The following is a 57671-nucleotide window of genomic DNA, read 5'->3' as shown; positions in this document are numbered from 1 at the left end:
AATTTTACTAAGAACTATCGGGTTGCCAAAAGCAAAATTTGACGGAGAGAAGGCATTAATAAATTGATGCGTCATAAATGCCAAATGTTGTTTAAGGTCAGGTGCTAGTTCATATTGTTCGATATTATCCTGTAACCATTCTGAAGACATTAAATAGAATTGCTTAACAAAATCAAAATACGCATTATCATGCCAAGCTAAATCCTTAAACCTTCTATCTTTACTATTTGGTGAAAAAAGAGGAGTGGTTGATTTCCCTACAAATTTCTCTACTGAATTTATGACAAGATTCTGAAATTTCTCAACGTACTGAATATTTAGCTGCCAAAATTTTTCAGGATTTTTTATAAATTGTTCACTTAAGCTTGATAATATAACTTTATTTTTATCCATATCAATAAGAGATTCAGGGATCATATTCCCCCTACCCTGCATAAGACAAAGTATTATCTCTTGGTATTTATCACTAACTTTTTTTATATTTTTGATTATTTCATCACTAGAAATATTATCAATTATACCCAATTCCAATTCTTCAAGTCATTTGAGTATATAATATATACTATAAATTTCTAACACTAAGTGTTTTAAGAAAAAATTATTTAATAAGTCAATAGACTTCTTTCGAAACTCGCTTATGTGCAAGGGTGTGGAGCACAACTGTTGAAAGTTAAAAAATCGTCATTGCGAGGAGCTGTGCAAAGCACAGCGACGCGGCAATCCAAGATACGCGAAGCGTTACTCTAAAAAAACAGCTTCGCTGTTTACCTGGATCGCCACGGCGTCTGTCAAAGCCTCGCGATGACGATTTTTAACTTTCAACAGTTGTGCTACGGTCTCCTCGCTAATAGACGTATTTTTTAATAATTCTAAAAAACTTGATTATCGAGTTTCAAGTAGACATACCAAGCATATCCCAAATTTTATCAATCTTTTCCACAACTTCGCTAGTCATTTCTATTTTCTTACCCCAAACTCTATTAGTTTCTGGGGCTATTTTATTAGTTGCATCTATTCCCATTTTACTACCAAGGCTAGACACAGGTGAGGCAAAGTCAAGATAATCTATTGGTGAATTATCGATAAAAGTAGTATCCCTAGAAGGATCTACCCTAGTCGATATTGCCCAAACCACTTCCTTCCAGTCACGAATATCTATATCATCATCTACCACAATAATAAATTTTGTATACATGAATTGTCTTAAAAATGACCAAATCCCCATCATTATTCTTTTTGCATGACCTGCATAAGCCTTACGAATAGATACCACAGCAACTCTGTAAGAACAACCTTCAGGTGGCAACCAAAAATCAACAATCTCTGGAAATTGCTGTTGAATTATCGGAATAAACATTGCATTTAATGCTTCACCAAGTATAGATGGCTCATCTGGGGGTTTACCAGTATAAGTACTTAAATATATAGGTTGCTTTTTCATAGTAATAGTCTTAACATTAAATACTGGAAAATATTCAACGTCATTATAGTAACCTGTATGATCGCCAAATGGTCCTTCTAGTAGATATTCCTCAAAACTTACATGCCCTTCAATCACAATTTCACTATGAGCTGGCACTTTCATATCTATACTGACGCAATTTACCAGTTCAATTGACTTACCTCTTAATAATCCAGCAAAATTATACTCAGACATATTATCGGGCAGCGGCATAACAGCAGCCATAGTTACAGCAGGGCTTGTCCCAATAACCACTGCAGCAGGAAAAGGTTCAATCTTTGCTGATTGCCAACGCTTATGTTGTTGTGCTCCACCTCGCATTTTAAGCCAGCGCATAATAAGTTTGTTACGCTCTACTACTTGCATTCGGTATATACCAAGGTTAAAATTATCTATTTTTTCTAAGCTAGGTCCTTTTGTAACAACTATTGACCAAGTAAGTAGCGGTGAAATATCAAGAGGCCAGCAGGTTTGTATCGGCAATATATTAACATCAGGATCATTAATTATCACTTCTTGACAAGGAGCTTTTGACAAAATCTTGGGTGACATAGCCAATATTCTTTTGGCGAGTGGCCACATAGCAAAGGTTTCTTTAAAGGAAGAAGGTAGTTCTGGTGCTTTAAGAAAAGCTAGCAATTCACCAAATTTCCTCAACTCTTCTGTATTTTTTAAACCAAGTCCTAAGGCAATCCGCCGCGTGCTGGCATATAAATTGGTTAAAACTGGCATATCAGACTTAGTCCCATCATCTCTAATAACATTTTCAAACAAAAGAGCCGGACCATCTTTTATTAAAACTCTTCTACTGATTTCTGTTATTTCAAGGTTAGATGATACAGGATAAGATATACGATTTAAGAGACCATTTTGCTCTAAAATTTTTAGGAATTGTGGTAAATCTTGAAAACTCATATAATTTTACGAAAATATAAATACAGGCTTAAAATAATAGCGATAATAATGTTAGCATAACAAGCAAAGATAAAATTTAAATCTTTAGAAGCAAGATTTTGTAATACAAAGTGTAAATATGTGATAATTATTGCAGAAAGTGCCGTAATTAAAATCTGCCTTAGACTAGATTTTTTATTATAAGACTGTCTTAAAAAAACCGACAATGTTAGAAAAACAAGTACAAAATTATACATTGGCCAAATCAACCTTTGGTGTCCCTCAGCAACTAATTTAATCTTCCTCTGCTTCGATAGATTATTGCTGGGTTTTAATAATTCATGAATATAATATTCATTGATTTCTCGACTATACTCTTCCTTTACCAATCTTTTAGCATCATTACTGACTAATTCTACTGTTAGAACATCAAATGATAAATTAGTTAAATTACCATTATAGTCATATACCTGCCTAACCCCATCTTTTAGCTGAACAAACGAAGAGTTATTATATATTTTAAATATCCCCGATCTAGAAAATAAAATTGCATGATTATCATGTTTACGATTATCAAAAAGGATTAAATCTTTCATAGTACCATCAGCCAATCTTTTATCAAAATAAACTGTGATATCTTTAGAAATTGTATTAAATGTCTTCTCATCTAGTAGAGTGGATGCATAATTATTTCTCAGGAAGTTAAGATCTGATTTAAGCTTTGCATAAGATAATGGCAATAAACTAGTCGAAATATAATAAGCAAATAACGTAACTGTCAAGGCTACAATCAATGCTGGACTAGCTAGTTGTATATTACTTAATCCCAAATTTTGTAGAATAATTATTTGACGCCTCTCACTTAAAGCATTATAAGTATAAATAATAGTGATAATAGTTGCAAAAGGTAGCAAAATAAATAACAAAGATGGAATAACTAAAATAATTAAATTTAAGAAATCCTGAGCTTTTATTCCTTTATCAATTAAGTATAAAAACTTTAATATCTGAGTAATCCATACAAGGCTAGTGATCGAGAAAATAATTATCACCAAGGATGGTACAATATTTCTTATTATATAACGTTTATATATTAACATTCTGTAATCAATCTATTGTCTTTCAAACTATTTGGCTATTTTATACTATTTATTATTTATTTACAGCTGCTAATTGATATTTTCTTATAAAGATATACTTGAAATTGTCTTTTATAACTAATTTTCAAAATCAAAGTCTTTCCCTTGTTGAATATATTGCCTTATTCTTGACATTAATTCTTGGAAATACACCAAATTATGCCACGTCATAAGTACCGCCCCTAGAATCTCTTTTACCTTTACCAAATGATGTAAGTAAGCTTTATTATAATTTTTACATGCTGGGCATGGACAATCATATTCTAGCGGTTCATGATCACTACTATACTTACTATTGCGAATATTCACTATACCATATTTAGTAAAAGCTTGACCATTCCGACCCGAGCGGGTTGGAATAACACAATCAAACATATCTATTCCCCTTGCAACCGCACCAATAATATCAGCTGGTTTACCAACCCCCATAAGATATCTTGGCTTATATTTAGGTAACAAATCCGGAGCATAGTCTAACACATTGAACATCAGTTCTTGCCCCTCACCTACTGCTAGACCTCCAATAGCATACCCTTCAAAATCTAATTCTACCAAATTCTGTGCTGACTGAACACGTAACTCCTGATATATACTCCCCTGTACAATACCAAATTGACCATAACCTTCTCTTTGAACGAAGGCTTTTCTTGACCTCTCTCCCCATCTAGATGTCAATTCCATAGATGATTTTGCTTGCTCAAATGTTGCAGGATATGGGGTACATTCATCAAACGCCATAGTAATAGTGCTATCAAGAAGATATTGTATCTCAGTTGCACGTTCGGGAGTTAACATATGCTTACTACCATCAATATGAGAGTTAAAAATTACACCTTCTTCGGTAATTTTACGTAATTTCGATAGGGACATGACCTGAAAACCACCTGAGTCAGTAAGTACAGGCTTTGACCAGTTCATAAATTTACGCAAGCCCCCAAGCTGAGCAATTCTTTCAGCAGTTGGTTGCAGCATTAAGTGATAAGTATTACCAAGTACTATATCAGCTCCGGTAGACTCCACTGCTTCGGGTAACATGGCTTTTACCGTACCTTTCGTACCGACTGGCATAAAAGCTGGGGTACGTATCTGACCGTGCCTAGTAGTAATAACACCAGTTCTTGCTTTTTTATGTTGAAATTTTAAGTCAAATGAAAATTTTTGCATTATTAATTTACCTTTTCAATACACATAGCTATCCCCATCCCTCCACCTATACAAAGTGTTGCTAGCCCTTTTTTCGCGTTAATTTTTTGCATTTGATTAATTAATGTTACCAAGATTCTTGCCCCACTTGCTCCTATTGGATGACCAAGAGCAATAGCCCCTCCGTTCATATTGACTTTATTAATATCCCAATTCATCTGTTGATTTACATAAATAGCTTGAGCGGCAAAAGCTTCATTAGCTTCTATTATGTCCAAATCTTCTACTTTCCAACCAGCTTTATCCAAAGCCTTCTTCGATGCTGGTATTGGACCTGTTCCCATAATATTTGGATCTACCCCTACTTCAGCATATGATACAATTCTCACAAGAGGTTTTAGATTATATCTCTTTAATGCTTCTTCAGATACTACCATTAAACAAGCTGCACCATCATTAATAGAAGAAGCATTACCAGCTGTTACAGTACCTTCTTTGTCAAAAGCTGGACGTAGTTTAGCTAGAACTTCTAATTTAATATCAGCTCTAATTCCCTCATCTTGATCAAACACTAATGTCGCTTTTTGCATCTTAACTTCTACTGGTAAGATCTCGTCTTTAAAACGACCTTCTGCTTGTGCTTCACGTGCTTTTTGGTGTGATTTTAGTGCAAACTCATCTTGCATTTCTCTAGTAATATTAAATCTTTTAGATATATTTTCAGCGGTAATTCCCATTAAATTATTAGAAAATACATCGGTCAAACCGTCATACTGCATCAAATCTACCATTTGTGTGCTACCTAACTTATGGCCAGCACGAATATACGATCCATGTAAACCCAAAGACATATTTTCTTGCCCGCCAGCTATCACAATCTCATTATCACCTGCAATAATGCTACTTGCTGCTAAACATACCGTTTTTAACCCTGATCCACATACTTTATTAACTGTGAAACCTGTAACTTCTTTAGGTAATCCAGCTTGGATTAGAGCTTGCCTAGCAGGATTTTGTCCTACGCCACCAGTGATTACCTGTCCCATTATTACTTCATTAATAATAGCTGGATCTAGTTTACTATCTTTTAAAATTGATTCTATAATGATAGCTGCAAGTTTGGTTGCCGGGATTGATCCTAGGCTTCCTAGCAGAGATCCTACTGCTGTTCTGTTTGCATGAGTTATATAAACTGTCTTTTTACTCATCGAATATACTCCTTAAATAAGGTATCTAAATTATTATTAATCAAATAGCTAATATGACCACTTGGTACTTCGAAGATCATAGATTCTCTAAATAATTTGTGTAAGGATAACATAGATGATTTTGGTACTATTTTGTCATTACTTGCAATTATTTGATATACTGGTTTATTTATTAATGTCGGATCAATGATGATATTATTGACTTTCCATTGAAGTTTTGCAAGCATATTATTGCCTACTACATCATCCATAATTTGTATATATGTATTTCTAGACAAAGCAGTTCCAGACATCAACCAATTTTCTACTCTAAAAGATAAATCTCTTATTTTTGGTACAGTTATGGTAAAAAATTTATCAAGTTTTGTACTGAAATAATTTGGCATTAATAGGAAAAAAAGAATCTGAATATGTAGTTTGGGAATCATTGGCAAATTTCGTACATAATAATCTAGACCAAGATATTGGTATATATTCCTTGCTGTAGCAAAATGGGAGAAATCCCAAGGGGTTGAAAGTAATGTTAATGTTCTTATCATGTTTGGTACTATTATAGTGGCTGCCATTCCTATAATACCACCGATGCAGTGTCCCACTAAGTCTATTTGATAATTTTTTTGTCTTAAATTGCTAATAATTTCAACTACCCTCTTTACGTAGTCTTCTAACAAATAATCAGCTTCATCAACTTCAAACCAATCAACTAGAAACACCTCACCACAATGTCTTAAGTTACCAACAAAGCTTTTTGATTTAGCTAAGAAAAGAATTTCCGGGGAGTTAAAGATCGAAGGAATAACTAAAAATATTCTTTTATTACTAATAATGCAATCTTGCGATGCCAGTGTTTTATAATATAAAATTTGATAATATTTTGTTTTAGTTATTTTTTTACCCAAGGAACAATACTTATTACCCAATAAATATTTTGATGAATAATCACTATATTGATCAAAATATTTTTGATATTTGTCATTGTCCAACATATTTTTTTATACACTAATAATTACTAGGAAGAACCAATTTAAAGACCAATATTAAATATCTTGACATAGGGAGGCTAATAATATATAAGTTCCTAACTTTCTTTGGTTTTCATAATAGCCTTAAGCCATTATAGAGAAATTCTTGAACATGTCCTCAAGTTTTTTTTTTGTCTTAGGGAATCCTTATTATGACTAGTATACAGTCAAACTTATTTAAAAGCAAATTCAGAACTATATTTTGGCCTATCCATAATCATGAACTTGGAAAATTCATACCTATGTGCGGTCTGATGTTTTGTGTCCTATTCAATCAAAACATATTAAGAATTTTAAAAGATAGTATTTTAATTTCAGAGATTAGTGCTGAAGTAGTAAGTTTTACTAAAGTTTATTGTGTAACACCTGCAGCAACTTTATTCGTTATAATCTATGCTAAGATGCTTAATCATTTTAGTTTTGAAAAGATTTTTTGCTATTTAATCACTTTCTTTGTTGGATTCTTCATTCTTTTTGCTTTCATTATTTATCCAAATGTCGATATTTTCCATATTAATCCACATTCGCTAGAACAAGTTATGGGGGCTTATCCTCATCTTAAATGGTATATAGCTTTAATTGGTAATTGGAGTTATATGGTTTTCTATACATTATCTGAACTTTGGCCAAATATCTTTTATGTTTTACTTTTTTGGCAGTTTGCTAATGAACTTACTACAACAGAAGAAGCAAAAAGGTTTTACACGCTTTTTTCATTATTTGGCAATTCTTCTTTAATATTTGTGGGCTTTTTGATGATGAACTTATCATCTGAGAACAGTATTGCTAAATATTTCTTAACCGTATCGGACAACAAAACTACACTTATAAAAATATCAACAAGTCTCGTGGTAGTTTCTGCTGTTATATCATGTTTACTTGTAAAATTTATTACTAAAAATGTTTTTACAAATCCAACATTTTATGCAAATGCTAAAAGTGGTAGATCCACTAAAGAAGGAATGGGTTTAATTGAAAGTTTTAAATATATAACAAGATCAAAATATTTATGGTTAATGCTAATTTGCTCTGCTGCCTTTGGTTTATCAATGAATTTGGTAGAAGCAGTATGGAAAGCAAAAATTAAGGAATTATATCCCACTGTTAATAGTTATGCAGAATTCAATAGTCTTTACATTCTTTGGACTGGAGTTGCTATTATGGTAATGACTATAATAGGCAATAATATAATGCGTAGCCATGGCTGGTTTGTTGCTGCAGTAATTCCACCAATTGTCATGATGATTACTGGTATATTGTTTTTTATCTTAATCGTATTTGACCACCAAGTATTATCGATATTTGATAGTAGCATTCTCATGACACCCTTAGCTCTTGCGGTGTCAATTGGTGCTTTACAAAACATTCTAGTGAAAGGTAGTAAATATTCAATTTGGGATACCTCAAGAGAAATGTTATATATTCCTCTTGACCAAGAGCTAAAGACAAAAGGTAAGGCAGCTGTAGACGTCATTAGCTCGAAGGTTGGTAAATCTTCGAGCGGTTTAATACAGTCAATTATTTTCACATTAATACCAACAGCCACTTTTAGCTCTATATCACCATTTTTAATGGTGGTATTTACCATTGTTTGTATTATATGGATTCACTCGGTAAGAAAAATATACTTTGAGTATAAGAAAATTGCCTAGCCCACTTACTATGCATACTCAGGTAGAACTTCAAGAATTGGCGTTCCCGCGACCAAAGATCGAAGCTGCTCCGTTACTCATGTACGCCTAGCAGCTCGACTTTGCTACTGCCTAGCTCTTCTTGAAGTATACTATCGTCTACCAACTCTTCATTTACGAGCAGTACACTATTGTTCGCTTATCGAATTCGCGTATAATGTATTGACATAGTATGTACTATTTATTATTATATTAAATAAAATATATGAAACTATGAGCTACAAATTAGATAAATATGAGCAGGAGATAGAGATTAATTTTGAAAAACAACCCAGTATTAAAAATCAAAATGATATTAAACTATTTCAAAATGCAGCTAAAACACACCTAAAGAGAAAGTATCCTATTACTATAAGAGTAGCTGAGCAGGATATTGAAGCTATAAAAATTAAGGCTTCAAAACTTGGGTTAGCATATCAAACATATATTAATATGTTAATTCATAAAGAAGCCACAAAATTGTAGTTATTAGGTAGTTTAAGTTGATTAAATTCAGATATAATTATGAAAAGAATTCAAAATTGTTGCTTGAAAGGGGAATAGGTTTTGAAGAAATAATTCAAGCTATAGCAGATGGGAATCTATTAGATATAACTAAACATCATAATCAAGAACAATATCCTGATCAGCAAATTCTATATGTAAGGATACTAACTGAAATATATGCTGTACCTTATATAAAAGAAGATGATAACACTATTTTCCTGAAAACACTATTTCCAAGTAGAAAAGCAAGAAAGAAATTTTTAGCTTAAGGGTTATAGGTAAAATTATATTCAGACAAAATTAAATACTAATTTAAAAAAAACTAATTAACCTCATTAGTTTGATGTAAGACATCGGTTTAATAGCATAGGTGTCATCAACCACAACTGTCGAAAGTTAAAATCGTCATCGCGATGAGCTTTGTAAGCCCTAAACCGTCATCGCGAGGCGTCGACAGACGCCGTAGCGATCTAGGTAAACAGCGAAGCTGTTTTTTAGAGTAACGCTTCGCGTATTCTAGATTGCCGCGTCGCTGTGCTTTGCACAGCTCCTCGCAATGACTCCTATGCACGATGACGATTTTTTAACTTTCAACAGTTGCGGGGTTTATTGATAAAAATACGTTGCAACTTATACATTAATTTATTAACTAGAAATAAATTATAATATTTATTTCTATATACTCTAGCACAAAAAAATAATTGAAATTAATCACTTTTCTACTTAGTGGAAGATAATTTTAGAATATAATATTTAAAGACTTAAAGAATTACTTTATTAATTAGTGGGTTTTTTATATACTTCCATTATTCAGATTATTACGCTTACAAAAAGAATATATAAAATTAGCCTCTCAAAAATAGGAATTTATGCTCAATAACATTAACTTTATAAGTAAAGAATTATCAAATAATCAAGCAACTGTAGTTTTTATTAACGAACAACTGAAATTAGACAATGAGTTATTGCTACTTGACCAACAACATCATGGTTTAATTTCTAAAACTATTCAGAATAAATTAGTATTTGCTGGAAAATTTGGACAAATTAAAATTGTTAATTCTATCGGTAAGGATGGAGAGATAAGATATTTAATTATAGTTGGTATTGGTGATGAAACAAAACTAAAGCCCTCTTGTATTGAGGAGATCGGGGGAAAAATTTTATCCAGTAGTACTTGCTGTAAAATTAGAACTATTGGTATAAAAATCTCTCATCATATTGGACAATATGAGCCAGCTGTTGTGGCGATGCTTATAGCTAGCGGCTGTTTGCTTACTTCATATAAATTTGATAAATACAAAACTAAACAAAGCGAAATAGAAAAATTCGTCGTAGAATCTCTTGAAATTTCTACAAACAACAACTCTAAGGCAGAAGAATTATTTAATGATAAGAGATTATTAGCCAAAGCGGTATTTTTTGCTAGAGATATAGTTAATGAACCAGCCAATATCAAAACTCCTTTATCTTACTCGGAAAAGATATTAGAGCATCTTGAACCATTAGGAGTTGAAATTACCATTATCGGTGAAAGAGAAATGAAAAACCTTGGTATGGGGGCTTTGCTTGGTGTTGGACAAGGTTCACAGAATGAATCTAAACTGGTAGTAATGCAGTATAATGGTTTGGATGATGATACGCCTCCCGTAGCTTTTGTTGGTAAAGGAGTTACTTTTGATAGTGGTGGTATTTCACTTAAACCAGCAGCAAATATGGGAGACATGAAATATGATATGGCTGGCTCAGCAGCAGTAGTTGGAGCAATCATGGCTTTGGCTAGCCGCACAGCAAAAGTTAACGTTGTTGGCGTAGTCGGTCTTGTAGAAAACATGCCTTCAGGTAACGCTCAAAGACCAGGAGATGTGGTAACCACTATGTCCAAACAAACAGTAGTGGTGGATAATACTGATGCAGAAGGCAGGTTAGTCTTGGCTGATGCAATTTGGTATACTCAAGAAAAGTTCAAACCTCAATGTGTAATTGATCTTGCTACCCTTACCGGGGCTATTGTTGTAGCTCTTGGCAAAACTTACGGTGGATGTTTTTCCAATAATGATGAGCTAGCTAATAAACTAATAGAGGTTGGTAATAAAGTTAATGAGAAATTATGGCGTATGCCTCTACATAAAGATTTTGATGAAATGATTAAATCTGACATTGCTGATCTTGCAAATATTGGTAACGTCCCTGGAGCAGCTGGCAGCTCTACAGCAGCTCAGTTCATCGGACATTTTATTAAGGAAAATGTAGCTTGGGCTCATCTTGATATTGCTGGTGTTGCCTATAATAAAACAGGTAATCCTCTTGGTCCTAAAGGAGCAGTAGGTTACGGCGTAAGGCTTCTTAACCAATTTATCCAAGACAGTTATGAAAAATAATCAACCAAATCGCATATTTGTAGTTGGTAATGAAAAAGGTGGAGCTGGTAAAACTACCTGCTCCATGCATCTTATTACTGCCTTACTTTATAATGGTCATACGGTAGCTAGTATTGATACTGATGCACGTCAGGGTTCTTTAACAAATTATTTAAAGAATAGGGCTGACTATAATCTAAAAAATCCGGATAAAACGGTTGCTATTCCTCAGCATGTTCATTTAACTGAAAGTCAAGAACAAGTCATTAACCTTAAAGAAGAGGACGAAAAAACTAGGTTTGAACAAATATTTGAACAGGCAAAAAAAGCAGATTATGTAGTAATCGATACACCAGGAAGCTACTCTTTCTTATCAAGGCTAGCTCACTCTTATGCTGATACTATAATTACGCCAATTAATGATAGTTTCCTTGATTTTGATGTACTAGGTAAAGTTAATGCTAACAATTTGTCAATTATTACTCCGTCAATCTATAGCCAAATGGTTTGGGAACAAAAAATGCAGAAGGCTAACCGTAATGGCAAAACAATTAATTGGATTGTAATGCGTAATAGATTAAGCAACTTGGATGCAGTAAACAAAAGGAATGTTGCTACTTCTCTTGAACAATTAGCAAAAAGAATTAGCTTTAAAATTGCCCCAGGCTTTAGTGAAAGAGTAATTTTTCGGGAATTATTTTTACAAGGGTTAACATTACTCGACTTAACAACAGCTAATCATGGCAAAACACTTAGTATATCTCACGTAGCTGCTCGACAAGAATTACGAAATTTTTTAAACTTTCTTGAAATTATTTGAGTGTATAATCAATATAACCATTAGTTCGATATCAAAATAAATATTTTTATATCGAACTAACGGTAAAAAAAATCCAAGAGGATAATATGGCAATAGTACCATTGATATCACAATTTGTCGGTTGGAAATATTTGGCAAAGAAGTCACTTGGAGCTAATGATGGTGGAGAATTAGGAGGAATATACAAAAGTTCCGATGACCTTCTATCCATGATTAAAAGCGAAGGGGATTCTCGAAAAAATATATCAGAGTTTTTGGGCTCGCAAATTTTTCAAGCAACAAATCCAAATCATGGAGCTAAAGTCTCTCTCACTGTGCCTGATCATCTTACCGAAAAAGTACATCAGGAAGGAGGGCTTCAAAGTGATGGCACTGAGGTATATGTACGGTCTGAATTTTTTAAGAATTATAGTGGTGACATGTATGTAGATATGGATGAACACATGTCTACAAAAACTAAACCAAGTGGTTGGCTTCGAAAAGATGGGGGAAGACCGATTTTCATGGGGACAAGAGAATTATTATCTAATACTTTAAGCAAAGCTTTTGAAGAACTTCATTATAGTTCTTTTGATAAAATAGCTCCAACTAGCTTATTAATAGGTGACTTTGATATTCATACAGGTAACATAGGAGTTATAAGAGACCCAGAAGATTCTACCATTCCTCCCAAACTAGTTCGTATAGATTTTGCTGGAAGTCTTGACAAATTAGAGGATAACATACATCCATATTCTTGGTCTAGACATCTACCATTACTAGGCCCAACTAACCATTTTAGGGAATTCCCAAGTAAATTAAGTCACAATGATTCATTTGTAAAAGGTTTACTTGATACTGCACAAGTCGATTTAAATAAGACTATCGATGACAGTTTTGCAGAATTATCAAAATATTATAGTGACAAAGCACTAGCAAATTGGGCAAAAATGGCAATGAGTCAAAAATTTAAGAATATCCCCCTAGAAAACATAAAGGTTGCCGATATTAAAGATGCCTTTAAGGAAACTATGCAAAAAAGACAACAATCATTAAAAGAGTATGGATTGCAAATTAAATTGGGTCTTTTAGTAACAAAAGGAAAAATTAACACACCAAAATTACGAGAATTAGTCCAAGAACATCCCGATTATTTTAACAATATAATCAACCAAACCAAAAAATTAAAATTAAGAAAAGAAACTAAAATAGAGTATATTTTAGGCTATAAAGCCCGAGAAATATTATTAATTAAAGAAATAGCAAAAATATTACAAGAAGAAAAACAGCTACTGACCAAAAAAATAAGCGATCTTGAACCATCTATGCAAAGTTCTAGAAAAGCACTAGACGTTATGCATACTAGCAAAACAACAACCACTAATGTTCAATCCTCAACCTCCAAAGTGGATTCTATAACATTAGCCTTTAGACAAGAAATTATTGCCAAACAACAGGCAATATTACAACACGTCCTTGCTGAAGCAAATATTAAGACAGATAAAGGAGTTGCAGCTGCAGGGCTTGCTACTAATTCTCAGGAGTTTAAAGAGTTTGTAGAAAATAACAACGAATTAATAAAAAAGGCTTGGGCTGCCCCTAGTGTAAAAGCAAATATAGCACAAGCCATGCATGATGAAGTACAAAGTTATGCTAAAGTCCTGCAGGCTAATCATTTTGAACCTTTAACTTGGAACGAACAAGAAACAGTAACAAACACAACCTCTACTAGGTCAAGGGTTATTAAAGTCAAAGATGAAGAATTATTTAAATTAATAGAAAATAATATAAAGACCTCTACGAAAGTAATGTTAGAAGATGGCGTAACAGAGAGAGAGATTAGTAATTATCGAAATATTAATCTACCATTAACAATCAAGCCATCTAATACAACTGTCCATCTTTCGTTTCCGGTACAAAACGAGAAAGGTGAAAATATTGCAAGCTCGAAAGCACTTTATTTTACTACTCACTATAACGAGCAAGGAAAACTAGTGGAAATAACCAACCCATTATCACTAAAGTTTGCTGGGGATGGTAAAGATGCTATAGGATATATACAAAGAGGGAATAATATCTACACTATCCCTGTAACCAAATGTCAATATGAAGCAATGGTACAAGAAGTAGCAAAAAATAAAGAATATAATATCAATATGTCACAAGCTATTATTCTCCCTGAGGCAAGCGACTCTATAGGTGAATTAACGCAGATTCAGAGTAGCTTAAAACGTCATGTGAACAACACTCCACCTGAAACAGAAACAGTAGTATCAAAAACACAAAAGACATTATCCCGACACCAACAACGTGATAGAACTCATGGTTACATTTAATACTTCATTTTTGCTTTTAGTAATGAACTGATTTTTAGTAGCAGAAGTAGAGAAGGAATTGTGATTATAATAATAAATGTAAAAAAGCTTTTCCATCCGAATTGTACGACAATATATCCTGAAAGAGCTGGAAAAATCGATCTTGAAAATCCCATCATAGAAGAGAAAAATGAATATTGAGTGGCACGAAATTTGCCTGTGCATATTGAAGCTATAAAAGCAATGTAAGCTGTCATAGCCATCCCACAAGTTATACCTTCACAGGCTGCGGTAATAAAGAATAATGGTAAATTCTTGCCATAAATCTCATGCACAATTAATAAGGTGTGTGCAATTGCATGAATTACGCCAAATATCAGCAGGCTATCTAAGATATTCTTTTTTTTCATCACTAAGCTGGCTATTAGTCCGCCAATTATTGTAGATATTATGCCAAAAAATTTCCCTGCACTAGCTATTTCAAATTCGTTATAACCAAGATGTATTAAGAAGGGGTTCATCATCATAGTAATAAAATCATCTGGTAATCTATATAAAATAAGGAAAATTATTATTAAAAAGACTAAGGAGAAAGACCCTACAGGTCTTAAGATATTTTGTACAAAGTTTGAAATATTTATTTTATGATTTGGATAAGTTTTTGAGGCTAAGTCGTGTTTTAACCGCAAGATGCTCACAACTAAAATAGCAGAACAAACAAGTACAGAAATGGCAAAAATTTTATATATATTATTCCATCCTAAATAGCTTGATAGATAGATAGCTCCGGAACTTGAAATTAGCATACCGATACGCCAACCAAAAATATAAATTCCAGAAGCTGCTCCTTGAGATTCTTTTGCAATAATTTCGGTTCTGAAAGCCCCTAGTATACTATCTTTAGCTGAACTTAAAAATGATATTATCAAACCTACTAATGCAAACAATATTAGACTGTGGTGAGGATTCATGGTACTTAAAAGAAAAATAGCAAATGCCAACAAAATCTGGATCAGACAAATCCAAGATAATCTGTGACCAAGTAGTTTACTTAACCAACCTAACTGTATCGTATCAAAAATAGGAGCCCATAAAAAACTGATAGAATAAGGTATTGAGATAATAGCAAACATACCAATAGATTGTAAGTCAATATTTTCTTTGGCAAGCCAATAGTTTAAGGTATTACATGTAATCATTAAGGTAAATCCGCTAGTTAGACCAAACAACCAAATAACGAATAATTTTAAAGGAGTTAACATAAAATTAATATTGGAAAAAAGTTAGAATATAGTAATAATTTTTTTTATACAAGCTAGATTTCTCTACATCTATGCTAAGGCAGTTTAAAAATCACACTTTAAGGTTGAAAATCATGTAAACACAACTGCAGATGTCATTGCGAGAAGGCTTCCTAAAGCCGACGAAGCAATCCATAACATGGTTTGTTTATAGATTATTTTTCTAGATTGCTTCGCTATGCTCGCAATGACGTTTGTGATGTTGAATTTATACTTACTCAAGAATTATTTGAGTTTTTTACAATTTTAGGATGCGACTTTTAAATTACCCTAAAGAAGTTTTTAGGTTGACTGAATTGATAAAAAATATTATTATTACTTTTTTAAACTTAAGCTAGCGAAAGTTTTAAGGTTGATTTATCACTTTTTAGGTTTTTGCAAGTAATACCAAGGATAGTTTTATATGAAAGTTGTAAGCTCGTTAAAATCTTTAAAGAAAAGAGATAAAGATTGTCAGGTTGTAAAAAGAAAAGGTAAAATCCTTGTAATAAACAAGAAAATAAAAAGATTTAAAGCTAAGCAAGGCTAAACATAGTACCCTACATTTTTTGTGTAATCGTCATCGCGATGCACCTATAGACACCACAATCGTCATTGCGAGGAGCTGCAACAGCAGCGACGTGGCAATCTTTATGCAGTATTACGCCTCACTTTTCACTAGGTTATACAAAAAATGTAGGGTACTATAGTATTAACTACGAACGATGATATTAACGTCCAAGATGTTGAGTTGTTTTCTTTGTATCTTCTATTCTTTGTACAAATTTGGCAGTTGCAGTAGGAGTTTTCTTTTGTGTTTTTTCCTTAACTTCTTTAGTATTAAGTGTAATAGGTTTGCTGTCTACATGTTCTGAAAGGCCGTATTGTCCAACATTCTTGCCAGTTAATACATAAGTCACATAATCTATCATATGTTTTACAAAATTGCTAAGCCCCCCTATAGAATGAGCTTCTAATTGAAACCATGTTTTTCCGTCTTTCGTTTTTCCAACTAGAAATTCCCTAAATATTTCTCCAGCTTGTACTGATGCATCTGACTCAGCTTTGTTACCTCTATGATGTGAAGAGATTCGTTCTCTAACTAATCCCAAATCTTTTAAGGTATCATACATATCTCCATTGTCTTCAACCATTACATGAGCTCCTTTTAGAAAATCACCCGCATGCTGCAATACAACTTTTTCCATTATATCTATTATTACACCAGCTTTTTCAAGGCTACCCTTTGGATCTATAGAATCTTCAGGTGTTTTGATTATATTATCTATAAGTTTTTCTTTACTGTCTGCTGGATCTATATCAAGACCCAAAACACGATCAACTAAAAGACTTGTTAAATCTTCAATACTTAATTCTGAATATGCAGTAAATATAGTCATAAACATTCCATGTAAAAATATTAAATTGAGCTATTTAATAATATTTGGTTTTGTAACTTGAATAGATCAGAGGCGGCAGACCTCGCCAATTTTAGCATATCATAAAATTGCTCTTCGGAAAAGGGGTTTTTTTCTGCTGTGCTTTGAATTTCTATTATATTTCCATTGCCTGAGAAAACAAAATTGGCATCTACTTCCGCGTTACTATCCTCTAAATAATCAAGATCGACTATGGGCTGCCCTTTATATATACCGCATGAAATAGCGGCTACTTGGCTAATTAAAGGATTAGTTTTAAGTATTTTTCTAGCAATTAACGATCTAATCGCTAAATGAAGTGCAATATAGCTACCAGTAATTGCCGCTGTTCTAGTTCCACCATCGGCATTAATTACATCACAATCAATAATAATTTGTTTTTCTCCTAAGGCTTTTAGATCAATTGCGGCACGCATCGATCTACCAATTAATCTTTGAATTTCTTGCGTCCTACCTGACTGCTTTCCTTGCGTCGATTCACGCTTTATACGCTGGTGGGTTGAATTTGGTAACATACCATATTCGGCAGTTATCCAGCCCTGATTTTGCCCACGTAAAAATGGCGGTAAACTTGCCTCATAGGTTGCACTACATATTACATGGGTATTGCCACACTTAATAAGGCACGAACCACAAGCATTAAGTAGAACTGATGGTTCAATTGAAATATTGCGTAATTGATTATTCTTTCTATTAAAAGCTCTCATGGATTATTACTTAATTAAAATTGACTTGAAAATACAAAGATTTACACTATATGTTAAGAAAATAGATTTTTGCAAGAAAAAAGGCTGTAAATATGGAAAAACAACAGGAGAAGAATAATGATAACCAAGAAATTAAAGTTGATAATGATGCTCAGCTAGTAAATGAAATAGAGGAAGATACTACAGATACCCTGATTTTGCAAAATAGTTTGCAAGAGATTGCTAGCTTGAAAAGTCAAATTGAAATTTTACAGGATAAACTGTTAAGGACAATAGCTGAATCTGACAATACTAGGAAACGTTTAGAAAAATTAATTGAAGAAGCAAAAGACTATGCAATTTTCTCTTTTGCTAAAGATCTGCTCAGTGTTAATGATAATCTTTCTAGAGCTTTGGAGCATAAACCACAAAATACGGAAGGTGATCTAGCTAGTATTATTACCGGGGTAGAAATGACTAAAAATGAGTTGACTAGCATACTAAAAAAGCACGGTTTAGAATCAATAGAACCATTATTAGGAGAAAAGTTTGATTACAATATACATCATGCGATTTCACAAGTAGTATCAGATGAATATGATCAAGATAGTATTATAGGTATTATGCAATCAGGCTACAAGATAAAAGATAGGTTAATTAGACCTGCTATAGTACAAGTGTCGAAAAAAACATGAATAAAGAAAAGGCATAATCTTGGATAAAGTTATTTTTTGGGTTATTGTTATTGGAACTGTTATAGTAACTTTGACTTTGATCTCTGATATATTGACGCCATTTCTTATAGCTGGGGTAATATCATATATATTACATCCTATAATTGATAATTTCTCATTACGATATAAACTATCTAGAACTATAATAGTTTCGGTAATTTCTTTGCTGTTTTTCAGTATTTTTACTATAGTGGTTGTGGTAGTGTTGCCTATCATATATCAACAAACAACTCTACTTATTAGTAAGATTCCTGCTTATAAAGATTACTTACAAACTGAATTAATACCGGTTATTACGGCAAAAGTTTACTCAATAGATCCAAATATTGCCGATAAGATAAAAGATTCTATTAGTAATTTTGTTAATGGCATATTTTTGCTTATCACAGGTCTTGCTAATAATATTTGGCATGTGACAAAGATAACAATCAATTTATTTATGTTAATTTTATTAATACCGCTTATATTGTTTTATTTTTTACGGGATTGGCTAATAATGGCAAAGAATATAGACCTCTTGCTACCTTTAAAAGGTAAAAAGAGAATTCAAGAAATATTATCAGCAATTAATTGTTCCTTATCTGCTTATATAAGAGGACAACTAAATGTTTGTTTATTATTATCAGTTTATTATGGAATCTCTTTATCGATTCTTGGCGTAGATCTAGGGGTATTATTAGGGATTTTATCTGGTTTCTCAATAATTATACCATTCGTTGGAGTTTTTATATCCTTTTCTCTTACCATGATTATTAGTTATTTTGCTTTTGGTATGGTCAATAAATTATTTTATATAATAATTATCTATTTGATTGGTCTAATAGTTGAGGGGTATATTTTATCACCGAAAATCATAGGTGATAAGATAGGATTACATCCTCTTTGGATAATATTTGCGGTTCTAGCACTGGGTAACCTATTTGGCTTTATTGGTATATTTTTTGCTGTGCCAATTGCTAGTATAATAAAAGTTTTGTTTTTAGCCGCTATCGATTTTTATAAATCCAGTAAGTTTTATAAAACTTAAACATTAATTATGCCAAACTCCCAACAATATATATTACCATTATTTAGTAATGATCTATATGCTCTAGATAATTTTATTAATTCACTTTCTAATCAAGTTGCATACAATTCAATCAAAAACTGGTCTGTATCTTGGGGAAGTAAACCGTATGAGTTTACAGTTTTGATTTACGGACCACCATCCTCTGGTAAGACATATCTTAGTAAAATATGGCAAAATTTGTCGAATGCATTTTTTATAAAAAAAGATTTAGATATACTTAGTGCAGAAGATATAATGCAGTATAATGCTTTTATTATGGAAGATATAGAATTTTGGAATGAAAGGAAAGTTCTCCATTGTTTTAATTTAATAAGTGAGTGTCGTAAATATTTGTTGATGACTACAGGAAGTTTAGCTAGTAATTTTGTGTTACAGGATTTATCCTCAAGAATTAATGCTGTTGTAAGATTAGAAATAAACCAGCCTGATGATGAATTAATGACCAAGTTAATCTTTAAGTATTTTTCTGATCAATCGCTTAAGGTATCTGACTGTGTAATTGAATATTTATTAATTAATTTGCCGAGGCAATTTGATCAAATGATAAAATTATTAGGGGTAATAACGCATTTTGCATTAGTTCATAATCGAGCTATTACTGTTCCTCTTATAAAACAAGTTCTGAAATAGTATCGCCTTAGTGTGGACTTAATATATATAATTTTGATTATGTGGTAAAAATGTTATAAAAATTAGTTGATTTCTTTTATGTAAGCTATTAACGTATAATTTCAATAATTAGTTTTAGGAAAAATCAATGTCTATAGATGTTCTTGTTGTTGATGATGAAGCAGATATTAGAGATTTAGTCTCAGATATTTTAAAAGAAGAAGGATTTACTACCAAGACTGCTGCTAATAGTATTCAAACTTTTAAAATACTCCAAGAAAGAACCCCCTCGGCAATTATCCTAGATATTTGGCTTCAGGGTAGCGAACTTGATGGGCTTGGGATTTTGGAAATAGTAAAAAAACGCTATCCACTAATGCCTGTGATAGTTATTAGTGGACATGGTACTATTGAAACTGCCGTAAACGCTATCAAAATGGGTGCATATGACTATCTAGAAAAGCCATTTAGTCATGATAAGTTAGTAATTTTATTAAAAAGAGCCTGTGAAGCAGCTAAGTTAAAGCGTGAAAATCTTGATCTGAAATCAAAGGTTATTGATAAAACTGAGCTTATAGGTAACTCTCACATTACAACTAAGCTTAAGTCTGATATTGAAAAAGCTGCTTTAGCTACTAGTAGAGTATTGATTCAAGGTAAAATTGGTAGTGGTAAAGAACTAGCTGCTCGGTTAATTCATAAAAAATCAAAAAGGGCTAATGCTCCTTTCGTAATCTTTAGTCCAGTATGCATGAATCCTGACCGGATTCATCAAGAATTATTTGAAGGAATAGAGAACCAAGGCGTTATACGTCCTTCGATATTAGAAATAGTAAATAATGGTACTTTATACATAGATGAAATTAGTGGTTTGCCAGTTTCGGTACAAGTAAAATTGCTTAAATTTGTGCAAGATCAAATGTTTCATAAGGTAGGGGGAAGCAAAGCAATAAAATTAGATATAAGGATTATTGCTGCAACTTCTAAGGTTATACAAGAAGAAATAAGTAAAGGTGAACTATTGGAAGATTTATATCATCGCCTAAATGTTATTTCCTTAAAAGTACCATCTTTATATGATAGAAAAGATGACATGTCTGTATTAGTCAAATATTTTGTTAAGCAACTTGCTAAGTTTTCTGGTTTAAAAGCACGTGAATTTTCTGATGAAACTATTGCAGCTCTGCAAGTTTATAATTGGCCAAGTAATATAAGGCAATTACGCAATGTGATAGAATGGACTTTAATTATGAATCCACTATCTTCAAATAATAATGAAGTAATAAAACCATCTATGATACCACCAGAAATTCTAGTTAATAGTGCTAGTTCTGCAAAGCAGGAAGATAATGTTGATATGATGACCATGCCACTTCGAGAGGCAAGAGAGATTTTTGAAAGGCAATATTTAGCTGCTCAAATGTATAGGTTTAATAATAATATTTCTAAGACCTCATCCTTTGTAGGTATGGAACGTTCGGCTTTACATCGTAAATTGAAATTGCTCAATTTACATATTCCTAATAATAAATTTAACGAGGAGGAAATTTATGACAGTTACGAATAAGAAAACTCTAGCAAATTTTATAGCTAATAAGCATGCTGTAGTTGTTATTAAAGTGATGATGGGGGTAATAGCTCTCTTTGCTGGAGCTCAGATTATTATTCCTACCCAGCCAGTACCAGTATCTATGCAAACTGTGGTGGTTAGTATTATTGCTTTTACTTATAGCCCGCAACTGAGTTTTGCTACAGTTTTAACTTATCTTACAGCCGGAATAGTAGGGCTGCCAATGTTTACAAAATTATCCTGTGGTTTATATTTTCTTCTTGGTACAACAGGAGGTTATCTTATAGGAATGTTACTGGCAGCTCCTGTTATGGGTATACTTAATAGTAGGTTGTCTGAAAAATTTACTAAGAGATTTTTAGCAGGGTTTTTTAGCTGTCTTATTGGTCACGTTATAATTTACTTTTTGGGAGTTAGCTGGTTGGCAACAATTATAGGAATTAAACAAGCTATTTATAGTGGGTTTATAGTATTTATACCAACTGGTTTAGTGAAGATATTAATATTTTCTTCTTTATATCATTATATAACAGGTGTAAACAGAAAGAATGCTCTGTAATATCTTTAAGCAGCCTCGGTGTCATTCGAGCTACGGCGGGAATGACGTTAAAGGAAGCAAGAGTAACATCTCTTTTGTTGGCGAGTATTTTAAACTAAAATTCTTTATTCTAGCTTTACTTTTATTCCTTACCGGATGTTCGGATTCTCCGAGAGATGCAGATGGTTTGTTATCTAATAGTCAAAGTCTTGTTATTAGGAATTATATAATAGAGCAGAATAAAAATAAGGTACGAGTAAATATTAAAAGTAAATTTGGTTCAAATTTAAGGGGATTAAAATTATTAGGTGTTAAACTGATAGATGAAGATCTTTCTAGTGTTGATTTAAGTTTCTGTGAAATATCACGTGTGGACTTCTCAGGAGCAAATTTTGAGAATGCAGTTCTAACGAAATCTGTAATTCAAGAAAGTGATCTCTCTAATACTAGATTAAAAAATATATCAGCTTATGGCTCAGATTTTCAAGCATCTATATTTGAAAATGCCCATTTGGAAAATAATAATTTTATTCAATCAAATTTTGAGGACACTGATTTTATCAAAGCTAATTTAGAAAATGTTAATTTTGAAAATGCCAATCTTATTAAAGTTGTATTTGATGATAGTATTATAAGTAAATCTAATTTTCAGAAAAGCAATTTAGGAAAAAGTAGTTTTAAAAAGGCAGTTATATCAAACTCTATTTTTTATGGTACAGATTTGCGGCAAATATTAGCTAATTACGCTAGTATCACTGATTGTTATTGTGAATCTGTAGATCTAACAGGGGTGGATTTTACTGGAGCGATTATTAATAATTCAGATTTTACTCATGGTATTATTAATCAGGCTCAATTAAAAAATATAAAGCTTACTAACTCGTTATTCTCTTTTTCTTCTTTTCAGTCTGCGAATTTTACCAATGCAATTATTGAAAGTTGTAATTTTGAAAATACCAATTTTAATAATGCACAATTGCAGCAAGTGCAAATTCAAAAGAGTATTATGGATAATACTCACTTTAATAACACTAGCATAAAGGACCTATCAATAAAGAATTGCAGTAGCATTTTGCTTAAGTTAAATAAAATTAATATTGTTAATAGCGATATTGAGAATAGTAATCTTACTGGTATATTACTGAATAATAGCTATGTCAAACAAGCAACTGTTATTAATTCTGATTTGACTAATAGTGAGTTAATAAACTCTAATTTCTCTAGTACTCAATTTAATAAGGTGAATTTTACTAAAGTGCTTATGCAGAATACTGTTTTAAATAGTACCAAATTTGTTGATAGTCATCTTTATCAAATGGCTATCATAAATTCAGATTTGTCAAAAGTGACCTTTGATAATTCATCAATTATAAATTCTCAACTAAATAATGTGAGCTATAAAGATGATAATTTTGTTAATTCAGATTTTAATAGAAATATTGTATTAAATAGTCCAGACTTTGATAAGCTTAAGTCAGCAAATATTATATATTCTGTAAAAGATTTAGAGCAGGTAAAAGACTTATCAAATATGAATTTACAAGATTTAAATTTACTAGATCTTGTATTTAATCAAACTATTTTTTCAGGTTCTGTTCTTAAAAGGGTAGATTTATCTAATTCTAAGCTTCAGAGTTGTATATTACAAAATACTGACTTAACTATGGCAAATCTAAATAACACAGATTTTAGTAAATCATCGCTTATCGGTAGCAAATTAGAATCTGCCAAACTTTATAATACAAATTTTAATGATACTGATTTAACAAATGTTAATTTCATTAAAGCCTTTGTTAGTAAAATATCTTTAGTTAATGCAAAGCTGGATGGAACTAAAGGCCTTGATGGTCAGGGCAGTAAAAATATAGAATAATATAACCTACGCGAATTTAGGATAAGAATTTGTCAATTCTTATCCTAAATTCGGTGAAATTATCGAAACAATCAGATTTGAGACGGCTCTGCATCTGATTGTTAAATTAATATTTTGCTAAAAACATGATTTTAATCTTTTAAAATCATGTTTTTAGCTTTAGAAAGGTTTAAAATGCATTCGCGTTAGCCGCTTTAAGAATGCATTTTTCCTTATATTAAAGCTAATTTGTGATAAGAATTAACTAATTCTTATCACAAATTGGGGTAAATCAATTAAATATTTTTAGGTTATTATGAAAAATGTCATAGTATTTTTACTTATATTAGTAGTATTTACTGCTTGTACTCCTAGAAAACAGATACAATATAGCAAAAAAGGCTCTCCTTTAATTTCTGCCAACTTATGTCCTTTAGTAACAAAAAATATATCTATTCTTAAAAATAAGAAGAAAGCTGTTAGAATACTATCAATAGATGGCGGTGGGGTTAAGGGTATTATACCAGCACGTATTGTTGCAGAGTTTGAAAATCGAAGTGGTAAACCTGCCAGTGAGTTATTCGACCTTATGGTAGGTACTTCTACAGGTGGACTTGTGGTGTTAGCTCTCGCTACACCTAATGAATCAGGACAGCCAAAATATAAAGCTTCTGACATTTTAGATCTATATATGCAAAAGTCTAAAGATATTTTTTACGCTTCCATGTTTAGAAAAATATATACTGGTTTTGGTCTTTGGGGACCAAAATACGATCGGAGTCAATATGACAAGATATTAATAGGGCTTTTTGGTAATACTAGGATGAGCCAACTAATAAACCCTACGGCTGTTACTTCCTATAATTTGGATACTGATTTACCACAGGTGTGGACTAGAAAGCAGGCACTTAAAGACCCTAATAATGATTTTCTGATAAGTGATATTGCAGTAGCTAGCAGTGCTGCCCCTATATTCTTTGCACCAAAGCTTCTAACTAATGCGTATAATAACAGCAGTTATCAAGTAGATGGGGGTATGTTTGCCAGTAATCCTGAGTTGACAGGTGTTAATTTAGCTTATGAGCTAGATGATACACTAACTCAAAAAGATATCGTACTTATATCACTTGGTACAGGATGGACAAAACTAGGCATAGAGTCGAAAAATTTATGTAAATCAGGGGTTATTGGTTGGGTACTAAAAGCTAATTTGATTAGCGGAATGATGAAAGCTCAAGGTTTGTATAATGCTGAATTAGGGGAATTTTATGGGAATTCCTGCCGCCTACAATTTGAGCTTGATAAAAAGACAAGTGCTATGGATAATGCTTCTAAAGCCAATCTGCTTGCGTTATTAAAGTCAACTGAAGATTACATTAATGCTAACTCTGATCTTATCGACCAAATTATTAGTATATTACTAAATACATCACCAAACTATTAAATTTAGTTTGGTAAATATGCAGGGAGATTTAAAAATCGTAATCAATAGTTGGTATTTATTTTGTAATCAGAAACAATACGGTGAGAAATAGTGCGTACATGGCAAAAAGATGTCATTCCCGCGTAGGTAGGAATCCATAATATCTAATAGCCTTTACAGACTATTTTTTGGATTCCCGCTTTTAGCTAGGGATGACATCGTTTTTGACCTTGTAAGTACCATTACTTACGTTGGCTTTTTAATCCACGCGGGTAATACCTACGCGGGAATAACATCGGTAGTGGTTAAACTGACGACCTTAATTCTTGAAGTTTACCTAGTATAACACACTTTCTTCACAGCACTAATAACATCTTCTATAGTTGGCAGTGCTAATTTCTCTAGATTAATAGCATATGGTAGAGGAACATCCTTACCTGAGATAATCTCTATAGGAGCATCTAGATAATCAAATGCTTGGTTCATTACCATACTAGCTATAGTTGCACCAACACCTGCAAAAAACCAGCCTTCTTCTATAACAACCAACCGATTAGTTTTTTTAACCGACTCTAATATAGTTTCTATATCTAAGGGCTTGATAGTTCTTAGGTCGATTACCTCACAGTTAATACCACTATCATACAAGCTATTTGCTGCATCTAAGGCCAACTTAACCTGCAAAGAAAATGTTACTATTGTGACATCATCACCTTCAATAAGTTTCTTAGCCTGACCAAATGGAATTGGTTCTATTATTTCTGGGACTTCAAAACTATGACCATAGAGAATTTCATTTTCTAGGAAAATAACCGGGTTATCGTCACGAATAGCAGTCATTAGAAGCCCTTTGTGATCTTCTGCACTATAGGGAGCTACTACCTTAAGCCCCGGAATATGACTATAACAAGCTGTATAATTGTGACTATGTTGGGCAGCGACTCGACTTGCTGCCCCATTTGGTCCACGAAATACTATTGGACATTTAATAGTTCCACCAGACATATAATGAGTTTTAGCTGCAGAGTTAACTATTTGATCCATTGCTTGCATGGCAAAATTAAATGTCATGAATTCAACAATGGGACGAAGCCCAGCAAATGCCGCTCCAATAGCCACGCCAGTAAAACCATGTTCTGTTATTGGCGTATCAATTACCCTTTTTGAACCAAACTGCTCTAATAACCCTTGGGTTATCTTATACGCTCCTTGGTACTGAGCAACTTCTTCTCCCATAATAAAGATACTATCATCTCTTAACATTTCTTCTTGCATTGCTGCGAGTAAGGCTTCCCGTACCGTCGTTTGTAACATGTTTCTACTCATTCAACGTAAATATTCGTATATAGCTCTTTTTCATCCGGTAAGGCTGATCTTTCTGAGAACTCAACTGCTTCTGCAATGACCTCTTTAACCTCTTTCTCAATTTCTTTTAACTGCTCTTCACTAGCATATTTTTTAGCCAAAATTATATTTTTCACTTGTGATAATGGGTCTTGTTCTTTATAGTTTTCCACTTCTTCCTTACTACGGTATTTACCTGGATCAGACATTGAATGTCCTCTGTAACGATAAGCATCCATTTCTAATATTATTGGTCCACCATCATTTCTAACAAACTCCGCAGCCTGCCGAACATAATCATAAACTGACTCTAACGACATACCATTTAGTCTAAATCCCGTAATACCACATGACTCCCCTTTCTTGTACAGGTCAGTCATAAAGGTAGAACGAGCTACTGAAGTACCCATTGAATATTGATTATTTTCAATAATATAAACTACAGGTAAGTGCCATAACGCCGCTAAATTAAAAGCTTCATATACTTGACCTTGATTAACTGCCCCATCTCCCAAGAAAGTAAAACATACATTATTAGTATTTCGATATTTCTCAGCAAAAGCTAGACCAGTACCTATAGGCACTTGAGCCCCTACAATACCATGTCCACCGTAAAATTTGTTTTCTACGTCAAACAGATGCATTGAACCACCCTTGCCTTTCGAGCAACCAGTCTCTTTACCCATCAGCTCTGCTAATACGTATTTTGCTTCAGTCCCTGCTGAAATAATATGAGCATGATCCCTGTAACTGGTAATAGTACTATCACCAGCCTGTTTTACTAAATCCACACCAGCAATTATTGCTTCTTGTCCAATATATAAGTGACAAAACCCACCTATTAGACCCATACCATAAAACTGCCCACATTTTTCTTCGAATCTTCTAAGCAACAACATCTTCCTGTAAGACTCAAGATACTGAGGACTATTTAATTTATATTTCCCAAAAACAATCATGTATACTCCTATAAACGCGAATTTGGGATAAGAATTTGTCAATTCTTATCTCAAATTCGGTGGAATTATCGAAACAATCAGATTTGAGACGGCTCTGCATCTGATTGTTAAATTAATATTTTGCTAAAAACATGATTTTAAAAGATTAAAATCATGTTTTTAGCTTTAAAAAGGTTTAAGAATTGGTTTTCCAATTTGGGCATACACTATAATACAAAAATCATCAAGGGTTAACTGCTAATTTATGTTTTAGATTTACTAATTTAATATGACAATTAACGCTACATTTAGGATTGGCTACTTTCTTTTTTGCAATACAATTTTCCTTAGGCTTTAAAGCAATATTATTCAAAAATTCTTTACTCTCCTTATGCATATATTGTACTCTAACCTTTGCTATACCTTGTTTTTTAAATCCTAAAATTTCAGCAGATTTTTCCGAAACATCTATAATACGGTTCTTTTTAAAAGGACCGCGATCATTAACCATAAGAATAAGAGATCTATTATTACTTAAGTTAGTCACTTTAACCAAACTAGGTAATGGCAAACTAGGATGGGCTGCACTTAGCATATGTTTATTATATGTATCACCATTTGCTGTTTTTTTTCCATGAAATTTATGCTTAGAACCATACCAAGATGCTATACCTACTTGGTTGCAATTAATATCTTCCTTAGGTTTATAAGTCTTACCTTTGATAGTATATTTTTTACCTATCTTATAATGCCCCTTATAATGAACATTTTTAGGATCTTCCTGCGATAATTTACGATATAGACTAGGCTTAGTAGAACAAGAGCTAAGCCCTATACAATAAACTAGCAACAAAAGAATATATCTAAGTTTCACTTTCATTTTTATCATATTTAACCTGAATTCGATATGACAAGTTATATCGAATTGAGATTATTTATTATCATTTTCTTCAGTTTCTTTTATTTTAACATGACAGACAACCCTTGCCACACCATTAATCTGGGAAGCAATAGAAGTAACTTTTTCTAATTCTTCCTCAGACCTTGCTATACCAAATATATATACTATATCATTCACTGTAACAATGGTATAATTTACCCATTTTATATCTCGGTTAACAAAAGTTCTAGCCTTGATCTGACTAGTAATCATAGCATCTTTAGTATATTGCACTAAGTCAAAATGATCACTTTTTTTATCTATTATTAGTTCGTTAATAACTTCACGAACTCCTTTTTCACCCCACACAATTTCTACAGCTTTTAATGCATCTTCTTTTTTGTCTATGATTCCAGTCAGTAGTACCCTACCCTGATTTACCTCAACCTTAATCTTAGTATATAATTCCCTGAAATTATTTTTTATAAAAGAAGCTTTGATTTTTGTAGCTATTTTTACGTCATCAATTGTCTCCGCAATTGATTGATCTTTTGCAACTGCAAGAGTAGAGGTAGTTGCTGCAGTAAAAACAGCTGGCAGACAACCTGTAAGCATGAAAGATAAGATTATAATAATAAAGTTAATTCTATACATAACCCTCCTTAAATCTACTAATTTAACCTCAAATATCGATGTAAGACATCGGTTTAATAGCCTATTGTGTCATTCCCATAACTGTTGAAAGTTTACAAACACCTATACCACAGCGTCTATTAGCGAGCGTAAGCGAAGCAATCTAGGAAACAATCTATAGATAAATGATGTTACTGGATTGCTTCGTCGACCTTACAGCCTCCTCGCAATGACGGTTTTTTTTAATTTTCAACAGTTGTGGTGTCATTCCCACGTAGTTACGTGAATTTATCGAAACAATCAGATTTGAGACGGCTCTGCATCTGATTGTTAAATTAATATTTTGCTAAAAACATGATTTTAATCTTTTAAAATCATGTTTTTAGCTTTAGAAAGGTTTAAAATGCACTCGCAAAACCGCTTTAAGAATGCATTTTTCCTTATATTAAAGTCAGTAATATTCGTGCCTTAAGATAACCTTGAGTTAAAATAAAGGCTTTAAATAGTTCATTATAATAAAATTCATAATAAACACAACTGATTTCCATTGTTTTAAGTTAGATTTGGGGAGTATACCCATAATGATTTGAAGAATGGAAACAACAAACAAGAGGCGGGCGAACGCAAGTATTACCATTTAATACGTGAATCCATGATATTAAAAAAATAATTATTTAAAGCAGCAGAGTATTACGAAAAAACTCACAAGACTGATCAAACTACAGCTAAAGTAACATGATTCATTCCTGTAATCACATAATTCTTCCCACATACCATTCAGAAGCTACAGTTAAGCCCATGCTTTTAAGGAAATTACGTTTGGGTTCGTCATATACACCACAAACGACAAGAAACTGAGCAGCATTTTTAGTTTTTGCGAGTTCCTTGATTTCCTTAATCAATTTCTGACCAATAGAATTCCAATCGTGTTTACTTTCCACACAAAAATCATCGATCATAAGCGTTAGTCCACCCGGGTTATAGACTTTTGGTGCTAACATTAATCTACCGATGATGAAACCTAATACTTTTTCTTTGTAAACTGCAGCCAACATAATGTGATCGTCTAACCTCAATAATTCTTTGAACCATTGCTTTTGAGATTCCTCGGATTCAGGACCAGCATATTTCCAGAACTGTGGTTGAGCTTTTTCATAAGCACGACGCTTTTTATATGACAGAGCGACAAATGATGAAATGTCAGTAGTTTCAGCAAGCCGGATTAAAATATTTTCCTGAAACTTTACTGTATTCTTTATTTTGGTATTAATTTGTACCATTGATTACAATCGCTTTACTAAAAAATGTGTTTTGCGTCCAGCAAATACCCCCTCTCCTTCCATAATAAAATCATCGATATATTTAAATCCCACCTTTTCATAAACATGTCTAGCCCTTGGATTTGTAACATCTGGATCGATAAAAAAAGTATCAGCTTGGCTATCATAACTACTTCTAATAAAATCAATAAATACTTCTAAAGTCTTTGCCCCTAATCCTTTGCCAAAATAAGCTATATTACCAATGGTATAATCCATGCTATAGGTGTGACCATGTTTTGAAAGATAAGCTTTTTTCAGTAGTGGTATAGAATATTCCTGCTTTTCTTGTAGTGTCATGACCAAGCAATAAGGTTCGTTATAGATACACCCAATCCAATATGTGTATAGACCATCTGCGTAGCTTGAAGGCTTTATACGACCGTTGATGAAATTTAAAATATCATCTTTATGTTCTTGGCTATTATCCCAAAACTCCTGAACATGGGGTTCTTTTAACCAGTTAAAAATAGTGTCTTTATGACTTAAGTTAGCTTTTTCAAAATGAATATTCATAACATGTCCTGTAACAAGGTTTATCTTATTTTTTCTTGGCTATAACTTCATAATAATGATCAATTTTCCTATCCTCTTTTGGTGTAATCTTCACTTCTTTAAAACTAATAATGTTAAACTCTTTAAAAAGATCAATTGTTTGCTCTTTTGTATGAAAAGTCATATTTTTCTTATCCTCCTTCCAAAAAGCTACAATTTCGGGATCAAAAGTGTTCCCAACAAAATAACCACCTGAATCAATCTTATTTACAATATTACTCCAAAATTTTTTAAAATATTCAGGTTTACAAAACGGTACAGAAAAGCTAGCAACTATGATGTCTACATTTGGTAATTCTTGAGAATCTAACTCTTCAAAAGAAGATATTAAAGTTTTAAAATGATCTTTATATTTAACAATTTCTGGATATTTAATAAGCATAAAATCAAAAGCCATTTTTTGCTTGTCTATTGCAATAACATTGAAGCCTTTTTCTAATAACAAAAATGTTTCATGTCCTACTCCTGCCCCTAAATCAATGGCTGTACCTCGCATTTTTTGATTATCTACTAATTCAACTTTTTTAAAGAATTCAACAACAAACTCTCTTGCTGGTTTATGAAATTTTTCTTTGTAATAAGCCTCCCATGCATTTGGCTTTAAAAGAGATTTTGATTCACTCATTCAATTTCTTTCCTTAAATATAGTTTTGCCATCAGACCATCATTCTGATCACCAAGGCTTTTATAAAACTCATGACTTCCATCCTTGGCACGCCTAAGACCAGAGGTTAAATCAACGATGCTTGGACTAGACTGTTGTGCAACATTCTCTACAAAATCCATCAATCTTTTTCCAATAGCTTGACCTCGGTAACATTCATCAACCACAACTCCTTCAATATGAAATCTTGTTTTATCTGATATAAAAAGTTGAGATTTAGACCATGCAACCCACCCCACAATTTGGGATTCTAAACATGCTACAGCAACGCCATAACCATCTTTTTTGTGAATCTTTGAAATCTTGCTTTTAATTCCTCCTCTGATACCTTATATACTCAAATGATCCTACGAATTGGATTTGAAAATGAATAGTGAGCAGGCGTAGCGTACATATAGTATAGTTACGCATGCGAATCCATGATATTTTCAAAAAACAATTCTTCAAAGCAGAAGAGTATACCCAAGTTGTTCCATGAGAGGTAACATGCAAGAGATGTCCTCCATTGCACAGTAACGAATTTTGATATTACTTATAAATCTCCTCCTCACAACTAACCTGAGGTTAACTTAGTTCACATATAGACCATGATTGACTCTGTCCGATTGGTGGACTGTGAAAAATAGCAGAACAATTTTTAAGATGTATAATTGGCCATCCTAAAAGTCTTTGGATAGCATAATAAACTCCACCATGTGCAACAATTAAAACTGGCTCTTGAAAGCTGAGCGTACTATTTAAAGCACACAAAACTCTCTTGTCAAAATCATTTACATATTCTGCTCCTTGGTGAGTATTGCCATCTCGCCATCTTTTCCAAATATTATCATCAACGGATTGACCTTCATATTCACCCCAGCAACATTCTGCTAACTCCGGGACAATTGTAATATCAACCTTTAGCTTTTCATTGACGATCTCAGCAGTCCTGTATGCTCTTATAAGCGGGCTTGTGACAATATGCTTTATATCCTTTTTTCCAAGAATATGAGAAGCTTCCCGTGCTTGGTTTTCTCCAGTTTGATTGAGAGGAATATCCTGTGAACCCATGTAAACATGCTGTCTATTCCAATCTGTTTCACCATGACGTAAAAAATAAAAAGGTTTTAAGGGAAGCGTCATAACTGTAATCTCTCATGCATAGTCATAAAACCTTGTGGCATAGGATTCTCCTCTACAAAAGCTAGAATTTGCTTGGCAATCTCAAAAGGTGACTTGCTCGTGGTATCAACTGTTAAATCATATTCTCGCAGGCTACCTGCGTGGACTCTATCTATTTGGTCATTCGATAAACCTATAGCACGATCACAGCGTAAAATTTCTCGCTCCTGCATCACTGAAAGATCACAAAAAACTCCGACAAAATAGACAATATACTCTTTCAAAACTTTTATATAAGATTTGAGGCAAGCATCTTCAAATAAGACTTCATCAATGATAAGGTTATTATTACGACTTGCAAGTAGATTGGCAAAATCCGGCATGAGACCAAAGAGCTGCTCACCCTTTGGCTTAGTTTCAACACGCATGGTTGGACCACGATCATTTATCCCCGGAACAAAGGTAAAATATCTAGCATCAGGTTTATCATCAGGTGAATGTGGCAACATACTAATAAAAGTATCTATACCAAAAGTAAGCCAAGAATCCTTACTTAAATACTGTATTGCTTTTGCGATAGATGTTTTACCAGCAGAACCACATCCATTTAAAAATATAATTTTACTCATATGTACAGCTCCTCCAAGGTGGAACAACCAAAGAAACAGGTAAGTTTTTTACAGTAATAGCTGTATTTTGTAATGAATAATAATCATCCTCTCTAATTAAAGCTATTGCCATGTTCTGATAAATCGAACATATTGTACCAATTTTTATATTATTGGCAATAATCTCATCATCTTTTGCTATATCTGAACTGCCTGTATTAATGGAATCTATGTTAACGGATAATTTAAATATTTTTTTCCTTACTACTCCTTGGTATTTTGTTCTTGAAATAACTTCCTGTCCAATATAGCAACCTTTGGTATAACTTACAGCGTTTAATTCCTCACAGCCATATTCGACCGGAATGGATCTGTTGAAAATTAGATCCTCATACCCATCAACTATGGCAAAATTATATTTATCTTGCAGGTATAGTCCTGCTGTTCCTGCAGTTATTGGTACATCTTTACTAACAATGGAACGGAAACCGAGTTGATCATAACGAGGGTCTTTGTATCCATTAAATTCCAGCTGTTGTTTTGAGTAAATAACCTGATAGATGTTAGTTAAGTCATTCACTTCAATTTTAGCACGTAATTTATACCGCACTAAGTGATTTTTAAATAAATCAGACTGATTAACATTTATATCAATAAAAAGCCTTGTTGCTGATAGTTTTAATACAAAAAAATCAAATAAATACCTTCCTTGATTACTTAGAGCATAACTATAACAATAATTATTATTTTTTATATCATTAGTTGTCAAATTATGCAAAAAATTCATTGCATCATCACCAGCAACTTCAATAATTGCTCTATTTGTTAATATTTCATGCATAATTACCAACTATGATATTTTAATTGACTTTATAACTTTTATAACTACTATATTATACTGATGCAACAGTTGTTTGCTATAAATTATTTATTATATGAGATGTGCTTCCTACTGTACGACTTCTGAATATAAGATGAATGACTTAGTAATAAATCTCAATAAGATTGGTCTTGAACCTAAACACTTCGATGATGTACTATATATTCAAAAAGAACAAGTAAAAAACTTAAACCCTATAGATGTTTTCTTTTTCCCATTTGGCTGTGTTACTATATGGGGAGCTGAAGAAAGCCAAGAAAAAATGATTCTAGAAGACATAGCAGCTCTGCAAGCTAATCAAACTGACGAGATAATGTCTGACTTTATCTATTTTGATTATGATAAAACTACTGGTAAAACCTTTATAGATGAAGAAAAAAACCAAATCATTCTAGCAGATAAATCAACTTTTATAAAATTATCTATATCGCATGCTTTAGCTCAGTCAGTTAAGCTTAGTGTACTAGAAAAATCAGTAAGTAATTTAATTGTAAAAACAACGCCAATTCAACAAGAACTAGCCAGCACTGGCAGTGTATCACTTTCAAAAAAGGAAATATCTCAACAAATTGGCATATTATTTAACGAACGATATTCTATTAATTTACACAGCGATATACTAGATACTCCTGAATTTTTTTGGCGTCGTCCTAGTTATGAACCTTTATACTTAATGACTGCAGAGTTTCAAGATATTCAAATTCGTCAGGATATTCTTAACCATCGACTGAACATGATCCATGAACTCTACAATATTTTGTCAAATGACTTAAACTATAAACACTCAACTAGACTTGAATGGATCATTATAATATTAATTACCATAGAAGTAGTACTATCCCTTATTCACGATAAACTCTTTTTCAAAATAATTGGTTATCTTCTGAATAAAATTTAATTGACTCTACTCACATTAGACCTATGACTTTACATATGGATTCTCAGTTTTAGTATAAGTAAATCTTATTGGCACACCGGGTAAATTAAAAGCTTCCCGCAAGTTATTTACAAGGTATCTAGTATAACTATCCGTGATTTTCTCAGGATTATTAGAGAATAGTTTAAAAGTTGGTGGGCGAGTTTTTGTTTGGGTCATATATTTAATTCTAACACGTCTACCACCTTTTTGTAAGGGCAGTGGATGTTGCTCGAGTGCAAAACCCAACCAATTATTCAGTTTACTGGTAGCAATTTTTTTATTCCATAAAGTATAAATTTTTATAGCCTCATCTAGTACCATATTAATATTCTGCTTTTTTAAGGCTGATATGAATATTATCGGTACTCCTTTAACTTGCGGTAGATTGGTTTCCATCTTATAAAGAAATTCTTCCTTAAATTTATCTTTATTTTTCCCTTCAATTAAATCCCACTTATTAACTACTATGAGCAGGCTTCTGCCTTGATCTATAACATAACTGGCAATATTCAAATCTTGTTGCTCCAAATTCGTTCGTGCATCAACCATCAGAATAACAGTATTAGCAAACTTAATACTATTAATAGTATCAGAAGCTGATAATTTTTCTAAGGACTTGTTAATAGCTCCCTTTTTTCTTAGACCAGCCGTATCAATTAATTTAAATTTATTATCATTATATAGCCAATCAATTTCTATAGATTCCCTTGTTATACCTGCTTCAGGCCCTGTTAACAATCTTTCATTATTAATAATACTATTAATAAACGTAGATTTTCCTGCATTTGGTCTACCACTCACCACTATTTGTATATAGTCAGCCTTTATTGGGTCGATTAATTCTTCCTCTAGTGCCTCATCCCCTAATTTCTCAGTTATTGCATCGTGTAAATCTGCCATACCAACACCATGTTCTGCAGAAATTGGCACTACATTATCAAAACCAAGCTTGTAGTATTCTTTAGCAAAATCAAACCGTCTTTCACATTTATTGACAATCAACACAGATTTTTTATCATATTTTCTGATAAAATTAGCAAAAAACTTATCTTCCGGTAATACGCCATCCTTACCATCCACCATAAGGCATAGCAAGTCTGCTTCTAGAATGGCTTCTACAGTCTGTTGCATCATTCTATATTCTAATTTCGCACATTCTGCTTCTTCTAAACCAGGAGTATCAATTACCGTAAAATCAAATGGACCAATTTGGGCATCAGCGTATTTTCGATCACGTGTTACCCCAGGGCGGTCATGCACGATAGCCTTTTTCCTGATAGCCAAACGATTAAAGAGCGTAGACTTCCCTACATTGGGTCTACCAATAATCGCCACAATTTTTTTATGCATCACCTTTATATTATCATAATAATTCATTAGCACTAATACCCAAATACGCGAATTCGGGATAAGAATTTGTCAATTCTTATCCCAAATTCGGTAAAATTATAGAAACAATCAGATTTGAGACGGCTCTGCATCTGATTGTTAAATTAATATTTTGCTAAAAACATGATTTTAATCTTTTAAAATCATGTTTTTAGCTTTAGAAAGGTTTAAAATGCATTCGCAAAACCGCTTTAAGAATGCATTTTTCCTTATATTAAAGCCAATTAGGGATAAGAATTAACTAATTCTTATCCCTAATTGGGGTAAATCATTTGAATATTGCACTATTTGAGTATATTATTAACACTTAATTATATAAAATTAAAGTATAAATAGACTTCTAAAGGACAAATATTATGCATAATGGCAGTTCTAATAATCTTTATTATGCACTAGAAGGCTTTAAAACTATGCTTATTCCAATGCGAGCAAACATAGAAATTTTAGAACAGTGGTTTAAAAATAGTAATAATCCTATAAAAGATAGCGGCTACACTCACGTTATGTTAGCATATTTGACGCTTGCTGAAAGGATGACTAGAACATACAAGAAACCAAAATTTAACATTAATGAATGTATTATTGATGGTACGTCTTATGTTGTTAAAGAAAAAACAGTTGCTACTAAAACATTTTGTCAATTAAAGCATTTTAGCAAAATTGGTATTAAGCAAGAAATGCCAAAGTTATTAATAATCGCTCCACTGTCAGGACACCATGCTACCTTACTTAGGGACACTGTAACTGAAATGCTCCCCTACGCAGATGTATATATTACAGATTGGCTTGATGCAAGCACTATACCTAATCAACTTGGTAAATTTAACTTAGATGATTTTATAGACTACTTAATTGAGTTTATGACGCTTCTAGGACCAAATCTGCACACTATGGCAGTATGCCAACCAACAGTCCCCCTTCTAGCTGCCATTAGTATAATGTCTGCCAATAATGATGTAAATGTGCCAAGGTCAATGATTCTGATAGGTGGACCTATTGATGCAAGGCTTAATCCTACAGATGTTGACTTGTTTGCAATCCATAAAAGCATGCAATGGTTTTGCCAAATGATGATTACATCCGTCCCCTTTAACTATCCTGGTTACGGAAGAAATTTCTATCTAGGGTTTTTACAACTTATGGGTTTTATCAGTTTAAATATTCCTCGGCATATTAATTCGCATTTGGATTTACTACAAAATTTGCTAGATGGCAACCTTGAAAAAGCTAATCATACCATAAAATTTTATGATGAATATTTAGCCACTATGGATATAACATCGGAATTCTATCTCCAAACAATACAAGAAGTATTTAAAAATTTTGCTCTTGCCAAAGATGAATTTGTCTCAAAAAATCGTAAAGTTCATTTAAAAAATATAACAAATTGTGCTTTACTAGGTATCGAAGGCGAAAATGACGATATAGCTGCAGTTGGACAAACTAAAACTGCATTAGATTTGTGTTCCGGTATTCCTATGACAATGAAAAAATATCATTTACAAAAGGGAGTTGGGCATTACGGCTTATTTAGTGGTAGCAAATTTAAACAGTTTATTGTACCGATAATTAGGGATTTTATATATAGTTACCCAAATTGAATTAGGTTTTGTTGCCAAAAATGACAGGGTAATTTAAAAAATCACAGGTTAGCTATAAATTATTCAGATCAGGATCACTATTAAAGTTTTGTTCAGGAAATTTAGCATTGTCAGTATCTTTAGCAGGAGAAATTCTACCAACCATTTCATCTAATGACATTTGAAAATGATCCGCTAGGGCTACTATAATTTGACTATTTAAATTTTTTTGTTCTCGGCTTCCGTTAATAAAATTATGAATTGAATAATTAAATCCAATTTCTTTTCCTAAAATATAAAAATTTATATCTTGCTTAACAACTTTATCTTTTAAGAATTTTTTTAAGTTATTATTAATATCATCTAGTGATAAATCCTTAAATCTTCCTTTTACTTGTAATAATGGAATATATTCACTTCTGCCAACAACTTCATCTATAGAACAGTCAAAGTAGTTAGCTATTTTCAGTATAGTATGCATTTGGGGATTAGACCTTAATCCATTCATAATACTAGTAATATTATTATAAGGAATCCCACTACCCTCAGAGAAATCTCTTCTTTTTAATTTGAGTATTTCAAATTTTAATCCTAAAAATTTTTGTATTTCTTTAACAAGAGTCATATCTAAGAATTCATGGATTAAGTAAAAATAAAAAATATATCAACTGTTGACACATTTTTTCTTGACAACCCCAAATAACTATAATAAACTCTCAAAAATAGGATGAGACCAAAAAAAAGAGGTCAGTAACTACTGACTATTTTTTTAAAACCAAAATACACATTTTGGTTTAGCTATCCGATTAGTATTTAGCCATATAAATTGGCGTCATTGCGAGAAGCTACTTTAGTAGCGACGAAGCAATCTAGAAAAATTAAATTTGGATTGCTTCGTCGTGCTTACGCACTCCTCGCAATGACGGAGTAATGCTAATCAGATTAGCTATAAATCTCAAACTAAAAAAGCCAGTATAACACTTAAGCTCCACTCTTAAATAAAGCTCAAGTATTATATTGAATATTATAGCTAACTGGTAAGTACTGAAAAGTTTCACAGGCTCAAAAGTACTTACTAGTAGAATTAATCAAATAGCATCAAATGCTATTTAAATAACAACCCTTTTATTGAAGTACACTATGATTATATACAAATTTCTTAGCCAAATCAACCCCCTTTATTTTTACAGTCCTATAGCAGCAATCAATCAGCCAAGCTTATCTAACGAAAGGCTATAGCAAACAAGCACAATCCTAGGCAACAAAGGAAGTAACATATGAATTACCAAATATTGACCTTGGCTATTTTAGCATTCAGCATAATCATCGGACAGATACTCTTAATCCTCCTCTCAATCAAATTGCTTAATAACATCAGATTAACCTATAGCGAGATCGAGGTTATTTGCAAGGATTTCTCTAACATCTACATCAAAGCACAAAATGAAATAGCAGCTCTATATCAAAAGACCACAGAGCTAGCTAACAGTACAGTTAAGAAAGAACATCACATATTGTATGCTACCTTTCAGTTAGAAGATATAAATCTGCATCTTAAAATACTACTTGATGAGTTTAAAGTATTTGCTAGATATAATACTACGTCACAAACCAAGAAACAAAAATAATCCTGCCCCCTGCCCCTGCATTTCGGTGCGGAATCCATAACATCTAACAGCCTTTAAACTATTTTCTTACTAAGATTTTTGCTCTATCGGTGATGATTTCATCAACAAGTCCAAAAGATTTAGCTACTTCAGGATCCATGAAATTATCACGTTCCATACTTTTTTCAATAGAATCTAGTTCTTGCCCTGTATGCTTGACATATAAGTTATTGAGCATTCTTTTTAATTTCATGGTTTCTTTAGCATGAATTTCTATATCTGTAGCTTGCCCTTGGTAACCACCTGACGGTTGATGGATCATTATACGACTATGTGGCAAGGAATAACGCATACCTTTCTCACCAGCAGTAAGCAACAAAGAACCCGCGGAACAAGCCTGCCCTATACAAAGAGTAGAAATTTTAGGTTTAATATATTGCATAGTATCATAAATTGCCAAGCCAGAAGTCACAACACCACCAGGAGAGTTAATATACATAAAAATATCTTTTTCTGGATTTTCTGCCTCTAAGAATAGTAATTGTGCAACCACCACATTGGCCATATAATCTTCAATTTGACCACAAACAAAAACGATGCGTTCCTTTAATAACCTAGAATAGATATCATAGGCTCTTTCCCCTCTAGGGGTTTGTTCAATTACTATAGGCACGTACGTCATTAAATTTTCTCCTAAATTTATTGTAACCTACCCCAATTCGGGATAAGAATTAGTTAATTCTTATCCCGAATTGGCTTTAATATAAGGAAAAATGCATTCTTAAAGCGGTTTTGCGAATGCATTTTAAATATTTCTAAAGCCTATGCGTTCGCTCGCTAATAGACGATTTTTTAACTTTCAACAGTTGTAGTTGACATCCGAAGGTGCTTAGAATAATAATTATTTTTATGTCGAATTCAAGTTAAATAAGTAATTACTCACTAGCACTCGTTTGTTTCTTCATAGAAGATTCCTTAGATAATTTTTTATTGCTCACTGATTTTAGCTGATCAAAAATGCTTAAAGCTTGAGTTATAAAACTTCCTGGTTCAGAAAGATTTGCCGGAAGAATTACTGTATTACTATCTTTGGCTAACTCACCAAAAGCATTTATATATTGTTCAGCAATTTTTAAAGATACTGCATCATTACCCCCAGACTTTTGAATAGATGCGGCAATAACTTCAATACTTTTAGCAGTAGCCATTGCTACTAATCCTATTGCCTCAGCTTCACCTTTAGCTCTATTTACTTGGTCAGTATAGGAAGCTTCAGAATTTAATACCACTTGAGCCTTCTCACCTTCTGCATGGTTTATTTTTGCTTGTCTATTGCCTTCTGAATCCAAAATTTGAGCTCGTTTCTGACGTTCTGCTGCAACTTGTAATTCCATCGCTTTAAGTATTGTTTGTGGTGGCTGAATATCTTTAATTTCATAACGCATACATTGTATCCCCCAATTCATTGCAGCTTGGTTAATAGCAGATACAATAGCGATGTTTAACGTTTCTCGTTCTTCAAAAGTCCTATCTAATGGTAATTTACCTATTTCTGAACGCATGGTGGTCTGTGCAAGCTGTGTGATAGCATAATATGGACTATTAACACCATAAGATGCAGCGACTGGATCAACAATTTTTACATATAAAACACCATCTATTAATAACGTAACATTATCATTTGAAATGGCTGTTTGAGCAGTAACATCAATAGCTTCTTCCTTCAGGGTGTGTTTATAGGCTACTCTCTGAATCACTGGTATCAAAATATTCAATCCGGGCTGCAAAACCCTATCAAATTTTCCAAACTTTTCTACAACCCATGCTTGTTGTTGTGGTACAACCTTAACCATCTGTACAATAATAAGAATTGCCACGATACTACAAACTAATAATATATATTCCATTTTAATCCTCTGTTAATTTAATCTTAGTTCGGTGACATCGTTCGCAGTTGATGCTTAACAATATAACTTGTTACATGAATTCAGGTTAATCTAACAATTTGACGACGTTACCATCATAAATCTTAGTAATCCCTTCCAATACCACCATATCTCCCTCCTTAATTTCGTTTGAGATAATCTCTGTAAAACCATTTAAACTAGTACCAAGTTTAACATAAAGTTGTTGTACCTTATTGTCATTGACTTTATATACAAAATACTCACCTTTATTATTACTCTGTACCGATTGATTAGGCACAGCTAAATTCCTATGTTTGTTAAGAATTAGATCTATATTTACATAGCTTCCATGCACAATATTACTATTAGAATCAACGATAATTTTAGCACTTATAGTACCATTATCTGAAACATATTGTGAGATTTCAGCAATTTTTCCATTAATTAATCCACCCTTATTATCGGTTATCACTAAATTAGTAGATTCTGATACCTGATTATAAAGCCCCTCAGGTAGCTCTATTAAAATATTATTAGTAGTAGAATTTTGAGCAATAATGCTAAAAAGATAATCTCCTTGTTTTATCTTATCCCCTATTTTGGATTTTATTATACCAATATATCCATCAAATGGAGCTATAAGAACCATATCGTTGTAACTATTCATTGCTTTAGCAAAAGCAAGCCTAGCTTCTTCTAACTCGCTGCTAGATTTTTCTAGCACATCACTACTAATATATTTTTTGGCAAGTAATTCCTTGTTACGGCTATAAGAAGCCATGGCTTTTCTTAAAGAGACTTCCGCTTGTGACTTAATTGACATAGCTAAATCTTGGTCAATAATAAGCAAAACATCACCTTGATGGATCTTACCTCCTTGGGAAGTAGATACTAAATCAAGTCTACCAGAAACATTTGCATAATAATCACGGCTCATACCACTCTTACATTGTCCTATAACGCTGAAAACATTATATAAATCAGCCATTTGTACTTTAGTAGCTTTTACCCCAATAGTTTCTTGTTCTTCAGCTATAGCATAGCAAGAAGTAATGCATATACATAAAAAAATAATTATAGTTTTAAATCTGTTATCCAACGATGTTCCTTCTCTAAAATCTCAAAACGAATTTTTTCACTTTTTTCATCTAGTTCTGTTTCCGGGATCAAAGAAGCTCCATCAAATTCAAAACCATAAAAATTAATCTGTAATTTGCTACATATTTTTGCCACTGACTCAATATTTTCTAAAATATCGTCCACAAATATTATTGTTTTAGGATAGTAGTTTTTTTTATGTAAAATATTCTCTAATACTGCACCTTTATCAACATCGGCTGTCAGAATCACCCCTTCTTTCATCATTGGTACACCACCCCCCATATGTAATTCATCAATTAATATTTCCTCTTTTATCGGAGTAGATTTCATAAAATCTATATTTATCCCTTTAAGCTCTGTAAGACGCCAATTGGTAAAATCCTCAATAACACCAAATTTCCCTGTATATAATTTGGTCAGAGCAGCAGTTGGGATTTGCATCTTCCATAATCTACCTAGTATATCAGTTATATTATAGTCCACTAAGCGAATAGTACGATTTTTTAAAATAATACTGTAAAAAAGATGCCTTTCTTCTCTCGTAAGACGGTTTTTGCTTTCAGCACGCCACTGCCGTCTATAAGGATGAGTTAAGCGATATTCATCTTGATCCATGATAAGTACGTCATCTACATCAAAAAGCACCAAGCTATCTTGATCTAACTTATCTATTACTTCCGATATTTTCAAAAAATCGGAAACTTTAGTTGTTTTAGCAAATATATGTTTATTCATAGTTCTAATGATAAGTTTATTATTTCTTCCAAAGAATTAGCTATTATAGCTAAATCTGATTCTCGTACAAGAGTATGAACTCCGTCTTTTATTAATTTCACCACTACCATATCACTAGTAATCTTTTCTACAAGGTTATTTGAGATGGTATAAGGTACGTCCTCATCTAGCATCCCGTGAATTAAATGAATAGCCCCCTTAAGTTTAATACTATTTGCATTTAGTAACAAGTGATTTCTAGCTTCGAGTATTAATTGATAACTTATTGGATATTTATCGTTGCAATTACGCCCACCAACCTCAAGGTATTTTTGTTGTTGCATTTGTGTTTTTTGCATTTCAGTTAAGTTTTGCCAAATAGTTTCTGTAAAATCTAGGGCAGGAGCAATACAAACAAGACCACAAACTTTACTAGGAAATTTTATAGCAGCAAGAATGGCTAACCAACCACCAATGCTAGAGCCTATGATAATAGCTGGTTGCACTACAAGTTTATTTAAAACTAGTTCAACCCCTGTAAGCCAAGATCCAATCGTTTCATCTAGAAATCTACCTGATGATTCTCCATGACCAAAATTATCAAATGTGATAAAATTATAATCACGTTTTTTACAGTAATTCTCAAGAAATATAGCCTTCTTACCATTCATACCCGACATCAAGCCATGTAAAAAAATTACCAATGGCATATTTTTTTTGCTACTTTTATGATGATTGTAAGTGATAAATCTTTTCTTTTCTGTATTATATATTTTATGCATTTAAATTAATTATGTAAAAGATTAATGATTTCATCAGATTCACCCAAACGATATCATAAACCTACCATTTTGCAAGTAGTTCCAGCTTTATTCTCTGGTGGAGTAGAGCGAGGAACAATTGAAGTGGCTAAAATGTTAAAAAAAGTTAATTATAATGTTATTGTAGTTTCATCTGGTGGTTCATTAGTTGAAGAATTAGTAGCGGCAGAAGTGCCACATATTTTTATGAATAGTGCTACTAAAAATCCTTTAACAATATGGAAAAACGCAAGAATTCTGTCAGAAATAATTAAGGAATATAACGTAGATATAGTGCATGCAAGATCTAGAGCTCCAGCTTGGAGTTGTTATATGGCCGCAAAGGCTACAGGCGCTAAATTCTTAACAACATTCCACGGAGTCTACAACATCTCGAATCCTTTCAAACATTTTTATAATAGCGTCATGGTCAAAGGCGAAAAGATCATAGCTGTGTCTAATTTTGTAAAACATCATATATTAATTAATTATCAAATCCTAGAAGATCAAATTGTTGTAATATATCGAGGGGTAGATTATAATTATTTTGATCCAAAGAATGTTACAGAAGAAAAGTTACTAAAACATAAAAAGAAATATGGTATATCTAACAATACTCCTATAATATTGTTACCATCAAGAATGACCAGTTGGAAGGGGCATCTTACCCTTGTTGAAGCACTTGGCAAATTAAAACATCTAGATTTCTACTGTCTAATGGTTGGAGATTTATCCAAACATCCCAATTTTACCAATCGAGTAAAATCTCTTATAAACTTGTTGAAGCTACAAAGTAAAATTCAAATTTTTGGTAATGAATCTGATATGCTCAGCCTTTACGGTGTTTCAGATATAGTAATATCTACTTCAATTGAACCAGAAGCATTTGGTCGAACTATAACTGAAGGACAATCAATGGAAAAGCTAGTAATTGCTACAAATATAGGTGGAGCTATTGAAACAATATTAGATAAAAAAACTGGATTTCATGTCAAACCAAACGATGCTGTTGATTTAGCAGAAAAAATCGAACATTGCTTATCTATACTTAAAACCAATGAAGGTAAAAAAATACAACAAGCAGCAAGAAAAGCAGTAATCGATAATTTTTCCCTTGATTTAATGCTTAGTAAAACCTTAGATATATATAAAAAAATGCTCAAAAAAACATAATATTTTCCCCAGTTCTTTGTAGTGTCCTTACATCTTTCCACCTGCATCTATGATTTTTAAACTACCATAGAGAAGCAATGAAAATTCTATTCTTGAAATCTACTAATTATACTTTATACTGATCCGTTATTGTATATATATCTTATAAAATTAAAAAGAGAGTATTATGGCTAGGATAACGATTGAAGATTGTGTTGGAAAAATTCACGATAGATTTAAGCTTGTAGCTTTAGCTGCTCAAAGAGCAAATGATATAAATTCTGGTAGTAAAATGACTATTAATAACGTGAAAGGCGATAAGGCAACTGTACTGGCATTACGTGAAATAGCTGCTGGTCATATAACGATTCCAGCCCTAAAGGCACAATTATTAAAACGTCTTCGAACAAAAAGCAGAATCGATCCTATTGATGAAGAAAATACTGATGCTTCCCTTGATACTGCTGTAGAAGAGTTTGATTATTTACCAAGCGGCTCAGATCTTTGTGTTACTGAAGACTACTCTGACTTAGATGATCAAATATTTGATGATAATGTTAGTAATGATGAACAAAAATGATTATTGGTGTTGGTACAGATATAGTACAAATTCCAAGAATAGAACGTATCTTAAAGCTATATGACCAGCGTTTTGTAAACATAATTCTTTCTAAAACGGAAATACAAAAGCTAAATTCTCTAAGCAAAGACCAATATGGTTGCTTTTTGGCAAAAAGGTTTGCTGCGAAAGAGGCAGTTAGCAAAGCCCTTGGTATCGGAATGGGGCGTGGTTTACGATTTAAAGACATATCTGTACTAAATGATGCCTTAGGAAAGCCCTTTGTCCAAATTTGTCACCCTGAAAATCCAAACAAATTTGGACAAATCAAAATCCACTTGTCCATTTCAGACGATTACCCAATTTCTGTAGCTTTTGCAGTCATTACCTCTAAGGTTTAAAGCTTTTTTAATAATTCAAACATAGTTTTACCAATATCAGCTGGCGATCTAGTGATAGTAACACCTGCACTTTGCAACGCCTCCAACTTATCTTCAGCTGAACCCTGTCCATTAGAAATAATTGCACCAGCATGCCCCATTCTTTTACCTTCAGGAGCAGTAACACCAGCAATGAAAGTAACTATTGGTTTTTTAATCTTTGAGCTTTTTATTAATTCAGCAGCCTTTTCCTCAGCATCCCCTCCTATTTCACCAATCATAATAATTGATTCTGTTTCATCATCTTGCAAAAACATTTCAATACAATCAACAAAATCGGTGCCATTAACTGGATCTCCACCAATACCAATACAGGTAGATTGACCAAGACCAACAGCTGTAGTCTGTGCTACTGCTTCATAAGTCAAAGTACCGGACCGGGATATAATTCCTACCCTGCCTCTCTTATGAATATAACCAGGCATTATGCCGATTTTACATTCATCAGGAGTAATAATGCCAGGACAATTTGGTCCAATTAATCTAGTTTTTGATCCGATTAATGCCCTTTTGACCTTTATCATATCAAGTATCGGTATTCCCTCTGTAATACACACTACCAAACTAATTCCTGCATCTATAGCTTCCAAAATTGAATCAGCAGCAAAAGGTGGTGGAACATAAATAACGCTAGCAGTAGCCTTAGTTTTTGCAACTGCCTCATGTACTGTATTATATACAGGTAGATCTAGATGAGTATTTCCACCTTTTCCAGGAGTTACCCCTCCTACCACTTTAGTACCATAACTGATTGCCTGCTCAGAATGAAAAGTCCCTTGAGAGCCAGTAAAACCTTGGCAAATTACTTTTGTATTTTTATCAACTAATATTGACATATATGCATTTTCCGTATTTTTATATGAATTATTTTACTGCATCGACGATCTTAACAGCAGCATCACCTAAATCATTTGCAGCAATTATTTTTAAACCAGAATTTGCTAAAATATTTTTACCTAATTCAAAATTGGTACCAGCTAAACGTACAACCAGTGGAACTGTAATGCCAATCTCTTTCACTGCAGCAATAATGCCTTCGGCTATTATATCACAACGCATTATACCACCAAAAATATTAACTAAAACCCCTTGTACATGTGAATCTGATAAAATTATTTTTAGTGCTTCCGTTACTTTCTCACGATCAGCCCCACCACCAACATCTAAAAAGTTTGCCGGTTCAGCACCATAAAGTTTGATAATATCCATTGTAGCCATAGCTAGCCCAGCCCCATTCACCATACAACCAATAGTACCATCCATCTTAACATAACTAAGACCAAGGCTAGCTGCTTTTATTTCAAGAGCATCTTCTTCATCATCATCCCGCATATTTAAAATATCAGGATGTTTAAATAGTCCATTATCATCAAAGTTAATCTTGGCATCAAGTGCCAATAAACTACCATCAGCTTTTGTTATTAATGGATTAATTTCAATTTGGTTAGCATCAGTTGCTATAAAAGCTTGATAGGTTGATTCAACAATTTTCATCATTTGTTTTGCCTGCTCATTCTTAAAACCAAGCTTGTATGCCATTCTACGACAATGAAATGGCTGTATGCCTGTTGCAGGATCAACTGATACTTTAATAATTTTCTCTGGAGTATTATGAGCAACTTCTTCTATATCTACCCCACCTTCAGTAGAAGCTATAAAAGTTACCTTGCTATTACTACGATCAAAAACGGCACTAAAATAATATTCTTTTAAAATATCACACCCAGATTCAACATAGAGATAGCGAACCTTTTGCCCAATAGCTGACGTCTGATGAGTTACTAAGTTAATGCCAAACATTGCGTGTGCTGCTTTCTTTGCCTCTTCTTTAGTTCTTACAACTTTTACACCCCCAGCTTTTCCCCTACCACCTGCGTGGATTTGGGCTTTAACCACATATATTTCTGCTTCTAAACCATCAATTAGCCTATCGATATCTTCTTTTTGCAATATTACAACTCCTGTAGAAGTAGGTATACCATATTGCCTCAAAATCATCTTTGCTTGGTATTCATGAATATTCATTTTTATAATTCTTTAAATAATTTAATCCTAGGCTCTTATACTACAAATGTTGCCAATTTGTAAAGCTTCATTTACTACTTGTTAGACGTTAATAGTCTTGGGGATATCTAAAATTCACCAATGTTATCACTGCAAAAGCATAAGATATATTCATCTTACTCTACTTTTTGCTTACGATTTTTGTCTCCTAGATATATATGCTCCACTTGAGATTATTATTATTGCTCCAATAATTGAAAAACTATCTGGTATTTCCCGCCATATAACTACACTTAAAATTAAAGAAAATACAACGCTGCTATAAGCTAGTATACTCATTTCAGTAGCTAAACCAATTTCTAATCCCTTATTTAATAATATTTGGTGTAACAGCATCAACAGAGCGTTGATTAATAGCAATATCCAATCCTTTGAAGAAACTTGTGTTATATTAAAATCCACTAAAAATGGTAACATAATAAGAGAGGAAATCCAAAAATAATACACTAATACTCTATCTGATGTCTCTGTTTTTAGTAAGTTGTGTAATGATATAATAGTTAATGCCATAAATATTCCGCTAAGTAATCCAAAAATGGCTCCTGAATTTATAATTTCTACTGATGGCTTCAGTATTAATAAACAGCCAATAAAGCCAATTATTGCTAAAAATAATAGATCATTTTTGATAGATTTATCAATAAAAATACCCGTTATTAGTAGTACCCAAATGGGAGACAGATTTGTAAGTGTACTAACATTGAAAAGAGACAAGTAATTTACTGCTGAAAACATGCAATACCAATATGCTGTCCCCAATAATCCCCTTGTAATTAATGCACAATATCGCTGTGATACTATTAATTGACCACGAGACCTAATAACTTTTGGTAAAAAAAAGATAGCACAAAGAAAGAATTGTAAAAATACAACTAGAGAAATAGGTATACTACTATTAAGAGATTTTACTATACTAGCTTTCATTGCTCCAAGTCCAAATGAACTTAAGATATATAATGTTGCTTTCATAGTGGTTCTACTTCATCACTTCTATTGAATTGACAACTGGGGTTATACAAATAATCCTACTTCAATTGGAGCGTAAAACAATCCATAATAGGTAACTCGCATTAATCAATAAATTGTCCTGCCACTACCTTTAAAATTCTGATGAGCCTTATCTAATTTTTTGATAAATTCTGGAGAATAAGATTTAAGATCACTTTTCGATCCACCTTCATATTTTTTAGCTAGATCTATTCCCCCTCTAATCATATTATAAGCAAAATTTTCTTCCTTTGTTTCTCCAGCTATTCTTTTAGGGTTCATGAACTTATAAACTTGGTATAAAGCAAAATTTTTCACTAAACGTTTTGCTTCCAATCTAGATTGATTACTTATGCCTTGTAGCTTATCTTTTGATTTTATCAAACCTCGGTTATCTTCTTTTACCAATTGTGAATGTTGTTGCATTAAGTAACTACTTACTTCAGCAACATTCTTACTAACAAGGTTCTCATCAATTTTAACACCTAATTTTCCTAATTTCTTGTGTGCAAGTTTACCTAAATATTTTTTTATTAATAGGATGATCTGTGTCTGTAATTTTGTTAGATCCATTGTTTGCTCGTTAAGACAAGCCAATATTTGTTCTATTTCCTGTTCGAAAGCATCGTTGTTACTTAACTCATTGAAAATTTCCATCGCCTCATCAGATCCAAGTTCATCATCAGTGATGCCTACTAATGCATCCTTAATTTGGTCTGCCAATTTTCTAGAGTCCTTTGGTTTTTTATCATTTGTTTCCATTTATTAGTCCCCTGTTTATGAAGTCTATTCTTGAGTAGTAAAATGTCCTCTATAAGTTCGGTGCAACGTGACTCCCCGATGTCTTTCAATTATACTTCGGCACAGTAAGACTGAGTCAATAGATTTTTGTTTTTTAGTAAATTTATGTTCTTTTTCAAGACATAACTCACTTATATTAATATTTTGCCAAACAAGTCCATCAAAAATTTTTGCTTTAATATAACCACTTGACTTTAAGTTATCATAATCTCCTTTGTTAAGACTCAATGCATCATCATTTAATAAAAGCTTAACATCCCCAACATTTGGGGCTGGTATAGGATCAACATATTTAATATAGACTTTACCAGTTAATTCTATCTTGCTAGGTATCATAATGCTCTATCTTATTAAATTAAGCTTCTGTTATACTGCTCGTAAATGGAGAGTTGATAGACGAATATCAAAATCATGATCCTTTTATATCACGACTCTTTGTTATCTTCCATCTCTGATTCTGATGGTTCAATAACTTCTCCCTGAAAATGATGCAATAGTGTTTCTTGTTCATCATATTCTTTCAACATATAACCACGTCCCCATACTGTATCAATGTAGTTTGTACCACCAGCAGCATCAGCTAATTTCTTACGTAATTTGCATACAAATACGTCTATAATTTTAATCTCCGGCTCATCAACACTACTATAAAGATGGTCTAAGAACATCTCCTTATTCAGTACTGTTCCCCTACGTAAGACTAATAATTCTAAAATAGCATATTCCTTATTCGTTAAATGAACCCTTGTTCCATCAACTTCTACAATTCTAGTATCAAGATGAATACTTACCTTGTCAAACCTAACCACTGACTCAGAATGTCCTTTAGAACGACGAACAATTGCATAAATACGAGCAATTAACTCTTCGCGGTTAAATGGTTTTGTGATATAATCATCTGCCCCACACGTAAGTCCTTTAATTTTTTGATCAACTGTAGTAATACCTGATAAAATCAGTATAGGTGTTTTTACTTTAGCAGAACGTAATCTCAGTAGGACTTCAAACCCACTAATATCTGGCAGCATCAGGTCTAAAATAATTAAATCATAATTATAAATTTTAGCTATTTCTATTCCTTCTGTACCAAACTCCACCACCTCACAAATAATTCCTTCTGAAGCTAACGTTAATTCAATAGAACTAGCTATATCACTATTATCTTCTACTAACAGTACCCTCATGATATTTCTCCCATTAACTTTTCTATAATTATTAATTTATTATTCTTTATTACACATCTATGTTCTCATTTTATCTCTATAAGAGCAAGTAATTTTATCAAAATAATATCCAAGTAACGCGAATTTGGGATAAGAATCTGTCAATTCTTATCCCAAATTCGGTGAAATTATCGAAACAATCAGATTTGAGACGGCTCTGCATCTGATTGTTTCGATAATTTTATGGTTAACTTACCTTACACATAACCCCCATGGCAATTTAAAAGTCATAGGAAAAACAGCCTAGCACCTATTAGCGAAGAGCTGCTTTGCGACGACGAAGCAATTGTAAGTTAAAAGTATCTAATGAATGTGGATTGCCACCACACTCACGTGGTCTCGCTAATAGACATCTTGTACTTTTCTACAATTTTTAAATGCTATACGTAAGGTGAATGGTTAATTATCATTTTCTTGCATTTTTTTATGATATAAAGCACCAAAATCAATCGGGTCAATCATCAATGGTTGGAAACCACCATCCTGAGTGACATCAGCAATAATTTTTCTAGCAAATGGGAAAATCATTGCTGGACAATGAATTGCTAGTATTATTTGGTGTTGTTCTTCCTCTATATTAATTAAATTAAAAACCCCTGCATATTTTAAGTCCACTATAAATAGTCTATGCTTTTCACTCATTGCTTTAGCTTCTATACTTAATTCTACCTCATAAAAATTCTCTTCAGGTAAATTAGAAATATTGAGGTCTAGGAATAAGTCAATTTGTGGATTACGTTCCAAAGATACTAAAGATCTCGGAGCGTCTGGATTTTCAAAAGACAAATCCTTTATGTATTGTGCATTAACAGCGATATGAGGCATTTCTTTTTGGTTAGTATCTTTCATAATAATATAGTCCTTTTTTACATTTTAAATTTTAAGTTATTGGAAGGGTAACACCTTTTTGTTTCATATATTTCCCATAACGATCGGCATAAGATATATTACAAGTTTGATCACCTTTTAAAAACAAAAATTGACATGCTCCTTCATTAGCATAAATTCTTGCTGGCAGAGGGGTAGTATTGGAAAACTCTAATGTTACATGCCCTTCCCATTCCGGTTCTAACGGCGTTACGTTAACAATTATACCACATCTTGCATAGGTTGATTTGCCAACACAGATAACTAGCACATCTCTTGGAATTTTAAAATACTCAATTGTTCTTGCTAAGGCAAAACTGTTTGGCGGAATAATACAAACATCAACCTCTCTGTCTACTAAACTATATTCATCAAAATTTTTTGGATCAACTATTGCCGAATTAATATTAGTAAATATTTTAAATTCCTTCGAGACTCTTGCATCATAACCGTATGAAGATAAACCATAAGAAATAATTCTCTCTGAATTATTCAATCTAACCTGCGTATCAGTAAAAGGTGCAATCATATCGTGTTCTATACACATTTTTCTTATCCAATTATCAGACATAATGGTCATATATAATTACACATACTATGTTTAAATTACCGAATATAAATGATATAGTTAAAAATTAAAAGTACTAAAACTTTAATTAGCAGGGCAGCCTCATTAAAATATTTATATATTCTTCTGCTTTAAATAATTAGTTTCGCAAAACTGTAGGAGATTCGCGTATATACTCAAATGATTTGAAGAATTGAATTTGAAAATGAATGGTGAGCATGCGAATCCATGACATTTTCAAAAAACAATTCGTAGGAGCAGAAGAGTATACTCGGATGATCTAAAGAATGGGGACAACAAACAAGGAAGGCTTTGCCAGCGTAGGATGACATCTAGACTATTACCGATACTAGAGTTAAGATAGCTGGCATATAAGGCAAATATCCATTACATTATAAGAACGACTAACTACTTTGTTTTTACTTCTACTTGAACAACTTTCTGAAGCCCATTATCGAAATATAAGAATAAATCAAAGTTATCACCAACTTTTAGTATAGTTTTTAGATCCAAGAGCATAATATGCATACCACCCGGTTGTAAAATAGCACTACTTTTAGCTGGGATGACTAGCTTATCGAGTTTTACCATTTTACTAACCCCTTTTTCATCAACAAAACTTTTATGTAATTCAACCTTGTTAGCTATATCTGAAGAAACATTTACCAAATTGTAATCGAGGTCAGAGTCATTAAAAATCTCAAAATATATTGCAGAATTATTATTTTTGCTAGCAGTGGCAGAAGGTCTTGCCCAAGCATTTAATATTTTAATAGATTCAGTTGATGCAGTAGGAGCTGATGCTTCTAATGATGCTGCTGGATTGTTATTACTTGGTGTGGTAGTTGCAAAACATATTGATAGACTAAAATATAAAGTAACAGCAATGAAGGTTACTATGTTCTTAAGTAGCATATTATTACCATAAATTAAATTAATTACACAATCGATTCACTTAATTATATAACATATTATACATACACTAAGTATATTTTGCAAAAAAATAATATATTTATAGTGTATAATGCTAACTTTGGCTTACTTTAACAAATCTTTGTTTAAAAGAATCCCAATGATAGTGAACATTTACTGTTTTAATTTCTGTAACTGTAATATCTCCATTAGGTAACTGGGCAACATCAAAGCCTTTTTGTATAGATTCGGTAATTAGAGTCGCTGATTGACAAATATACCTAACATTAAAAAAGGGATTATTATCAGTATCTAATGAGCTTGTAGTGTTCTTAGTTGGGGTATTCAAAATAGGTGCGTTTTTTTCTTTCATTCTAAACAACTTCAGATATTCTGTACGTTTTTATAACAGTTTAGTAATAAGGTGGCAAGAGTTTGTTGTTAGATTAGTTTAGGTTATTTAGTCTAATTAGTTTTTTTTGTAATGAGGTGTGTGCTGTGTTAGAAGGTTTTGATTTTTCAAAGTCTGCAATAAGGTTATTTTTCTATTTTTTAAAGAAAAGAAGAATTAAACTAACTATTTTAGGGTTGTTATGCATAATACGGGGAATGATACCAGCTATTGATAGTGTGTTGCTACAAAGAATTATAAATTTGATTGAGTCTTTTTCTAATGAAACAGTTAAAGACCTACCTTCCTCCATGTTGTTTTGGGCAATAATATATGCATTTTGGTGGGTATGTGTAAATACTATGTGGCGAATTTATGATTATATTTATCTAAAAACCATGCCATATATCAAAGCTCAGATATTAGACGAAATGTATAATTACACTCAGTATCATAATCATAGATTTTTTCAAGAAAACCTTGCTGGTCATATTACCAATCGTATTACTGAAGGGGCTAGATCTTTTGAAATGGTTTTGTCTTTATTTGGAGAGAAAATTCTATACAAACTAGCTATAATTGTTTTTGCTCTTGGAACAATGTACTGGGTACATCAAATATTTGCTACTATATTCCTTATACATATTTGTGTTTTTGTAGGGACTAGCGTTATCTGTTCAAGTACAATAAACAAATATTCAGTAAATTATGCACGAAGCAAATCAATAGTTGCTGGCAGTATTGTTGATGCAATTGCAAATATTGGTGCAATACGAATGTTTACTTCTCATAAATTTGAACGTCAGAATCTAGAAGTAAGGATAGATGATGCTGTAGTTAATGAACAAATTATGCAACTCTTTATGTTTAAGCTACGTATTGTACTAGGCATAGCTTGTTCTATAATGATTTTTATAATGGTTTATTATCTAGCTCAACTTCGTAGTCAAATGCAAATAACTATAGGAGATTGCGTGTTGATACTTACTTTATCTATAACGGTTAGTAGTGAAATTTGGGATCTAACGCAGGAAGTAGGAGATATGTTCGAAGAGTTTGGTTCTTTTAATCAAAGTGTATCATTAATGAAACCTCATATTATAGAAGATATTGAGAATGCCCATCTTCTAAAGGTTACAAAAGGTGAGATAATATTTAAAAATGTTAGTTTTAAATATTATCATAATAATAATTTATTTGAGAATAAATCCGTTACAATTTTGAGTCAACAAAGGGTCGGATTAGTAGGGTTTTCTGGTTCAGGAAAAACAACTTTTATTAATCTTATTACACGGTTGCACGATATAGACCAAGGAGAAATTCTAATTGATGGGCAAAATATTAGATATGTAACTCAAGACTCTTTACGAGAAAATATTAGTATAATACCGCAAGAACCAATCCTATTTCATAGGACAGTCATTGATAATATTAGATATGGAAAAAAAGATGCTAGCTTAGAAGAGATAATAGAGGCAGCAAAACTAGCTCATATACATGAATTTATTGAGAGCCTAACAGAAGGATACCAAAGCTTATGTGGTGAAAGGGGTAATAACTTGTCAGGTGGTCAGAGGCAGAGAATAATAATAGCACGGGCAATATTAAAGAATGCTCCAATATTAATTCTTGATGAAGCAACAAGTAGTCTAGATAGTAAGACTGAGGAGTTGATACAAGATTCTCTATATTATTACTTAATGCAAAATAAAACTGTATTAGTTATAGCTCATAGATTATCAACTTTGTTGAATATGGATAGAATTTTAGTTTTTAATGAAGGTAGCATAGTTGAAGATGGACAACATGAGGAATTACTAAAAAACAGTAAATTGTACAAAAAACTATGGAAATCACAAGTAAAAGGCTTAATAATTTAAAGAAATTGCTGATTATTTCACCTTACGTATAGCATTTAAAAATTGCAGAAAAGTACAAGACGTCTATTAGCGAGACCACGTGAGTGTAGTGGTAATCCACATTCATTAGATTGCTTCATCGCCACAAAGTGGCTTCTCGTAATGACGCTAGGCTGTTTTTCCTATGACTTTTAAATTGCCATGGGAGTTATGCGTAAGGTGAGTGATTATTTATTACATGACTTATAGTTCTCGTACCATTTCCGATTATGGCATGCGCTCAACTATTGATTGCAATTTTTAAATTACTCTGCTAATTCATTTAAGATTTGGTATTGTAATACATTATTATTTTGTGTATCATAACTTGAGTTCGATGTAAGACATCGGTTTAATAGCCTAGGGTGTTATCCCATAACTGTTGAAAGTTAAAAAATCGTCATTGCGAAGTGCCGTTAGGCACTGTGGCAATCTTCATGATAGTCAAGACCTCCTTCACAAGATTGCCACGTCGCCGCTTGCAGCGGCTTCTCGCAATGACGGTTTATAGACGTATATGTCATTGCGAACGTACGTGAGCGTGGCAGTCCATGAAGCTGTCATATAGATTGCTTCGTCGACCTTATGGGCTCCTCGCAATGACGGTTTAAGCCTTACAACAGCATTTCGCAATGACGGTTTTTTAACTTTCGACAGTTGTGAGGTGACATCACCCCTAATGAGGATAATTACTTGAGCCTAGTATTAATTTGCTACATCGATACTTAAGGTTACCATAAGAAATATTTTTAATCACTTGAAACTGAAGGAATTTAAAATGCAAGTATTCGTTGGAAAAGCTGCACCGGATTTTACAGCTAAAGCTATTATGCCTGATAATAGTATAGAATCTGAATTTAATCTTAAAAATTATGCTACGGGTCATAAAGTTGTATTGTTTTTTTATCCCCTAGATTTTACTTTTGTTTGTCCATCAGAAATTATAGCTTTTAATAATAGATTAGGAGAATTTACTGAGAGAAATACAAAGTTAATAGCAATAAGCGTTGACTCGCATTTTTCTCATTTGGCTTGGAAGAATACTCCTTACAATAAAGGTGGTGTTGGCAATATCCAAATTCCTATGGTGGCAGATCTTAATAAAAATGCCTCACATAGTTATAATGTACTTCATGATGATGGAATATCAC

58 protein-coding genes and 1 pseudogene (2 of these 59 only partly in view) are annotated in these 57671 nt (G+C 32.6%); 22 read left to right on the top strand and 37 right to left on the bottom strand.

Features of this window, described 5'->3' with window-relative positions:
• From ACQH1W_RS01375 to ACQH1W_RS01350, 6 genes are all read right to left on the bottom strand, one after another.
• Positions 1–525, bottom strand: the beginning of a protein-coding gene (locus ACQH1W_RS01375; protein ID WP_425361086.1) for a PHA/PHB synthase family protein. 1239 nt of this gene lie to the left of the window's left edge; only the first 525 of its 1764 coding nucleotides appear in the window; the start codon lies at positions 523–525; its stop codon lies beyond the left edge, outside the window.
• Between the two features lie 367 nt (positions 526–892).
• Positions 893–2377 carry a UbiD family decarboxylase gene (locus ACQH1W_RS01370; RefSeq protein ID WP_425361085.1) on the bottom strand — a complete coding sequence of 495 codons (1485 nt, stop codon included), beginning with the start codon at positions 2375–2377 and terminating at the stop codon, positions 893–895.
• Positions 2374–3456 (bottom strand): LptF/LptG family permease, encoded by a 1083-nt coding sequence (locus ACQH1W_RS01365; protein WP_375332435.1) that lies wholly within the window; start codon positions 3454–3456, stop codon positions 2374–2376. The genes ACQH1W_RS01370 and ACQH1W_RS01365 overlap by 4 nt, the downstream gene beginning before the upstream one ends.
• Before the next feature lie 117 nt (positions 3457–3573).
• Entirely contained in the window at positions 3574–4659 is a 1086-nt protein-coding gene (gene tgt / locus ACQH1W_RS01360; protein ID WP_341760811.1) for a tRNA guanosine(34) transglycosylase Tgt, read from the bottom strand.
• A 2-nt stretch (positions 4660–4661) separates the two neighbouring features.
• Entirely contained in the window at positions 4662–5846 is a 1185-nt protein-coding gene (locus ACQH1W_RS01355; RefSeq protein WP_425361084.1) for an acetyl-CoA C-acetyltransferase, read from the bottom strand.
• On the bottom strand, positions 5843–6832 hold the full coding sequence (locus ACQH1W_RS01350; protein ID WP_375332438.1) for an alpha/beta fold hydrolase: 990 nt from the start codon (positions 6830–6832) through the stop codon (positions 5843–5845). Before ACQH1W_RS01350 ends, ACQH1W_RS01355 begins: the two co-directional genes overlap by 4 nt.
• A gap of 188 nt (positions 6833–7020) precedes the next feature.
• Here ACQH1W_RS01350 and ACQH1W_RS01345 point away from each other — a divergent pair, with 188 nt between their 5' ends.
• The 6 genes from ACQH1W_RS01345 to ACQH1W_RS01320 all read left to right on the top strand — a co-directional run bounded on the left by ACQH1W_RS01345 (position 7021) and on the right by ACQH1W_RS01320 (position 14540).
• Positions 7021–8520: an Npt1/Npt2 family nucleotide transporter gene (locus tag ACQH1W_RS01345; RefSeq protein WP_425361083.1), complete on the top strand. Its 1500-nt coding sequence runs from the start codon at positions 7021–7023 to the stop codon at positions 8518–8520.
• 252 nt (positions 8521–8772) lie between these two features.
• Positions 8773–9024, top strand: coding sequence for a CopG family antitoxin (locus ACQH1W_RS01340; RefSeq protein WP_341760806.1), 252 nt, complete (start codon positions 8773–8775; stop codon positions 9022–9024).
• A 17-nt stretch (positions 9025–9041) separates the two neighbouring features.
• The gene (locus ACQH1W_RS01335) at positions 9042–9314 is read left to right on the top strand and encodes a hypothetical protein (protein ID WP_341760805.1); all 273 of its coding nucleotides are present in this window, start codon (positions 9042–9044) and stop codon (positions 9312–9314) included.
• 600 nt (positions 9315–9914) lie between these two features.
• Complete coding sequence (locus tag ACQH1W_RS01330; protein WP_375332440.1) at positions 9915–11426, top strand: leucyl aminopeptidase; 1512 nt, start codon at positions 9915–9917, stop codon at positions 11424–11426.
• Entirely contained in the window at positions 11416–12225 is an 810-nt protein-coding gene (locus ACQH1W_RS01325; RefSeq protein ID WP_375332441.1) for a division plane positioning ATPase MipZ, read from the top strand. Before ACQH1W_RS01330 ends, ACQH1W_RS01325 begins: the two co-directional genes overlap by 11 nt.
• 86 nt (positions 12226–12311) lie before the next feature.
• Positions 12312–14540, top strand: a complete 2229-nt coding sequence (locus ACQH1W_RS01320; protein ID WP_375332442.1) for a Sca4 family protein — start codon at positions 12312–12314, stop codon at positions 14538–14540.
• Here the strand turns inward: ACQH1W_RS01320 and ACQH1W_RS01315 are convergent.
• A complete protein-coding gene (locus ACQH1W_RS01315; RefSeq protein ID WP_341762435.1) occupies positions 14537–15781 on the bottom strand; it encodes an AmpG family muropeptide MFS transporter in 1245 nt (414 codons plus the stop codon). The genes ACQH1W_RS01320 and ACQH1W_RS01315 overlap by 4 nt on opposite strands.
• Positions 15782–16223: 442 nt before the next feature.
• On the opposite strand from ACQH1W_RS01315, the gene ykgO reads away from it, so the two are divergent.
• Positions 16224–16349 (top strand): type B 50S ribosomal protein L36, encoded by a 126-nt coding sequence (ykgO, locus tag ACQH1W_RS01310; RefSeq protein ID WP_094648811.1) that lies wholly within the window; start codon positions 16224–16226, stop codon positions 16347–16349.
• 181 nt (positions 16350–16530) lie between these two features.
• Here ykgO and ACQH1W_RS01305 read toward each other — a convergent pair whose 3' ends face one another.
• Complete coding sequence (locus ACQH1W_RS01305; protein WP_341762436.1) at positions 16531–17199, bottom strand: hypothetical protein; 669 nt, start codon at positions 17197–17199, stop codon at positions 16531–16533.
• Between the two features lie 20 nt (positions 17200–17219).
• Positions 17220–17945 (bottom strand): ribonuclease PH, encoded by a 726-nt coding sequence (gene rph / locus ACQH1W_RS01300; RefSeq protein WP_375332443.1) that lies wholly within the window; start codon positions 17943–17945, stop codon positions 17220–17222.
• Between the two features lie 92 nt (positions 17946–18037).
• On the opposite strand from rph, the gene grpE reads away from it, so the two are divergent.
• From grpE to ACQH1W_RS01265, 7 genes are all read left to right on the top strand, one after another.
• Positions 18038–18619 (top strand): nucleotide exchange factor GrpE, encoded by a 582-nt coding sequence (grpE, locus tag ACQH1W_RS01295; protein ID WP_341762438.1) that lies wholly within the window; start codon positions 18038–18040, stop codon positions 18617–18619.
• A 19-nt stretch (positions 18620–18638) separates the two neighbouring features.
• Positions 18639–19685 (top strand): AI-2E family transporter, encoded by a 1047-nt coding sequence (locus ACQH1W_RS01290; protein ID WP_375332444.1) that lies wholly within the window; start codon positions 18639–18641, stop codon positions 19683–19685.
• A gap of 9 nt (positions 19686–19694) precedes the next feature.
• Complete coding sequence (locus tag ACQH1W_RS01285; protein WP_375332445.1) at positions 19695–20357, top strand: HdaA/DnaA family protein; 663 nt, start codon at positions 19695–19697, stop codon at positions 20355–20357.
• 127 nt (positions 20358–20484) lie between these two features.
• Positions 20485–21903 (top strand): sigma-54-dependent transcriptional regulator, encoded by a 1419-nt coding sequence (locus ACQH1W_RS01280; protein ID WP_341761336.1) that lies wholly within the window; start codon positions 20485–20487, stop codon positions 21901–21903.
• Positions 21887–22465 carry a biotin transporter BioY gene (locus ACQH1W_RS01275; RefSeq protein ID WP_375332446.1) on the top strand — a complete coding sequence of 193 codons (579 nt, stop codon included), beginning with the start codon at positions 21887–21889 and terminating at the stop codon, positions 22463–22465. The genes ACQH1W_RS01280 and ACQH1W_RS01275 overlap by 17 nt, the downstream gene beginning before the upstream one ends.
• Entirely contained in the window at positions 22455–24317 is a 1863-nt protein-coding gene (locus ACQH1W_RS01270) for a pentapeptide repeat-containing protein (protein ID WP_375332447.1), read from the top strand. Before ACQH1W_RS01275 ends, ACQH1W_RS01270 begins: the two co-directional genes overlap by 11 nt.
• Before the next feature lie 295 nt (positions 24318–24612).
• The gene (locus ACQH1W_RS01265; protein WP_375332448.1) at positions 24613–25740 is read left to right on the top strand and encodes a patatin-like phospholipase family protein; all 1128 of its coding nucleotides are present in this window, start codon (positions 24613–24615) and stop codon (positions 25738–25740) included.
• Between the two features lie 312 nt (positions 25741–26052).
• On the opposite strand, the gene ACQH1W_RS01260 is transcribed toward ACQH1W_RS01265, so the two are convergent.
• From ACQH1W_RS01260 to ACQH1W_RS01210, 11 genes and pseudogenes are all read right to left on the bottom strand, one after another.
• Positions 26053–27033, bottom strand: a complete 981-nt coding sequence (locus ACQH1W_RS01260) for a pyruvate dehydrogenase complex E1 component subunit beta (protein WP_425361082.1) — start codon at positions 27031–27033, stop codon at positions 26053–26055.
• An 8-nt stretch (positions 27034–27041) separates the two neighbouring features.
• The gene (pdhA, locus tag ACQH1W_RS01255) at positions 27042–28022 is read right to left on the bottom strand and encodes a pyruvate dehydrogenase (acetyl-transferring) E1 component subunit alpha (RefSeq protein ID WP_341762444.1); all 981 of its coding nucleotides are present in this window, start codon (positions 28020–28022) and stop codon (positions 27042–27044) included.
• 223 nt (positions 28023–28245) lie between these two features.
• Positions 28246–28860, bottom strand: a pseudogene (locus tag ACQH1W_RS01250) (septal ring lytic transglycosylase RlpA family protein); the annotation flags it as partial.
• A gap of 72 nt (positions 28861–28932) precedes the next feature.
• The gene (locus tag ACQH1W_RS01245; RefSeq protein ID WP_341762445.1) at positions 28933–29535 is read right to left on the bottom strand and encodes a BON domain-containing protein; all 603 of its coding nucleotides are present in this window, start codon (positions 29533–29535) and stop codon (positions 28933–28935) included.
• A gap of 731 nt (positions 29536–30266) precedes the next feature.
• On the bottom strand, positions 30267–30794 hold the full coding sequence (locus ACQH1W_RS01240; RefSeq protein ID WP_375332449.1) for a GNAT family N-acetyltransferase: 528 nt from the start codon (positions 30792–30794) through the stop codon (positions 30267–30269).
• Between the two features lie 3 nt (positions 30795–30797).
• Positions 30798–31349 carry a GNAT family N-acetyltransferase gene (locus ACQH1W_RS01235; protein WP_341762447.1) on the bottom strand — a complete coding sequence of 184 codons (552 nt, stop codon included), beginning with the start codon at positions 31347–31349 and terminating at the stop codon, positions 30798–30800.
• A gap of 25 nt (positions 31350–31374) precedes the next feature.
• Positions 31375–32013, bottom strand: coding sequence for a class I SAM-dependent methyltransferase (locus ACQH1W_RS01230; RefSeq protein WP_341762448.1), 639 nt, complete (start codon positions 32011–32013; stop codon positions 31375–31377).
• Positions 32010–32291 carry a GNAT family N-acetyltransferase gene (locus ACQH1W_RS01225; protein WP_341762449.1) on the bottom strand — a complete coding sequence of 94 codons (282 nt, stop codon included), beginning with the start codon at positions 32289–32291 and terminating at the stop codon, positions 32010–32012. The genes ACQH1W_RS01230 and ACQH1W_RS01225 overlap by 4 nt, the downstream gene beginning before the upstream one ends.
• 325 nt (positions 32292–32616) lie before the next feature.
• On the bottom strand, positions 32617–33174 hold the full coding sequence (locus ACQH1W_RS01220; protein WP_341762450.1) for a histidine phosphatase family protein: 558 nt from the start codon (positions 33172–33174) through the stop codon (positions 32617–32619).
• Entirely contained in the window at positions 33171–33782 is a 612-nt protein-coding gene (locus ACQH1W_RS01215) for a chloramphenicol phosphotransferase CPT family protein (RefSeq protein ID WP_375332450.1), read from the bottom strand. The genes ACQH1W_RS01220 and ACQH1W_RS01215 overlap by 4 nt, the downstream gene beginning before the upstream one ends.
• Positions 33775–34602: a YgfZ/GcvT domain-containing protein gene (locus ACQH1W_RS01210; protein WP_375332451.1), complete on the bottom strand. Its 828-nt coding sequence runs from the start codon at positions 34600–34602 to the stop codon at positions 33775–33777. Before ACQH1W_RS01210 ends, ACQH1W_RS01215 begins: the two co-directional genes overlap by 8 nt.
• A 133-nt stretch (positions 34603–34735) precedes the next feature.
• Here ACQH1W_RS01210 and ACQH1W_RS01205 point away from each other — a divergent pair, with 133 nt between their 5' ends.
• A complete protein-coding gene (locus tag ACQH1W_RS01205; protein ID WP_375332452.1) occupies positions 34736–35539 on the top strand; it encodes an RMD1 family protein in 804 nt (267 codons plus the stop codon).
• Positions 35540–35560: 21 nt separating this feature from the next.
• Here the strand turns inward: ACQH1W_RS01205 and der are convergent, their stop codons facing one another.
• Positions 35561–36910 (bottom strand): ribosome biogenesis GTPase Der, encoded by a 1350-nt coding sequence (gene der, locus ACQH1W_RS01200; RefSeq protein WP_375333220.1) that lies wholly within the window; start codon positions 36908–36910, stop codon positions 35561–35563.
• Between the two features lie 395 nt (positions 36911–37305).
• Between der and phaZ the strand changes: the two genes are divergently transcribed.
• On the top strand, positions 37306–38550 hold the full coding sequence (gene phaZ / locus ACQH1W_RS01195; RefSeq protein ID WP_425361081.1) for a polyhydroxyalkanoate depolymerase: 1245 nt from the start codon (positions 37306–37308) through the stop codon (positions 38548–38550).
• Positions 38551–38602: 52 nt separating this feature from the next.
• Here phaZ and ACQH1W_RS01190 read toward each other — a convergent pair whose 3' ends face one another.
• Complete coding sequence (locus tag ACQH1W_RS01190; protein ID WP_341762455.1) at positions 38603–39154, bottom strand: helix-turn-helix domain-containing protein; 552 nt, start codon at positions 39152–39154, stop codon at positions 38603–38605.
• A gap of 652 nt (positions 39155–39806) precedes the next feature.
• On the opposite strand from ACQH1W_RS01190, the gene ACQH1W_RS01185 reads away from it, so the two are divergent.
• Complete coding sequence (locus ACQH1W_RS01185) at positions 39807–40157, top strand: hypothetical protein (protein WP_341762456.1); 351 nt, start codon at positions 39807–39809, stop codon at positions 40155–40157.
• Positions 40158–40215: 58 nt separating this feature from the next.
• Here the strand turns inward: ACQH1W_RS01185 and clpP are convergent, their stop codons facing one another.
• From clpP to ACQH1W_RS01160, 5 genes are all read right to left on the bottom strand, one after another.
• On the bottom strand, positions 40216–40818 hold the full coding sequence (gene clpP / locus ACQH1W_RS01180) for an ATP-dependent Clp endopeptidase proteolytic subunit ClpP (RefSeq protein WP_341762457.1): 603 nt from the start codon (positions 40816–40818) through the stop codon (positions 40216–40218).
• Positions 40819–41071: 253 nt separating this feature from the next.
• Positions 41072–42043: an SPFH domain-containing protein gene (locus ACQH1W_RS01175; protein WP_341748025.1), complete on the bottom strand. Its 972-nt coding sequence runs from the start codon at positions 42041–42043 to the stop codon at positions 41072–41074.
• An 85-nt stretch (positions 42044–42128) separates the two neighbouring features.
• Complete coding sequence (locus ACQH1W_RS01170; protein ID WP_375332454.1) at positions 42129–43142, bottom strand: efflux RND transporter periplasmic adaptor subunit; 1014 nt, start codon at positions 43140–43142, stop codon at positions 42129–42131.
• On the bottom strand, positions 43118–43879 hold the full coding sequence (locus ACQH1W_RS01165; protein ID WP_375332455.1) for a DUF2608 domain-containing protein: 762 nt from the start codon (positions 43877–43879) through the stop codon (positions 43118–43120). Before ACQH1W_RS01165 ends, ACQH1W_RS01170 begins: the two co-directional genes overlap by 25 nt.
• Positions 43876–44640, bottom strand: coding sequence for an alpha/beta hydrolase (locus tag ACQH1W_RS01160; RefSeq protein WP_375332456.1), 765 nt, complete (start codon positions 44638–44640; stop codon positions 43876–43878). Before ACQH1W_RS01160 ends, ACQH1W_RS01165 begins: the two co-directional genes overlap by 4 nt.
• A gap of 24 nt (positions 44641–44664) precedes the next feature.
• Between ACQH1W_RS01160 and ACQH1W_RS01155 the strand changes: the two genes are divergently transcribed.
• The 3 genes from ACQH1W_RS01155 to acpS all read left to right on the top strand — a co-directional run bounded on the left by ACQH1W_RS01155 (position 44665) and on the right by acpS (position 46770).
• Positions 44665–45831, top strand: coding sequence for a glycosyltransferase family 4 protein (locus ACQH1W_RS01155; RefSeq protein WP_341762461.1), 1167 nt, complete (start codon positions 44665–44667; stop codon positions 45829–45831).
• A gap of 166 nt (positions 45832–45997) precedes the next feature.
• Positions 45998–46390, top strand: a complete 393-nt coding sequence (gene rpoZ, locus ACQH1W_RS01150) for a DNA-directed RNA polymerase subunit omega (protein ID WP_341762462.1) — start codon at positions 45998–46000, stop codon at positions 46388–46390.
• Positions 46387–46770, top strand: a complete 384-nt coding sequence (gene acpS, locus ACQH1W_RS01145; protein ID WP_341762463.1) for a holo-ACP synthase — start codon at positions 46387–46389, stop codon at positions 46768–46770. The genes rpoZ and acpS overlap by 4 nt, the downstream gene beginning before the upstream one ends.
• On the opposite strand, the gene sucD is transcribed toward acpS, so the two are convergent.
• From sucD to ACQH1W_RS01095, 10 genes are all read right to left on the bottom strand, one after another.
• Positions 46767–47645: a succinate--CoA ligase subunit alpha gene (gene sucD / locus ACQH1W_RS01140; protein WP_375332457.1), complete on the bottom strand. Its 879-nt coding sequence runs from the start codon at positions 47643–47645 to the stop codon at positions 46767–46769. The genes acpS and sucD overlap by 4 nt on opposite strands.
• 28 nt (positions 47646–47673) lie before the next feature.
• Positions 47674–48834 (bottom strand): ADP-forming succinate--CoA ligase subunit beta, encoded by a 1161-nt coding sequence (gene sucC, locus ACQH1W_RS01135; protein ID WP_342278398.1) that lies wholly within the window; start codon positions 48832–48834, stop codon positions 47674–47676.
• 171 nt (positions 48835–49005) lie between these two features.
• The gene (locus ACQH1W_RS01130) at positions 49006–49842 is read right to left on the bottom strand and encodes a DMT family transporter (RefSeq protein WP_375332459.1); all 837 of its coding nucleotides are present in this window, start codon (positions 49840–49842) and stop codon (positions 49006–49008) included.
• Positions 49843–49947: 105 nt separating this feature from the next.
• On the bottom strand, positions 49948–50622 hold the full coding sequence (locus ACQH1W_RS01125) for a DUF5394 family protein (RefSeq protein WP_375332460.1): 675 nt from the start codon (positions 50620–50622) through the stop codon (positions 49948–49950).
• A gap of 24 nt (positions 50623–50646) precedes the next feature.
• Entirely contained in the window at positions 50647–50997 is a 351-nt protein-coding gene (locus ACQH1W_RS01120; protein ID WP_342278395.1) for a hypothetical protein, read from the bottom strand.
• A gap of 89 nt (positions 50998–51086) precedes the next feature.
• The gene (ctrA, locus tag ACQH1W_RS01115) at positions 51087–51845 is read right to left on the bottom strand and encodes a response regulator transcription factor CtrA (protein ID WP_341762468.1); all 759 of its coding nucleotides are present in this window, start codon (positions 51843–51845) and stop codon (positions 51087–51089) included.
• A 438-nt stretch (positions 51846–52283) separates the two neighbouring features.
• Positions 52284–52733: a protein-export chaperone SecB gene (secB, locus tag ACQH1W_RS01110; RefSeq protein ID WP_375332461.1), complete on the bottom strand. Its 450-nt coding sequence runs from the start codon at positions 52731–52733 to the stop codon at positions 52284–52286.
• Positions 52734–52764: 31 nt separating this feature from the next.
• Positions 52765–53331: a dCTP deaminase gene (dcd, locus tag ACQH1W_RS01105; protein WP_341747229.1), complete on the bottom strand. Its 567-nt coding sequence runs from the start codon at positions 53329–53331 to the stop codon at positions 52765–52767.
• A 396-nt stretch (positions 53332–53727) separates the two neighbouring features.
• Positions 53728–54234 (bottom strand): copper chaperone PCu(A)C, encoded by a 507-nt coding sequence (locus ACQH1W_RS01100; RefSeq protein WP_375332462.1) that lies wholly within the window; start codon positions 54232–54234, stop codon positions 53728–53730.
• A 112-nt stretch (positions 54235–54346) separates the two neighbouring features.
• Positions 54347–54604, bottom strand: coding sequence for a DUF2671 domain-containing protein (locus tag ACQH1W_RS01095; RefSeq protein ID WP_341762470.1), 258 nt, complete (start codon positions 54602–54604; stop codon positions 54347–54349).
• Between the two features lie 125 nt (positions 54605–54729).
• On the opposite strand from ACQH1W_RS01095, the gene ACQH1W_RS01090 reads away from it, so the two are divergent.
• Together ACQH1W_RS01090 and ACQH1W_RS01085 are read left to right on the top strand one after the other, a co-directional pair.
• On the top strand, positions 54730–56502 hold the full coding sequence (locus ACQH1W_RS01090) for an ABC transporter ATP-binding protein (RefSeq protein ID WP_425361080.1): 1773 nt from the start codon (positions 54730–54732) through the stop codon (positions 56500–56502).
• Between the two features lie 796 nt (positions 56503–57298).
• On the top strand, positions 57299–57671 hold the 5' portion of the coding sequence (locus tag ACQH1W_RS01085) for a peroxiredoxin (protein ID WP_341762471.1). The gene runs 230 nt beyond the window's last position; the window shows 373 of its 603 coding nt (coding positions 1–373); the start codon lies at positions 57299–57301; the stop codon falls past the right edge of the window.

The organism is Candidatus Tisiphia endosymbiont of Stenodema calcarata, from assembly GCF_964030695.1.
Classification (GTDB): Bacteria; Pseudomonadota; Alphaproteobacteria; order Rickettsiales; family Rickettsiaceae; genus Tisiphia.
Note: the sequence above shows the minus strand (reverse complement) of the source record. Positions and strands in the feature narration are given on the sequence as shown.

Coding starts and splice junctions, on each gene's coding strand:
- ACQH1W_RS01340 (WP_341760806.1), top strand. CDS start 8,773: ATGAGCTACAAATTAGATAAATATGAGCAGGAGATAGAGATTAATTTT.
- ACQH1W_RS01370 (WP_425361085.1), bottom strand. CDS start 2,377: ATGAGTTTTCAAGATTTACCACAATTCCTAAAAATTTTAGAGCAAAAT.
- sucD (WP_375332457.1), bottom strand. CDS start 47,645: ATGTCAATATTAGTTGATAAAAATACAAAAGTAATTTGCCAAGGTTTT.
- ACQH1W_RS01345 (WP_425361083.1), top strand. CDS start 7,021: ATGACTAGTATACAGTCAAACTTATTTAAAAGCAAATTCAGAACTATA.
- ACQH1W_RS01330 (WP_375332440.1), top strand. CDS start 9,915: ATGCTCAATAACATTAACTTTATAAGTAAAGAATTATCAAATAATCAA.
- ACQH1W_RS01280 (WP_341761336.1), top strand. CDS start 20,485: ATGTCTATAGATGTTCTTGTTGTTGATGATGAAGCAGATATTAGAGAT.
- ACQH1W_RS01125 (WP_375332460.1), bottom strand. CDS start 50,622: ATGGAAACAAATGATAAAAAACCAAAGGACTCTAGAAAATTGGCAGAC.
- ACQH1W_RS01205 (WP_375332452.1), top strand. CDS start 34,736: ATGAATGACTTAGTAATAAATCTCAATAAGATTGGTCTTGAACCTAAA.
- ACQH1W_RS01235 (WP_341762447.1), bottom strand. CDS start 31,349: ATGAATATTCATTTTGAAAAAGCTAACTTAAGTCATAAAGACACTATT.
- ACQH1W_RS01265 (WP_375332448.1), top strand. CDS start 24,613: ATGAAAAATGTCATAGTATTTTTACTTATATTAGTAGTATTTACTGCT.
- ACQH1W_RS01155 (WP_341762461.1), top strand. CDS start 44,665: ATGATTTCATCAGATTCACCCAAACGATATCATAAACCTACCATTTTG.
- ACQH1W_RS01120 (WP_342278395.1), bottom strand. CDS start 50,997: ATGATACCTAGCAAGATAGAATTAACTGGTAAAGTCTATATTAAATAT.
- grpE (WP_341762438.1), top strand. CDS start 18,038: ATGGAAAAACAACAGGAGAAGAATAATGATAACCAAGAAATTAAAGTT.
- ACQH1W_RS01160 (WP_375332456.1), bottom strand. CDS start 44,640: ATGCATAAAATATATAATACAGAAAAGAAAAGATTTATCACTTACAAT.
- ACQH1W_RS01275 (WP_375332446.1), top strand. CDS start 21,887: ATGACAGTTACGAATAAGAAAACTCTAGCAAATTTTATAGCTAATAAG.
- clpP (WP_341762457.1), bottom strand. CDS start 40,818: ATGACGTACGTGCCTATAGTAATTGAACAAACCCCTAGAGGGGAAAGA.
- ACQH1W_RS01355 (WP_425361084.1), bottom strand. CDS start 5,846: ATGAGTAAAAAGACAGTTTATATAACTCATGCAAACAGAACAGCAGTA.
- ctrA (WP_341762468.1), bottom strand. CDS start 51,845: ATGAGGGTACTGTTAGTAGAAGATAATAGTGATATAGCTAGTTCTATT.
- ACQH1W_RS01175 (WP_341748025.1), bottom strand. CDS start 42,043: ATGGAATATATATTATTAGTTTGTAGTATCGTGGCAATTCTTATTATT.
- ACQH1W_RS01130 (WP_375332459.1), bottom strand. CDS start 49,842: ATGAAAGCAACATTATATATCTTAAGTTCATTTGGACTTGGAGCAATG.
- ACQH1W_RS01190 (WP_341762455.1), bottom strand. CDS start 39,154: ATGACTCTTGTTAAAGAAATACAAAAATTTTTAGGATTAAAATTTGAA.
- der (WP_375333220.1), bottom strand. CDS start 36,910: ATGCATAAAAAAATTGTGGCGATTATTGGTAGACCCAATGTAGGGAAG.
- ACQH1W_RS01245 (WP_341762445.1), bottom strand. CDS start 29,535: ATGTATAGAATTAACTTTATTATTATAATCTTATCTTTCATGCTTACA.
- ACQH1W_RS01185 (WP_341762456.1), top strand. CDS start 39,807: ATGAATTACCAAATATTGACCTTGGCTATTTTAGCATTCAGCATAATC.
- ACQH1W_RS01220 (WP_341762450.1), bottom strand. CDS start 33,174: ATGACGCTTCCCTTAAAACCTTTTTATTTTTTACGTCATGGTGAAACA.
- ACQH1W_RS01315 (WP_341762435.1), bottom strand. CDS start 15,781: ATGTTAACTCCTTTAAAATTATTCGTTATTTGGTTGTTTGGTCTAACT.
- ACQH1W_RS01260 (WP_425361082.1), bottom strand. CDS start 27,033: ATGTTACAAACGACGGTACGGGAAGCCTTACTCGCAGCAATGCAAGAA.
- ACQH1W_RS01270 (WP_375332447.1), top strand. CDS start 22,455: ATGCTCTGTAATATCTTTAAGCAGCCTCGGTGTCATTCGAGCTACGGC.
- acpS (WP_341762463.1), top strand. CDS start 46,387: ATGATTATTGGTGTTGGTACAGATATAGTACAAATTCCAAGAATAGAA.
- ACQH1W_RS01240 (WP_375332449.1), bottom strand. CDS start 30,794: ATGGTACAAATTAATACCAAAATAAAGAATACAGTAAAGTTTCAGGAA.
- ACQH1W_RS01230 (WP_341762448.1), bottom strand. CDS start 32,013: ATGAGTGAATCAAAATCTCTTTTAAAGCCAAATGCATGGGAGGCTTAT.
- ACQH1W_RS01325 (WP_375332441.1), top strand. CDS start 11,416: ATGAAAAATAATCAACCAAATCGCATATTTGTAGTTGGTAATGAAAAA.
- ACQH1W_RS01365 (WP_375332435.1), bottom strand. CDS start 3,456: ATGTTAATATATAAACGTTATATAATAAGAAATATTGTACCATCCTTG.
- tgt (WP_341760811.1), bottom strand. CDS start 4,659: ATGCAAAAATTTTCATTTGACTTAAAATTTCAACATAAAAAAGCAAGA.
- ACQH1W_RS01165 (WP_375332455.1), bottom strand. CDS start 43,879: ATGAATAAACATATATTTGCTAAAACAACTAAAGTTTCCGATTTTTTG.
- rph (WP_375332443.1), bottom strand. CDS start 17,945: ATGAGAGCTTTTAATAGAAAGAATAATCAATTACGCAATATTTCAATT.
- sucC (WP_342278398.1), bottom strand. CDS start 48,834: ATGAATATTCATGAATACCAAGCAAAGATGATTTTGAGGCAATATGGT.
- ACQH1W_RS01285 (WP_375332445.1), top strand. CDS start 19,695: ATGCCAAACTCCCAACAATATATATTACCATTATTTAGTAATGATCTA.
- ACQH1W_RS01350 (WP_375332438.1), bottom strand. CDS start 6,832: ATGTTGGACAATGACAAATATCAAAAATATTTTGATCAATATAGTGAT.
- ACQH1W_RS01210 (WP_375332451.1), bottom strand. CDS start 34,602: ATGCATGAAATATTAACAAATAGAGCAATTATTGAAGTTGCTGGTGAT.
- ACQH1W_RS01215 (WP_375332450.1), bottom strand. CDS start 33,782: ATGAGTAAAATTATATTTTTAAATGGATGTGGTTCTGCTGGTAAAACA.
- ACQH1W_RS01305 (WP_341762436.1), bottom strand. CDS start 17,199: ATGACTATATTTACTGCATATTCAGAATTAAGTATTGAAGATTTAACA.
- rpoZ (WP_341762462.1), top strand. CDS start 45,998: ATGGCTAGGATAACGATTGAAGATTGTGTTGGAAAAATTCACGATAGA.
- ykgO (WP_094648811.1), top strand. CDS start 16,224: ATGAAAGTTGTAAGCTCGTTAAAATCTTTAAAGAAAAGAGATAAAGAT.
- secB (WP_375332461.1), bottom strand. CDS start 52,733: ATGAAAGATACTAACCAAAAAGAAATGCCTCATATCGCTGTTAATGCA.
- phaZ (WP_425361081.1), top strand. CDS start 37,306: ATGCATAATGGCAGTTCTAATAATCTTTATTATGCACTAGAAGGCTTT.
- pdhA (WP_341762444.1), bottom strand. CDS start 28,022: ATGATTGTTTTTGGGAAATATAAATTAAATAGTCCTCAGTATCTTGAG.
- ACQH1W_RS01095 (WP_341762470.1), bottom strand. CDS start 54,604: ATGAAAGAAAAAAACGCACCTATTTTGAATACCCCAACTAAGAACACT.
- ACQH1W_RS01320 (WP_375332442.1), top strand. CDS start 12,312: ATGGCAATAGTACCATTGATATCACAATTTGTCGGTTGGAAATATTTG.
- ACQH1W_RS01100 (WP_375332462.1), bottom strand. CDS start 54,234: ATGCTACTTAAGAACATAGTAACCTTCATTGCTGTTACTTTATATTTT.
- dcd (WP_341747229.1), bottom strand. CDS start 53,331: ATGACCATTATGTCTGATAATTGGATAAGAAAAATGTGTATAGAACAC.